This is a genomic window from Allomuricauda sp. F6463D (genome assembly GCF_023015965.1).
GTDB lineage: Bacteria > Bacteroidota > Bacteroidia > Flavobacteriales > Flavobacteriaceae > Flagellimonas.
Map to the genome: position 1 here is coordinate 1,037,076 of NZ_JALKAN010000002.1, position 57,671 is coordinate 1,094,746.

The 57,671-nt window shown below is 39.2% G+C and carries 47 protein-coding genes and 1 pseudogene (1 of these 48 only partly in view); 20 read left to right on the forward strand and 28 right to left on the reverse strand.

Annotated elements, in window-relative coordinates:
* Window positions 1-416 precede the first annotated feature (416 nt).
* Window positions 417-1,088 (forward strand): hypothetical protein, encoded by a 672-nt coding sequence (locus MWU56_RS13070; RefSeq protein WP_247044999.1) that lies wholly within the window; start codon window positions 417-419, stop codon window positions 1,086-1,088.
* 71 nt (window positions 1,089-1,159) lie between these two features.
* Here MWU56_RS13070 and MWU56_RS13075 read toward each other — a convergent pair whose 3' ends face one another.
* From MWU56_RS13075 to MWU56_RS13110, 8 genes are all read right to left on the reverse strand, one after another.
* Window positions 1,160-1,975, reverse strand: a complete 816-nt coding sequence (locus tag MWU56_RS13075; protein ID WP_247045000.1) for a hypothetical protein — start codon at window positions 1,973-1,975, stop codon at window positions 1,160-1,162.
* 11 nt (window positions 1,976-1,986) lie between these two features.
* Window positions 1,987-3,447 (reverse strand): RagB/SusD family nutrient uptake outer membrane protein, encoded by a 1,461-nt coding sequence (locus MWU56_RS13080; protein WP_247045002.1) that lies wholly within the window; start codon window positions 3,445-3,447, stop codon window positions 1,987-1,989.
* Window positions 3,448-3,460: 13 nt separating this feature from the next.
* Window positions 3,461-6,505, reverse strand: coding sequence for a SusC/RagA family TonB-linked outer membrane protein (locus MWU56_RS13085; protein WP_247045004.1), 3,045 nt, complete (start codon window positions 6,503-6,505; stop codon window positions 3,461-3,463).
* Window positions 6,506-6,747: 242 nt separating this feature from the next.
* Complete coding sequence (locus MWU56_RS13090) at window positions 6,748-7,386, reverse strand: helix-turn-helix domain-containing protein (protein WP_247045005.1); 639 nt, start codon at window positions 7,384-7,386, stop codon at window positions 6,748-6,750.
* 129 nt (window positions 7,387-7,515) lie between these two features.
* Complete coding sequence (locus MWU56_RS13095) at window positions 7,516-8,424, reverse strand: GYDIA family GHMP kinase (RefSeq protein ID WP_247045006.1); 909 nt, start codon at window positions 8,422-8,424, stop codon at window positions 7,516-7,518.
* Window positions 8,421-8,768 carry a DUF5615 family PIN-like protein gene (locus MWU56_RS13100; RefSeq protein ID WP_247045007.1) on the reverse strand — a complete coding sequence of 116 codons (348 nt, stop codon included), beginning with the start codon at window positions 8,766-8,768 and terminating at the stop codon, window positions 8,421-8,423. Before MWU56_RS13100 ends, MWU56_RS13095 begins: the two co-directional genes overlap by 4 nt.
* Window positions 8,765-8,989, reverse strand: coding sequence for a DUF433 domain-containing protein (locus tag MWU56_RS13105; RefSeq protein WP_247045008.1), 225 nt, complete (start codon window positions 8,987-8,989; stop codon window positions 8,765-8,767). The genes MWU56_RS13100 and MWU56_RS13105 overlap by 4 nt, the downstream gene beginning before the upstream one ends.
* A gap of 49 nt (window positions 8,990-9,038) precedes the next feature.
* Window positions 9,039-10,352: a hydroxymethylglutaryl-CoA reductase, degradative gene (locus tag MWU56_RS13110; protein ID WP_247045009.1), complete on the reverse strand. Its 1,314-nt coding sequence runs from the start codon at window positions 10,350-10,352 to the stop codon at window positions 9,039-9,041.
* 176 nt (window positions 10,353-10,528) lie between these two features.
* On the opposite strand from MWU56_RS13110, the gene MWU56_RS13115 reads away from it, so the two are divergent.
* Window positions 10,529-12,688 (forward strand): S9 family peptidase, encoded by a 2,160-nt coding sequence (locus MWU56_RS13115; protein ID WP_247045011.1) that lies wholly within the window; start codon window positions 10,529-10,531, stop codon window positions 12,686-12,688.
* Window positions 12,689-12,711: 23 nt separating this feature from the next.
* Window positions 12,712-14,247, forward strand: a complete 1,536-nt coding sequence (locus tag MWU56_RS13120) for a peptide MFS transporter (RefSeq protein WP_247045013.1) — start codon at window positions 12,712-12,714, stop codon at window positions 14,245-14,247.
* On the opposite strand, the gene MWU56_RS13125 is transcribed toward MWU56_RS13120, so the two are convergent.
* The 5 genes from MWU56_RS13125 to surE form a co-directional block, all read right to left on the reverse strand.
* Window positions 14,227-16,251, reverse strand: coding sequence for a ComEC/Rec2 family competence protein (locus MWU56_RS13125; protein ID WP_247045015.1), 2,025 nt, complete (start codon window positions 16,249-16,251; stop codon window positions 14,227-14,229). The two genes, MWU56_RS13120 and MWU56_RS13125, sit on opposite strands and share 21 nt — an antisense overlap.
* Before the next feature lie 18 nt (window positions 16,252-16,269).
* Window positions 16,270-16,815: a C40 family peptidase gene (locus MWU56_RS13130; protein ID WP_247045016.1), complete on the reverse strand. Its 546-nt coding sequence runs from the start codon at window positions 16,813-16,815 to the stop codon at window positions 16,270-16,272.
* A gap of 33 nt (window positions 16,816-16,848) precedes the next feature.
* On the reverse strand, window positions 16,849-17,961 hold the full coding sequence (gene lpxB, locus MWU56_RS13135; protein WP_247045017.1) for a lipid-A-disaccharide synthase: 1,113 nt from the start codon (window positions 17,959-17,961) through the stop codon (window positions 16,849-16,851).
* A 138-nt stretch (window positions 17,962-18,099) separates the two neighbouring features.
* The gene (locus MWU56_RS13140) at window positions 18,100-18,387 is read right to left on the reverse strand and encodes a hypothetical protein (protein WP_247045018.1); all 288 of its coding nucleotides are present in this window, start codon (window positions 18,385-18,387) and stop codon (window positions 18,100-18,102) included.
* A complete protein-coding gene (surE, locus tag MWU56_RS13145; RefSeq protein ID WP_247045019.1) occupies window positions 18,377-19,156 on the reverse strand; it encodes a 5'/3'-nucleotidase SurE in 780 nt (259 codons plus the stop codon). The genes MWU56_RS13140 and surE overlap by 11 nt, the downstream gene beginning before the upstream one ends.
* Window positions 19,157-19,358: 202 nt before the next feature.
* On the opposite strand from surE, the gene MWU56_RS13150 reads away from it, so the two are divergent.
* Window positions 19,359-21,530 carry a carboxy terminal-processing peptidase gene (locus MWU56_RS13150; RefSeq protein WP_247045020.1) on the forward strand — a complete coding sequence of 724 codons (2,172 nt, stop codon included), beginning with the start codon at window positions 19,359-19,361 and terminating at the stop codon, window positions 21,528-21,530.
* Window positions 21,531-21,630: 100 nt separating this feature from the next.
* Complete coding sequence (locus MWU56_RS13155; protein WP_247045022.1) at window positions 21,631-22,431, forward strand: DNA/RNA non-specific endonuclease; 801 nt, start codon at window positions 21,631-21,633, stop codon at window positions 22,429-22,431.
* On the opposite strand, the gene rodA is transcribed toward MWU56_RS13155, so the two are convergent.
* The 7 genes from rodA to MWU56_RS13190 all read right to left on the reverse strand — a co-directional run bounded on the left by rodA (window position 22,428) and on the right by MWU56_RS13190 (window position 30,167).
* A complete protein-coding gene (gene rodA, locus MWU56_RS13160; RefSeq protein ID WP_247045024.1) occupies window positions 22,428-23,711 on the reverse strand; it encodes a rod shape-determining protein RodA in 1,284 nt (427 codons plus the stop codon). The genes MWU56_RS13155 and rodA overlap by 4 nt on opposite strands.
* A complete protein-coding gene (locus MWU56_RS13165) occupies window positions 23,701-25,569 on the reverse strand; it encodes a peptidoglycan D,D-transpeptidase FtsI family protein (protein WP_247045025.1) in 1,869 nt (622 codons plus the stop codon). Before MWU56_RS13165 ends, rodA begins: the two co-directional genes overlap by 11 nt.
* 53 nt (window positions 25,570-25,622) lie before the next feature.
* Window positions 25,623-26,129: a rod shape-determining protein MreD gene (locus tag MWU56_RS13170; RefSeq protein WP_247045026.1), complete on the reverse strand. Its 507-nt coding sequence runs from the start codon at window positions 26,127-26,129 to the stop codon at window positions 25,623-25,625.
* The gene (gene mreC, locus MWU56_RS13175; protein ID WP_247045027.1) at window positions 26,126-26,941 is read right to left on the reverse strand and encodes a rod shape-determining protein MreC; all 816 of its coding nucleotides are present in this window, start codon (window positions 26,939-26,941) and stop codon (window positions 26,126-26,128) included. Before mreC ends, MWU56_RS13170 begins: the two co-directional genes overlap by 4 nt.
* Before the next feature lie 65 nt (window positions 26,942-27,006).
* Entirely contained in the window at window positions 27,007-28,035 is a 1,029-nt protein-coding gene (locus MWU56_RS13180; protein ID WP_224836367.1) for a rod shape-determining protein, read from the reverse strand.
* 56 nt (window positions 28,036-28,091) lie between these two features.
* On the reverse strand, window positions 28,092-29,621 hold the full coding sequence (gene purH / locus MWU56_RS13185) for a bifunctional phosphoribosylaminoimidazolecarboxamide formyltransferase/IMP cyclohydrolase (RefSeq protein WP_247045029.1): 1,530 nt from the start codon (window positions 29,619-29,621) through the stop codon (window positions 28,092-28,094).
* Window positions 29,622-29,714: 93 nt separating this feature from the next.
* On the reverse strand, window positions 29,715-30,167 hold the full coding sequence (locus MWU56_RS13190; RefSeq protein WP_247045031.1) for a GAF domain-containing protein: 453 nt from the start codon (window positions 30,165-30,167) through the stop codon (window positions 29,715-29,717).
* Window positions 30,168-30,298: 131 nt separating this feature from the next.
* Between MWU56_RS13190 and MWU56_RS13195 the strand changes: the two genes are divergently transcribed.
* The 5 genes and pseudogenes from MWU56_RS13195 (at window position 30,299) to MWU56_RS13215 (ending at window position 36,630) form a co-directional block, all read left to right on the forward strand.
* On the forward strand, window positions 30,299-30,709 hold the full coding sequence (locus tag MWU56_RS13195; RefSeq protein WP_247045033.1) for an HYC_CC_PP family protein: 411 nt from the start codon (window positions 30,299-30,301) through the stop codon (window positions 30,707-30,709).
* 91 nt (window positions 30,710-30,800) lie between these two features.
* Window positions 30,801-33,036: pseudogene (locus MWU56_RS13200) on the forward strand (TonB-dependent receptor).
* Window positions 33,037-33,054: 18 nt separating this feature from the next.
* A complete protein-coding gene (locus MWU56_RS13205; RefSeq protein WP_247045035.1) occupies window positions 33,055-33,426 on the forward strand; it encodes a heavy-metal-associated domain-containing protein in 372 nt (123 codons plus the stop codon).
* A complete protein-coding gene (locus MWU56_RS13210; RefSeq protein WP_247045036.1) occupies window positions 33,427-35,922 on the forward strand; it encodes a heavy metal translocating P-type ATPase in 2,496 nt (831 codons plus the stop codon). It abuts the gene before it with no gap.
* Between the two features lie 3 nt (window positions 35,923-35,925).
* On the forward strand, window positions 35,926-36,630 hold the full coding sequence (locus MWU56_RS13215) for a hypothetical protein (RefSeq protein ID WP_247045038.1): 705 nt from the start codon (window positions 35,926-35,928) through the stop codon (window positions 36,628-36,630).
* A gap of 275 nt (window positions 36,631-36,905) precedes the next feature.
* Here MWU56_RS13215 and groL read toward each other — a convergent pair whose 3' ends face one another.
* The 7 genes from groL to miaB form a co-directional block, all read right to left on the reverse strand.
* Window positions 36,906-38,540 carry a chaperonin GroEL gene (gene groL / locus MWU56_RS13220; protein WP_247045041.1) on the reverse strand — a complete coding sequence of 545 codons (1,635 nt, stop codon included), beginning with the start codon at window positions 38,538-38,540 and terminating at the stop codon, window positions 36,906-36,908.
* Window positions 38,541-38,562: 22 nt separating this feature from the next.
* On the reverse strand, window positions 38,563-38,841 hold the full coding sequence (gene groES, locus MWU56_RS13225) for a co-chaperone GroES (protein WP_247045042.1): 279 nt from the start codon (window positions 38,839-38,841) through the stop codon (window positions 38,563-38,565).
* Window positions 38,842-38,987: 146 nt separating this feature from the next.
* Complete coding sequence (gene secG / locus MWU56_RS13230; protein WP_247045043.1) at window positions 38,988-39,350, reverse strand: preprotein translocase subunit SecG; 363 nt, start codon at window positions 39,348-39,350, stop codon at window positions 38,988-38,990.
* Window positions 39,347-40,270, reverse strand: a complete 924-nt coding sequence (locus MWU56_RS13235) for a hypothetical protein (RefSeq protein ID WP_247045044.1) — start codon at window positions 40,268-40,270, stop codon at window positions 39,347-39,349. The genes secG and MWU56_RS13235 overlap by 4 nt, the downstream gene beginning before the upstream one ends.
* Window positions 40,271-40,276: 6 nt before the next feature.
* Window positions 40,277-40,798, reverse strand: coding sequence for an LptE family protein (locus MWU56_RS13240; RefSeq protein ID WP_247045045.1), 522 nt, complete (start codon window positions 40,796-40,798; stop codon window positions 40,277-40,279).
* Between the two features lie 24 nt (window positions 40,799-40,822).
* Window positions 40,823-42,103, reverse strand: coding sequence for a sigma-54 interaction domain-containing protein (locus MWU56_RS13245; protein ID WP_247045046.1), 1,281 nt, complete (start codon window positions 42,101-42,103; stop codon window positions 40,823-40,825).
* A gap of 95 nt (window positions 42,104-42,198) precedes the next feature.
* Window positions 42,199-43,644 (reverse strand): tRNA (N6-isopentenyl adenosine(37)-C2)-methylthiotransferase MiaB, encoded by a 1,446-nt coding sequence (gene miaB, locus MWU56_RS13250; protein WP_410548944.1) that lies wholly within the window; start codon window positions 43,642-43,644, stop codon window positions 42,199-42,201.
* Window positions 43,645-43,793: 149 nt separating this feature from the next.
* On the opposite strand from miaB, the gene MWU56_RS13255 reads away from it, so the two are divergent.
* From MWU56_RS13255 to MWU56_RS13290, 8 genes are all read left to right on the forward strand, one after another.
* Entirely contained in the window at window positions 43,794-44,522 is a 729-nt protein-coding gene (locus MWU56_RS13255) for a hypothetical protein (protein WP_247045048.1), read from the forward strand.
* A gap of 131 nt (window positions 44,523-44,653) precedes the next feature.
* Window positions 44,654-47,143 carry a type I DNA topoisomerase gene (gene topA / locus MWU56_RS13260; RefSeq protein WP_247045049.1) on the forward strand — a complete coding sequence of 830 codons (2,490 nt, stop codon included), beginning with the start codon at window positions 44,654-44,656 and terminating at the stop codon, window positions 47,141-47,143.
* Between the two features lies 1 nt (window position 47,144).
* Window positions 47,145-48,302 (forward strand): formimidoylglutamase, encoded by a 1,158-nt coding sequence (locus MWU56_RS13265; RefSeq protein ID WP_247045050.1) that lies wholly within the window; start codon window positions 47,145-47,147, stop codon window positions 48,300-48,302.
* 121 nt (window positions 48,303-48,423) lie between these two features.
* Complete coding sequence (gldK, locus tag MWU56_RS13270) at window positions 48,424-49,800, forward strand: gliding motility lipoprotein GldK (protein ID WP_247045052.1); 1,377 nt, start codon at window positions 48,424-48,426, stop codon at window positions 49,798-49,800.
* An 85-nt stretch (window positions 49,801-49,885) separates the two neighbouring features.
* The gene (gldL, locus tag MWU56_RS13275; RefSeq protein WP_247045054.1) at window positions 49,886-50,554 is read left to right on the forward strand and encodes a gliding motility protein GldL; all 669 of its coding nucleotides are present in this window, start codon (window positions 49,886-49,888) and stop codon (window positions 50,552-50,554) included.
* A gap of 65 nt (window positions 50,555-50,619) precedes the next feature.
* Window positions 50,620-52,200, forward strand: coding sequence for a gliding motility protein GldM (gene gldM, locus MWU56_RS13280; RefSeq protein ID WP_247045056.1), 1,581 nt, complete (start codon window positions 50,620-50,622; stop codon window positions 52,198-52,200).
* Between the two features lie 26 nt (window positions 52,201-52,226).
* Window positions 52,227-53,129 carry a gliding motility protein GldN gene (gene gldN / locus MWU56_RS13285; protein ID WP_247045057.1) on the forward strand — a complete coding sequence of 301 codons (903 nt, stop codon included), beginning with the start codon at window positions 52,227-52,229 and terminating at the stop codon, window positions 53,127-53,129.
* 118 nt (window positions 53,130-53,247) lie between these two features.
* The gene (locus MWU56_RS13290) at window positions 53,248-54,303 is read left to right on the forward strand and encodes an NAD(P)/FAD-dependent oxidoreductase (protein WP_247045058.1); all 1,056 of its coding nucleotides are present in this window, start codon (window positions 53,248-53,250) and stop codon (window positions 54,301-54,303) included.
* On the opposite strand, the gene MWU56_RS13295 is transcribed toward MWU56_RS13290, so the two are convergent.
* The gene (locus MWU56_RS13295) at window positions 54,300-54,704 is read right to left on the reverse strand and encodes a DUF983 domain-containing protein (RefSeq protein WP_247045059.1); all 405 of its coding nucleotides are present in this window, start codon (window positions 54,702-54,704) and stop codon (window positions 54,300-54,302) included. The two genes, MWU56_RS13290 and MWU56_RS13295, sit on opposite strands and share 4 nt — an antisense overlap.
* Before the next feature lie 65 nt (window positions 54,705-54,769).
* Here MWU56_RS13295 and MWU56_RS13300 point away from each other — a divergent pair, with 65 nt between their 5' ends.
* Both MWU56_RS13300 and MWU56_RS13305 read left to right on the forward strand, forming a co-directional pair.
* Complete coding sequence (locus MWU56_RS13300; protein WP_247045060.1) at window positions 54,770-56,686, forward strand: ABC-F family ATP-binding cassette domain-containing protein; 1,917 nt, start codon at window positions 54,770-54,772, stop codon at window positions 56,684-56,686.
* A gap of 138 nt (window positions 56,687-56,824) precedes the next feature.
* Window positions 56,825-57,671 carry the 5' portion of a hypothetical protein gene (locus MWU56_RS13305; protein WP_247045061.1) on the forward strand. It continues 41 nt past the right edge of the window, so the window shows 847 of its 888 coding nt (coding positions 1-847); it begins with the start codon at window positions 56,825-56,827; its stop codon lies beyond the right edge, outside the window.

The window sequence follows — 57,671 nt, forward strand, 5'->3', positions numbered from 1 at the left end:
TAGAGGTATCAAAGGTCTATGTTTAGACATCAAGGCTAATTAGAATGCCTTCGAAAGGTTGATGCTCTCATCTACCAAAGGTTTCATGATTTAGTTTAAGGGGAGCTACTCTTTTTAACAAGATATTAGGGCTATCTAAGTAGATATGATTATAACTCATTTAGAAAGATTATCATTTGATACTTTTGAAAGTAACCTTATAACAATTAACATTTTTGAAATTGGAAATAAAAAAAGGTTGCTTTTTTCACTATAGCCTTACATAATTAGAATCACAATTTATTTAGAATATTATAGAAAATAACTAAAGATTAAATATGGAAGAGCATAACAACTATGACCATTTATAAGTTGCTCCTAGCACAAATTAAATAGTAAATCCAATCAACATAAATCAATTGAAAATCAGATATTAAATGAATTATAACTTAACTCTACTTGGCTTGCTAGTTTGTTCAATGGGATTTAGCCAAGTTAACTATACAAATCCTGATGAAGGAGCTATCGTTTCTTTTCAAACATTGGAAATAAATCCTTCCAATATTAAAACGGAAGGCTCTCCTTATTTTGATGAAAAATTCAAATGGGGGCAAATATTAATCAACGGTGATGTTAAAACCTCAGGAAACCTTAGATATAATGCAGTAAACAGTGAAATTGAGCTTCAAAAAGGAGAGAAGGGATATTCTGCGGTACTTAAAAAAAACTATATTTCTGCCAAAATAAGCGATAAACTTTACAAATTATATCCATATGTAGAAGAAGCATATGAAACAACTAGAATTGGTTACTTTGTGCCATTAAATGAAGGAGAAGTAAAACTACTTTATAAGCCAGAAAAAAAGCTACGCCGCGGTCGAACGGGAGCTACCAACTACGACAGAACAGTTCCTCCAAGATTTATCGATATAAGCTCTTATTTCATTCAAATTGGTAATGAGCCTGCAACTAAAATAAATTTAAAAAAGAAATATTTTTATGATTTTTTAGGCAAAGACGATATAAGAGAATTTGTGAAGGCAAACGATTTAAGTTTAAATAAAGAAGAAGATGCTATTAAGGTGATGGAATATTATAACTCCAAATAATGGTAGGTATAAATAAAAAGAGGCCGTCTTTTTAGACGGCCTCTTTTTATTTATATATTGGTTTAACCCTACTATTGAGCGCAGAAATCTATTTCAACTGCACCGGCATCAGCTCCAGGACCTACCTCAGCAACAGTGTTCCCGTTGGGAGCAACAATACTGAAAGATATCTCGCCGTAGGCATCCCCGGGGAAATTCCAATCGGCAAATTCGATTCCCTCAGGAATTATAATAATTGTTGATCCAGAAGATAGCTCGGAAGTACAATCATAGTTTTTATCCTCGTAGGGTGAACAAAGCCCCACTTCGAATACTGTGCCGTCGCTAAGCGTACAAGTCAGTCCGGAGCCTCCATTGGCGTCGTCAGTCTGCCAGCCGTCACCGTAGCTGTCACCCATGTTAATAGTCCAGGCACCAGGAGTGGGAGCGGAAGAACACTCTCGGAATAGCGAAACCGTAAGTGTTTCATTTCCGAATGTGAGGTCATTCGAGCCGGATACGTCTGTAAGGTTAAGGATTAACTGAGTTAGCCCCTCTTCAGGCAGCGCCTCAAAATCTCCTTCAATGGTTATTTGCCCTACGTACTCCCCAGCAGGAATACCTTTATTACTGATTGTATACTGATCGGCCGAAGCAGTGGAAGCCGGGTCCACTTCCAAAGATATAGTCCGTTCGCTATCAAATTCAGTGCTGGCCGTAACGAATATCTCCACGGAAGCGCCTTCTGTAGGCACGCCAAGATTTACAGAAGAGGTGCTGAATGATGCAAGCGTCTGACCGGACACAGAATCGTACACCACCTTTTCTTCCTCGCAAGAGGAAAGAATAAAAGCAACCCCTGCAAGGAGAATTCCTAATTTATTAATTATATTTTTCATCTTTTTCAAGTCGTTATCTATTAATAATTTGCATTTTGCGCTATGTTCGGGTTGGCATTGATCTCATCAATTGGAATAGGTAATTGGAATCTATAGTCCCCTGCAGGCAATGTCAAGACTTCAGGTTGTGTTCCAGAACCATCTTGGATATCGCCGTTATTAGAACGTTTCACAGCTTCGCCCCTACGTTTAAGATCAAAGAATCTATGTCCTTCGAAGCTTAATTCTACCCGTCTTTCATACTGGATGGCATCTTCCAAAGCCAGTCCATTTTCACCGCCAGTATAAGAGATGTAACGTGCATTACGCAAAATATTCAATGTCTCCAATGCATTTGCCTGATTCAGTTCGAACTGTGCTTCCGCTTTATTCAACAGAACTTCTGCAGCCCTGAGCACTTTAACATCTACACGACCGTTGACTTGACCTGTTTCTCCTAAGAATTTTCTAACGGCATTATAGTTGTTATCCTCATTGGTAGCATCGAACTGCATAACTTCCGTTCTCAAATCATTTAGGTCAAGATTGTTGAAAAACTCATAGTCTATAACATATTCAGAAACCGTGTTCGGTGGTGTTGTTTGGCTGTATAGTACTCCAACATTATTAAAACTGGATTCTGAGGAAGTGTTTACGGACCATTCAATGATTACACCTTCATTGGAAGTATCTTCGTAAACAGCCAACAAAGCACCTTCTATCTTTGCGTCTACAATTGATGTAGTAACTTGATTCGCCGCATTGATAGCCAATTGATAATCGCCATTGTATAGATAAACCCTAGACAGCATGGCGTACACGGCATCGCTGTTCAATCGCCCTTCTCCGTTGGAGTCACCAATCAATTCGGCAGCTTGTTCCAAATCACCTATAATTTCAGTGTAATTGCTGGCTACAGTTTCCCTTGCTGGTTGTGCGAAAGGATCTCCAGTGTCACCATCCTCAACCTTAAGATAAACAATCCCTGGAGAGTTGGCCGCATCAGCGCTCTGCGTAGGTATCATGGCGTAAATCCTGGCCAGGTCAAAATGTGCGATGGCGCGTGCTGCTAACGCTTGACCAAAAATGTTGTCCTTTTCGGGGCCGTCAGCTAAGTTATCGATCTGCCCTATAACAAGGTTTGCGGCGTTAACGGCCTCATAGGCCTCGCTCCAATATAAAGAGATTGCCCCGCCAGTGTTGGGGTTGTACCTATAATCGTAGTAGACCTCATTGGATCTTCGCCCGGTCTGTGATAAAATCACATTGTCCGAAAGAATATCTGGAATACCTTGCAACCCTGAAGCAGGTGCAGAGTAATAGTTCCAAAATTGGCTGTAGATACCGTCCAACCCGTTCTGAAAACTGGACACACTGTTAAAAAACGTTTCCGGGTTCCCTTCTGTAAATGGTTGGAGGTCATTCAATTCGTCATCGCAGGACACAAACGTTGAGGTCGCAAACAATGATGCTAAACAATATATATATAATTTATTTTTCATGTCAATTTCTATTTTAAAATCCTATTTCTACTCCGAAAATATAAGATCTGGTTTGTGGGTAACTGAACAAGGAAAATGCTCCTGGAATAAAGGAATCATCGGGGTCGCTAGGGTCGGAACTTTCTGCAGAACCAATACCGATTTCTGGATCACCATTGTATTCGGTAATTGTAAACAAGTTCTGTCCGGTAGCAAATACTCTAATCCTATCAATAGGAGTTTTCTCTAATAATTTATTAGATAAAGTATAATCCAAAGTTAAGGTCCTCAAACGGATGTAATCCCCTCTTTCTAACCAACGATCACTGTCTTGATCAGCAGTACCTTGGAACAATGGGCTTGGCAGTACGTTGGTATCACCAGGCTGTTTCCAGTAATTGAAGGCCTCAACCCTTTGGTTACTGTTGATACTTCCGATAGAAATACCAGATTGTCTCTGGAAGTTCATGATATAGTTACCTCCTTTACCAACAAAATCGGCACGTAATCCAAATCCACTCCAATGAATGGATGTAAAGAATCCCCCCTCAATGTTTGCATAAGGAGACTTTCCCTCCAATATGGTATTGAAACCTGCACTATACTCGTTGGTGATATTACCATCCAAATCGTAGTACAATGGTTCTCCATTTGCCGGGTTAACACCAGCATATTTTACAGTGTAGAACGAGTTGATTTCTTCACCCTCTCTTAAAATATTGTAACCAAAGTCACCACTTATGATATCATCGCCGTTAACCAAGCTAACTACCTTGTTGTCCAAGAAGGAAACGTTCCCTCCAATGCTCCAAACAAAGTTTTGAGCTCTTACGACATCTGCATTTAGAGAGACCTCAATACCGCTGTTTTCAATCTCACCGATGTTTGCAAGAATAGAATTGTCCTCGTCACCTATGGTTTGAGACAACGGTTGGTTCAATAGTAGGTCTTTTGAGTTTTTCTTAAAATAATCAACAACACCGTTAATTCTGTTGTTGAACAATCCAAACTCAACTCCGATATCCATAATAGCCTGTGATTCCCATTGAATATTAGGGTTGCCTACACCTATTGGAACGGCTGTCGTATTACCATTATATGTGTTAAACTCTAGCAAGTTCAAATAATTGAAGTCTCCGATGTTCTGGTTCCCAGAGGTACCGTAAGAAGCTCTCAATTTTAAATCGTTCACAAAAGATTCATCCATAAAGGATTCATTGGCAATGTTCCAAGCTACACTTCCACTATAAAAGTAACCGTATTTGTTGTCCGATCCAAACCTAGAAGAACCATCTCTCCGAACTGATGCAGATAGGATGTATTTACTATCGTAATCATAATCTACAAAAAGCCCTTGAGAAAACAATATTCGTCTTTCCTCGGACGAACCTGAAGCTGTTGCTTCTGCAGCTACATCTTGGTAAGGTATATTGGGAGATGGAAACCCTCTTGCACTGGCAAAGAAATCCGTATAAATATCCTCATTATATTCCAAAAGGAAACTTGCCGATAAATTGTGATAGTTCCCGTACGTATCCGTATATGTAAAAAGGTTGTTCACATTATACTGAAACGTATTGGCAGTTTCATCTGTCTGGGTTCCAGGGAAATTAGCATCACCAACAATTGTGTTCAAAACCCCTCCAGCCAATGACCTTGCCGTCCTGTTAAATCTGTTATTCGTTGCACCTACCGAGAATCTATTTGTAAACTTATCGGAAATTTTTATATCGGTAAACAAGCTACCAACAATCAGAAAGTTTCTGTTTTCTTCAGGTTCCGTTTCCAAGGCTCGGGCGATTGGAAATCCTGACCTTGTTGGGTTATATACAGGTTCGCCTTGGTCATCCAATACAATACTGCCATCAGGGTTTCTGGAATATAATGGGTCATATGGGTTGTAATCGTACATGGCCCTAAACGGGTTCTGCACATTGTTTCTGTCCCTTGGGAGGTCTGTGGTATTTCTTGACAATGAGATATTTGTACCCACACTCAACCATTCCTTTGCTTGGTACGTTGAATTCAAGCGTGCCGTGATTCTTTCAAATCCGTCGATTCTATCTATGATACCCGTATTCTTATCATAACCCAATGACATAAAGTAAGTCATCTTTTCATCACCACCAGAAATCGATAAAGAGTTGGATTGAATTTGGGATTTTCTCAACAATTCTTCTTCCCAATCCGTATCCAAAGCAATTAATCTCGCTCTTTCAGTTGCATCTGCAGATGCGCCGGGCAATGATTGTGCAGCATTAAAACCCAAATCAGCAAATTGTTTTTCAAGATCTAATTTTTGAGAAGTATTCATTAAATCGAATGGATCTGGAATTCTTTCGGCAAAACCATAAGAAGATCTGAAAATAATTTTAGCATCACCGGTCTTACCTCTCTTTGTAGTAATCAAAACGACACCATTAGCACCACGTGAACCATATTTGGAAACTGTCGCGGCATCCTTCAGGATAGAGAATGACTCAATATCATTTGGATTTAGGTTGTTAATAAAATCAGAATTTACCGGAACCCCGTCTATCACATAAAGTGGGGTGGTATTTGCATTGATTGAACCTATACCCCTAATCGTGACAAAAGCAGTTTGTCCAGGTCGCCCATTTGCTGCAGTTACCTGAACACCTGCAGCCTGACCTTGTAAGATGTTATCCACACTTGTCGATGGCACAAAGGCTTCGATTTTCTCGGTTGAAATGGTGGAGATAGCTGAAGTAGACAACTCTCTAGATCTTGATCCATAACCTGTTACCACTACCTCTTCCAGAGCCTGTGCATCTTCTTCCATTTGTACATTAATAGTAGCGGAAGTTCCAACTGTTTTATCCATCGTTTTTTGACCGATGTAACTAAAACGAATTGTTTGACCTGTATTGGCCATAATGGAATAATTTCCATCAAAGTCTGTTTGTGTTCCATTAGTTGTGCCCACGACTAAAATGGAAACTCCAGGTAAGGGAAGTCCATCTTGATCGGTAACATTACCAGTTACATTCTTTTCTTGTGCGAGTGCTACTGTTATGGAACAGCAAAATAACACCAGCATCATACAATAACTTTTCATTATCATAAAAATTAATTTTGAGTTAGTTAATGAATCCAAGCAAGGAAGGGATAAATCTTTTTTGTAGGCTAATTCAAAAAATCTTCCGAAACAATGAAAACTAATTAATCGGTAAGAAGTAAGATTTAGAGCCCCACCTTGTGGATTACGCGACAAAAAAAAGGAAAGAAACAACGGCTATTGTAAGTACTTATTAACCTTTACGCATTTGCCGAACATGGTTAACATTTACAAATTATTGGCTAAGCAGCGTTTTGAACAAACTCTTTCGGTGTGACTTGTGTTATTTTTTTGAAAGCTTTGTAAAACGAAACGCGATTGTTAAAACCACATTGGTATGCGATGTCGGAAATGGATGTAGATCTATTTTCAAAACCTGAGGACAAGCTGGTTTTAGCTTCTTCGATTCGATATGAATTTATAAAATCATAAAAACTCATATTAAAATTCTCGTTTATAACTTGAGAGGCATGATGTCTTGAAATATTTAATAAGGTGGCTAAATCATCCAATTTTAATTCATGTTGTAGATATAGTTTGTCTTCATTCATCAAATGTTCCAACTTATACTTTAATTCCAAGGAAAAGGCTGCAGAAAGCCCTGTTTTTTCATACTTATCCCCCTTTTTTTGAATATGATTTAGGTTATAGTTCCGTTCATGTAATAAATCTGGTTGGCGAGACAAAAGGAATATGACTACACTATAAACAAACAATGGAATTACAAACAGGAGATATAGTTTATCACTGGAATACAGCCATATATATATGGTCACAAAAACAGTGTATAAAAATAGAAATGAGAAAAGAACTAGGAGCTTTTTACTTAAAGGTCCTTCCTTTTTTTTAATGAGCAATTGTGTATATTCCCAAAACGACATAGCTATCATTTTTGTGTTTTGAGAGTAAAATGCAAAAAACAAAGGGTTTATGGTGCTGCCAATTGACGAATGCCCGATTTGGGTTTACGAATGAGGCAAATCAATACAAAATAGCTACTTCAAAATAGCCTAAAGTGCCATTTTAGAAAATGGGAGTACAGTTTCAAAACCCTTGGATTTAAAATAAGATATGGTTTTTTCATCTCCAGTGGCCAGCACAAAGTCTCCTCCCCAGGCACCAAGACTTTTGACCATTCCAAAATAATCTGGAAAAAGACGCTTTTTTACCGGAGGCATCTTTAAAATGGGGGAAAGGAAGGCTTCGTGCTCTTCCATTACGGACTCAAAATCTGATAAAGTGGAAGCCTTAATCATTCCTCGAGTAAGGCGGGATATTTTTTTTACAAGCTCAGTTTTATCAAATTCCTGTTTTCGGTATGAGGAAATGGCTTCCTTGCTACTTTGTTTTTGGTTAAGGTGAACAAAATACAGAGCGTCTTTATAAATAGGGTCAAAATTGATTTCTTCAACAATGGGCTCTCCATTTTGCAATTGGTAGGTGATCGATGAATTGTGTTGTGCACAGGCAATATCGTATCCACTTCCACCAAAAGCGTTCCGTAAAAGTTGATAAGCATCCACTCTTGCCCACTGTGCCAAATTATTGATGAGTGTGGAAGATGTTCCCAATCCCCAAGATTTTGGAAAGGTTAAGTGCGTTTCAATTTGGAACCCTTCACTATCGGTCAACAATAATGGATTTTGGGTATTGGCCTCCAATAGTATTGTGATCAATGTTTTAGCTATCGATTCATCTGAGGAAGAAAGTACTTTTAAATTGTCAAGATCAAATTTTGCAGCGAACCAGACCTTTCCGTTTTCATCCAAACTGTTCCATTCCAAAAAACCAGATGTTGTCGGAGTCACATGGAGCGATTGCCCATAACTGGTAGGAATGGCCAATCCCAAAGCGCCATCCAAAATGGCATATTCTCCCGAAAGCAATAGCTTACCATTGCTGTAAAACTCTTTTTTCATTGTTGATTGTTGAGCGAAAGTAAAAGAAAATCATTCTTTTCGTCCTCGATAAACTCTTTGATCAAATCCTGTTGATCCTCAAATAATTGTGCAATCAATGTAGTTGTCATGTTCCCGGTTTTGAGCCAAATAATTTTAGGAGGACCGCCGTATAATGTATTTAGATCAAAAAAGTCTGCATCAAAAGTAATGATGGTAAAATGGTTGTCTTTGGCATATCTCCATATATCAATATCCGATGAATCTATTAAATCTAGTTCCTTTACAGAATAGGCCTGAGGAAAAATAGGGGCTATTGCTTTTATTAGCCGAAAGGAAATGTTTTGGTCAAAAAGTAATTTCACGAAGCAATGTTCAATTTCTTTTCACGATCGGCGGCATAGGCAAGGCATGCGTTGATATGTTGTTCTGTCAATTCAGGAAAATCTGCAATTATATCAGATTTTTCCATGCCATTTGCCATCCAGTTTAAAACATCATAAATTGATATTCTGGTTCCCTTCAAAATAGGTTTTCCAAACCTTTTGGCAGGATTGATTTCGATATATTTTTCCAAATGTTCCAATACTTGCTGTTAAAGAATACCAAAGTAAAGGTACAAAAAAAGTGGGTGACTATTTTTTAATCCTTTCCAAAGCTTCTTTGACCGAGGCATTGGTTACGGTCTGATCCTTAAAATAGGTGACCAATAGTTGCTTTTCGGTTTCGGTGGCCCCCAATTGGTTCAACATATTGAGCAAGTGCATTTTCATATGTCCTTTTTGGATTCCTGTTGTGACCAAACTTCGAACGGCCGCAAAATTTTGTGCCAATCCAGCAACGGCAACAACTTGCATCAATTCTTTTGCAGTTGGATTTTGAAGAATTTCCAATGCCACTTTTACCAAAGGATGTAAAGAGGTCAATCCACCTACTGTACCAAGGGCCAATGGTACTTCTATCCAAAACTTGAAAATACCATCTTCAATTCTGGCGTGGGTCAAGCTTGAATATTGCCCATCCTTCGCAGCATAGGCATGCACTCCGGCCTCTACTGCCCTAAAATCATTTCCAGTGGCAAGGACTACGGCATCAATTCCGTTCATTATACCCTTGTTGTGGGTAACGGCTCGGTACGGCTCAACCTTGGCAATGTTTACGGCCTGCACAAACTTTTCTGCAAACTCTTTTGCTGGCATATCCGCGTTGCCCAATTCGGAAACGGGACAGCTCACTTCAGCTTTAACCAAACAATTGGGAACATAGTTCGACAAGATGCTCATTACAACCTCAATGTTCTTTTCCTCTTCTGTAAAATCATTGAAAGAAAGTGCTAGCTCTTTTAAAGTCTTGGCAAATTGTTCCAAACACGAATTGATAAAATTAGCTCCCATGGCGTCCAATGTCTCAAAAGTGCAATGGAGCTGATAGTAGCCTTTTATCTTATTGCTCAAATCCCGTAACTCAATATTATTGATGCCTCCCCCTCGTTTTTCCATATTCTGTGCAATGGAGGTAATACTTTTAAGCAGCTGGGGTTTGACTGAGGTGAAAAAGTTGGATAACTTATTTTTATCACCATTATATATAAAGTGTACTTGCCCCACTTTTTCTGTTCCAAGTATTTCTGTTTTGAACCCGCCACGCTCCAACCAAAACTTAGCAGACTTACTAGCTGCCGCAACCACAGAGCTTTCCTCAATGGCCATGGGGATGGCAAATAAATCCCCGTTGATCATAAAATTGGGCGCAATGGCAAAGGGTAAATAATAATTGGATATGGTGTTTTCTATAAACTCATCATGCAATTTTTGCACTCTTGGGTCAGTATTCCAGTACTGTTGCAATAATTGTTTGGTTTTCTTTGGGTCTTTGGTGCAATTGGTTGCTATCCAATCAATTTTTTGGGTTTTGGACAGTTTGGAAAATCCTTCTACGGGAGTGTTCATAAAGCTAGGTTAAAGCATTCAAATATACGGATATTGACCATTTGGGAGAGGTCAAGGGCAATTTTGAAATATAAGAGCTTGTTCAAAGGTTAAAATTTGTTGCAAACGCAACATCAAAATTTATTTTTCCGATAAATATTAGTAAACTTGGAAGTTTTTAATCAATTTTTTACTTCATGAGCAAACAGTCTTTTCTATTCCTATTCATTCTCGGAGTTTTTACTTTTTCCACAGCACAAAAGAAAAAAATAACTCTTGAAGAGATTTGGGGAGGAGAATTCAGGACAGAATATATGGACGTTCTCCGGTCCATGAATAACGGTACACAATACACTATATTGAACACCGAGCGATCCCCACGGTCCAGTAGTTTGGACAAATATGATTATGAAACACTGCAAAAGGTTGAAACAATTGTTGCCTCTTCGGGTGACATACCTTATTTTTCTTCCTACACTTTTAGTGATGATGAATCGCAAGTACTTTTGGCAACAGAAGTAGAGCCGATATTTAGACGCTCCCGTTTGGGTATTTATTATGTATATGATATTGCATCCAAAGAATTGGTGAAGATTTCCGAAACCAAAATTCAAGAACCGACCCTTTCGCCCGACGGAAGCAAAGTAGCCTATGTACAGGATAATAACCTCTATATTTTGGATTTAAAGGCCAGAACTACCAAACAGGTTACGACCGAAGGTAGTAAAGGAACCATAATAAATGGTGTGACCGATTGGGTTTATGAAGAAGAATTTGGTTTTGTACGTGCTTTTGCATGGAACAGTGACGCGACCAAGATTGCTTTTCTCCGATTTGATGAGACCGAAGTACCCCATTTTTCAATGGATGTTTACGGACAAGAATTATACCCTTATCAATATGAGTTTAAATATCCCAAAGCAGGGGAGAAAAACTCCATAGTTACATTGCACATGTATGATGTTGCATCAGGTAATATATCCAAGGTAGATTTGAACGACCCATATTATATTCCAAGAATCAAATGGATGCACAATCCAAATGACTTGAGTGTCCAGACCTTGAACAGACATCAAAATGATTTGAAGCTTTATGCGGTGAACGCAAAAGATAATTCGACATCAATTTTGTTGGACGAGACCGATGATGCATATGTAAACATTGATAATGATCTTACCTTTTTGGATGATGATAGCTTTATCTGGACAAGCGAAGCAGATGGTTATAACCACTTGTATTTATATGGAAGGGATGGAAAACTAAAAAATCAGATTACCCAAGGCCCTTGGGAAGTGACCCGTTATTATGGATATGATGAAAAGCATGACCGTATTTTTTATCAGTCCGTGGAAAATGGCTCCATCAATAGAGGCGTTTACAGTATTTCTACTAAAGGGAAACGTAAAAAAGCACTGTCCACTGAGGAGGGAACCAACACTGCAGCTTTTAGTAGTGATTTCACCTATTACATTAATACTTTTTCAAGTGCGACCACCCCATACAAATTTACCTTGCACAAGGCCACGGATGGAAAGTTGGTGAAGGAAATCAAGGACAATTCAGCTTTGCTGAACAAATTGGAGGGGTATGAGATTGTTCCCAAAGAGTTTTCTACCATCAATATTAATGGTCATGACCTTAATATGTACTTGATCAAGCCTGCCGATTTTGATCCCAATAAAAAATATCCCTTGTTCATGTTCCAATATAGTGGTCCAGGCTCTCAACAAGTGGCCAACCAATGGATGGGAAGCAGGGATTATTGGCATCAACACTTGGTGTCCCTAGGTTACATTGTAGCTTGTGTGGATGGCAGGGGAACCGGATTAAAAGGACGTGACTTTAAAAAGATAACCCAAAAAGAATTGGGTAAATACGAGGTGGAGGACCAAATTGCCGCTGCCAAAAAATTGAGTGAACGTTCCTATATTGATGAAGACAGAACTGGAATTTGGGGGTGGAGCTATGGAGGTTTTATGTCCACCAACTGTATTTTGAAGGGCAACGATACTTTTGAAATGGCCATTGCAGTGGCACCCGTGACCTCTTGGCGTTTTTATGATACCATTTACACCGAGCGTTATATGCAGACCCCACAAGAAAATCCTACGGGTTACGATGATAACTCCCCTTTTAATTACCCAGAATTATTGAAAGGAAAATACTTGTTGGTTCATGGGTCGGGTGATGATAATGTGCATGTACAGAACACGATGCGAATGATAGAGGCATTGGTACAGGCCAACAAACAATTTGATTGGGCCATTTATCCAGATAAAAACCATGGGATTTATGGAGGGAATACCAGTCTCCACCTTTATACCAAAATGACCAATTTTGTTAAAGAAAATCTTTAAAAGATAACCAATACAGCATCGTTATGTCAGAAGTATCCAGACCAGAAAGTGAAAAGCAGTTGTTAGGGCATCCTCGCGGATTGTTTTACTTATTTTTTGCAGAGTTATGGGAGCGTTTCAGTTTTTACGGAATGCGAGCTTTGCTCACCCTTTATATGGTAGAAGTAATTTTCGCCGCCTTAATGGAACGAGATTACGCTACAGCAGCAGTATACTCATCCTATGGTTCTTTGGTCTATGCTTCAACTGTAATTGGAGGACGCATCTCGGACAGTATTCTAGGAATGCGAAGATCTATTTTTTTGGGCGGAATCTTAATGTCGTTGGGTCATTTCGTATTGGCCATAGAAAGTCATGTTGCATTCTTTTTGGCCCTATCCCTAATTATTGCTGGTAACGGTTTCTTTAAACCAAATATCTCAACCTTTGTTGGTTCGCTGTATAAGGATGGGGACCCTAGGAAAGACTCGGGGTTCACTATTTTTTACATGGGAATAAACATAGGAGGTTGGGTAGCTCCATTACTTTGCGGGTATTTAGCGGCAAAATATGGCTGGCACTATGGATTTGGACTTGCTGGGATAGGAATGCTAACAGGTTTGATTGTTTTTTGGAGCGGTATTAAGAAAGGAGTATTTGGGGATAAAGGCCTACCACCGGAAAATGGAAATATAGAAAAAAAGGTGTTTGGTCTAAAACAAGGAACACTGGTTCCAGTTTTGGCATTCGCATCTGTACCGGTAATAGCCTATTTATTATCTGCATACAAGGCATTGGGAGCCGAAGGAACTTTTTTTGATGATCAGAACATTGTTAATGTAATTTTTAAATTAATAGGGATTTCCATATTGGTGTACTTGGGCTATATTATGTACAAGGCAACGGTGGATGAGCGAAAAAAACTGTTCGTAGCGGTATTGATTACCTTTTTTATGACCATCTTTTGGGGCTTTCACGAACTATCGGGTAGTGTGATTACCTTGTTTGCTGCCCGTAATGTGGATTTGGAGGGAATCATGTCAGCCTCCCAGACCAATTCATTGAATTCTATGTGGATCATTATTTTGGCCATTCCAATTTCATTATTGTGGCAATGGTTGTCCAAAAGAAATCTTAACCCAAGAACGCCTTACAAGTTTGGAATGGGACTTTTGTTTGCAGGAGTTAGTTTTTATGCCTTGGCCATAAGTGGGGCAAGTGCCAATGAAAATGGTTTTGTACCATTTACATACTTATTGTTAATGTACTTTTTGCTATCTGTGGGAGAATTGTTTATGTCCCCCGTAGGACTATCAAAAATCACCGATTTATCACCTAAACGAATTGTTGCTTTTATGATGGGTGTATGGTTTCTGTCCTCAGCATTTGCATTTCAGGTAGTTGGATTTATAGGTAAACAATTGGCCATTGAAAGTACGGATGCCGATATAAGCGGTTTTAGCACTCTCAATGTGTATACGGATGGCTTTATGCTCATTGCAAAATATGCAATAGGAGCTGGGGTTTTGGTAATTTTAGCATCACTATTTATTAAAAAATTAATGGGCAGAGTCCACTAAAAGATCTTCAAAATCAAAAACATAAAATCCCTTTTCACCGGTATAGTGGAAGGGGATTTCTTTTTGGTCACAGCTTTGTTTCCATTTATAGATCAAACTAGGAAAATTGCTCCCATCTGCAATAATGCTTTTTGGTTTGATGGAATCCAATAAACGTTCTAAATTGAGCTTTGGCGATTCGGTGAGCAAAATATAATCTGGATACGCTTCCAAAGGAAGAATAGCTGAACTATCCACAACAAATAGATTTTTACTCCCGATTAAATAGCTGTTTTTCAGTTTTAATGTGTCCGTTTTTTGAATTCGTTCGGCAATGGCATAATTAGAGGCAATGTTTCCAATATTGGCGCTATCTGATGTTATGATGGTAAGTGAATTGCCATTTTGATGTAGTAATACTGTATTTCTGGAACGGTGTGCTAAAATGATCATTTCTTTTTGATGATCCTGAACTCGGTTCCAAATGTTCCAACCTTGAAAGATAGAGACTCCACAGCATACAACTAAAGCAGTTTTCCATTTGGGTTTGGATAATAATGCCACCAAACCAATAATGATAAAATAGCCCAAGATCAACTCAACCACATCAAAAGGAATATTTTTAATGATGAATCCTTCCTTTTGGGCGACCCAGCCTATAATGGAATTCATCATTTTAATAATCCAATTGAAACTATCCACCAAAAACTGAGGTAAAAAATCAACCAATGCCAAAACAATTACCAAGATTCCAAATCCTAAAACCAGACCTAAAAAAGGAATGATAAGTAAATTGGAGATAAAGAAAAGTGCTGGAAACTGATGAAAATAAAACAAACTAATGGGCAGTACACCCAATTGAGCGGCTACACTAACCGAAAGCAATTGCCATATTTTACGAACGATGATATTTGGGGGGAACCAGAACTTTTGCAACTTAGGGTAGATCCAAACAATGGCGAAAACCGCAGCATAACTCATCTGAAATCCAATTTGAAATAAAAACAAAGGCTTCACCAATAATATGAACAACATGGAAAGCGCAACAATATTGAAGGAGTTCGTAGGACGGTTCAAGTACATGGCATACGCTACAAAAGAAAACATGGTAACGGCACGCACAATGGAAGGGGAGAGTCCTGCCACAAACGCATAGCCCCAAAGCAGTAACACAACTGTTATCAACTTAAGGGTTTTACCTTTGGGTAAACGTTCCAATGGTAGTAAAAGAAACTCCAAAAGGAAGAGAACTATGCCTACATGAAGCCCGGATACTGCCAATATATGTACTGCTCCCGCGTTTTTATAGTTGTTGTAGGTAGCTTCTGAAATATCGTCTCTTTTCCCCAAAATAAGTGCTTGGATAACACCCAGTTCTTCGCTTCCAAAGTTCCTTTGTTTTAGTTTCGAAATAATCTGCTCCCTGAAATTGGAAGCTAAACCGAACAAGGTTTTTTGTCCACTAATTTTTTTTAGGATGTACGAAGGGTCAACTTTAATTTGATGTTGAATACCTTGTTTTTCCAGATAGTTTTTATAGTCAAATTGATGTGGGTTCAAAGATGACCGAATACTGTCAGGTTTTGCATAGACCAGAAATTCGTCATCAACCTGTAAATCCATCAAAGTGGAATCCACAGGAATACTAAAAAGTGATTTTCCTGAGGCAATTTCATTATCTGCAGATATTATTTTGACCACATATCGCTGTGAAAAGGTATTGGGCTTGAGCACCTCTCTTACTTTCAAATGCCAAACCTTGTTCTTGTCAAGGTCCAGCTTGGTGTAATGATGGGACATACCTCGGTACATGGAAATGCCCACCACAAAGACACCCAAACATACTGTGATGAATAAAGTCAGCACCTCAAAATACGGGAACCCATCTCTGCGCTGTTTTTTGTTTGCCCAATACATAAAGGGCAACAACACCAACATGGCAATTAGGGACAAAAACGGTCCAACTTTAAAATAAAAGCCGATTATAATGCCCAAAACAACCCACAAAGTGAGTTTTATGGACACAAAATTAAGTTGTTGCACTTACAGGATACGCATGGCCTTTACAAAAGCGCTATTCCAGTACCCTTCCCGTAACGAGGATACAAGCACGCCCCGTGAGGTTGTGGCATGGATAAATTTAATATCATCTCCTTTAACATCAACAACCAGCCCTACATGATTAATGCGTTTTGCCGTTTTACTGGTTTTAAAATAGAGCAGATCTCCTTTTTGAACATTGTTCACCCTTATATTTTGTCCTTCCAATGCCATTTGGTAAGAAGTCCGAGGGAACATAATGTCGTGCTCTTTTAAGGAAACATAGACCAATCCTGAGCAATCCATGCCCTTTTTGGTGGTGCCCCCGTATTTGTAGCGGGTGCCGGAAAAAGTCATCGCTGTGGAAATCACTGCATTTGCCTTTGCATTTTTACGCCCCTCTTTTTTGGAATTTAGTTTAGGGGAAGTGTCTGTTTTGGACCCCTCTACCGTAACGGTTCGGGTCTTGCTGTAGGTACGTCGTTTTTTACCGGGCCCGCAAGCGGTAATGGTAAAAAACAATAGTAAGATTATGGTTTTTCGTAGCATCCAAGAATAGATTTACTTTCTTGGGAGATAAAACTACACATTTTCTACAATTAATTTGGCCGCTAATTGACTTGCGCCATTTCCGCCCAATTTTTCTTTGAGCAATTTATAATCGGCCAACATGCGTTCCCGTTCATCGCCTTTCACAATTTTAGAAAGCTCTATTTTGAGATTATTTGTGGTTAAATCATTTTGAATCAACTCTTTGACAACTTCCCTTTTCATGATTAAATTGACCAAAGAAATATAATCTAATGTGATTATTCGCTTTGCGATTTGATAGGAAATCCAACTGCCTTTATAGCATACCACTTGAGGGATGCCGAAAAGAGCGGTTTCCAATGTTGCCGTTCCACTGGTTACCATGGCGGCGTGGGAATGCTTTAAAAGGGAGTAGGTTTTGTTGGAAACGTATTCCACTTTATCATCTTGTAAGAAAGGAGCATAAAATTCATCGGAAAGACTAGGAGCTCCAGCAATCACAAACTGATAATCCGAAAAATCCTTTTTTACACTAAGCATCACGTCCAACATTTTTTGGACCTCTTGTTTTCTGCTGCCAGGGAGCAATGCAATAATAGGTTTGTCGGAATCTAAATTGTTTTCTTTTCGAAAAATAGCATTAGCCTGAATTGGCGTGTTTTCAATAGCATCAATTAGCGGATGACCAACAAACTGCACTGGATAACTATGTTTTTTCTCGTAAAAATCCTTTTCAAAAGGAAGGATTACGTACATCTTGTCAATATCCCTCTTTATTTTTTTGATTCTCCCTTCCCTGGAGGCCCATATTTGGGGTGAAATATAGTAATTGGTCTTGAAGCCATGTTCTTTGGCCCACTTGGCTATCCTTAGGTTAAAGCCTGAAAAATCAATAAAAATTACTACATCTGGATTAAATTTTTGGATATCTTCCTTACAATACGAAATGTTTTTGAAGATTGTGGGGATGTTCATGAGCACCTCCAAGAACCCCATAAAGGCCATGTCCTTGTAATGTTTGGCTAATTCTCCGCCAGCTTGTTGCATCAAATCACCACCCCAACAGCGAATTTCCGCCATGGAGTCTTCTTTTTTGAGGGCCTTTATTAAGTTGGACCCGTGCAAGTCTCCCGATGCTTCACCAGCAATAATGTAATATTTCATTGATAAGTGTCAAGTTCAATGTGCAAAAGAAACTTCATCAAAAACTAAAGATGAAATTATATTTTGTACGGTCATGAGTTTTTAAATACTACCCGAAAATGCATTTTGATTGTAATTCTGCTTTTGTGCTTATGCTTGTTATGCCATCAATTTATACGTCAAAATAATCAAAGCGGTCACTAAGGTAGCCAACATAACACCTTTCGCACGTTGGTCTCTTTTTATCCGTAAAAAGCCAAAAAAAGCTACCAAATTTAAAATGGCCCCCAACGCCAATAAACTGCCAATATGACCTTGGGCAATAGCGGCATTGAAAGTCTCTTTGATACTCAAATCAGAAAATAATAATATGTAAAGCAAGGTTCCAAAAGTATTTGCTATAATCCCTACTATAAATCCAACGATAATCTCTCTCTTATTGTTCATTTAGGTTCCAGTTGTTTATTTGTGGTATGGCATGGTGTGCCGTAAGGTCGAATTGGGTGGGTACTACCGAGATATAACCCTCTGCCAATGCCCATTCATCAGTATCTTTACCTTTGTCCAAAAGTTCGAATTCTCCCGTAAGCCAATAATAATCCTTTCCGGAAGGGCTCGTTCGTTTATCAAATTTTTCTTTCCAATTACCTCTTGCTTGCCTACATATTCTTACACCTTTTGGTGCTGTTTCTGTTTTAGGGATGTTGACGTTCAGTACGGTACCTTTTGGAATACCGTTGGTCAATGCTTCAGAAGCAATTTTTTTAATGGAATCCAGTGCAGGCTCAAAATTAGCATCCCAAGAATAATCGCACAACGAAAAGCCAATAGCGGGAATCCCTTCAATACCCGCCTCAATGGCAGCACTCATGGTGCCAGAATAAATCACGTTTATGGATGAATTAGATCCGTGGTTGATGCCACTTACGCAAATGTCGGGTCTTCTGTCCAAAATTACTCGCAGTGCCAATTTCACACAATCTGCGGGTGTTCCACTACAGCTATATTCACTAGGAGCACCTTCCTTGTTGTCAACAATCACTTTCTTGGAAAACAAAGTGCTATCAACTGTAATGGCGTGTCCCATACCGCTTTGCGGGCTGTCTGGAGCAACTACGACAACATCTCCGAGTTGCTTCATCGTACGAATTAATGCCCTAAGTCCAGGCGCGGTAATTCCATCATCGTTGGTAACAAGTATCAATGGTTTTTGCATACTAGATAATTAATGCTATAAAAATACGTTTTTCATAAGTATATGAAGCTCTAGCCGTTTAACAAAAAATTAAATCCAGTAGAAAGAACTGGCACGGTTTTTTCTGTATCTTAGGGAATTCATACAAGTAAAAACGATGGAGGACGTAATGTAAATTTGACGGTATGAAATCAGTTTGCGGAGCTCCTGAAAAAACATATTTATGAAAAAGAATTTCATCTTAGCACTTTTGGTCATTCTCGTGGCAGTAGCTTCCTGTAGTTTTACCAATAAGTCTTTTGAAAATGATGATAAAGATAAATTTTTGTTAGAACTGATTTCCTATGTATTGGAAAGAGGGCATTATGAGCCTAAAGAAATCAATGATAGCTTTAGCTCCAATGTGTTTGATGATTTTATCGATATTGTTGATCCCACAAAACGATATTTTCTCCAAAGTGATGTTAGGGAATTTGAAAAATATAGGTTTATGATCGATGATGAGATCAGAAATACCGACATCACATTTTTCAATATTGTTTATCAACGTTTGATGGTGCGTATGAAAGAAGCGAAGGAAATATACAACGAAGTACTTTCCCAACCTTTTGATTATACCGTGGATGAAGCCATAGAGATTGATTATGACGAACAAGAGTTTGCTTCCAATGAAAATGAATTGAAAGAACGTTGGAGAAAGCAGTTGAAATATAATACTTTAAATATTTTTGATAATAAAATAGACAATACAATCTCTGATGCGGACGAAGATGTAAACTTGGATTCTAAACCAGTTATGTACTTCAACGACATCCCAAACTCGGTGGATAAAGTAGCTACCGAAGAAGAAGCAAGAGAAATAACCAAAAACACTTTGGATGAATTTTTCGATTTCGTGGATGACCTTGAACGAAAAGATTGGTTCGTACAATACTTGAATACAATTGTGGAGGAATTTGATCCCCACACATTCTATTTTGCTCCAGAAGAAAAAGAAATCTTTGATATTGGTATTTCCGGTAAGTTTGAAGGTATCGGTGCTAGGTTACAAAAAAAACCTGAAGGCGCTAAAATAGTAGAGATAATTTCTGGTGGTCCTGTATGGCGGGATCAATCCCTAGAAGTTGGAGATGAGATTCTTAAAGTAGGTCAAGAAGGTGAAGAACCTATTAATATTGTTGGTATGCGATTGGAAGATGCCATTAAGTTAATAAAAGGTCCAGAAGGTTCTGTAGTAGATTTGACCGTAAGAAAAGTGGATGGAACCATTGAAACTGTTTCCATAACCAGAGACGTTGTAGAATTGGAGGAATCCTATGCCAAATCTGCAAGTATAGATGCCGGTAGCCAAAAATATGGCCTTATAGATCTTCCTAAATTTTATGTGGATTTTGAAGATTATACAAAAAGAAATGCAGCCACCGATGTTGCGAAAGAGATAGAGCGCCTTAAAGAGGCAGGTGCAGAGGGAATTATATTGGATCTGAGAGATAATGGTGGTGGGTCATTAAAAACTGTTGTGGAAATGGCAGGATTGTTTATTAAAGATGGTCCTATTGTTCAGGTTCGTTCCTCTGGGCAACGTAAAGAAGTGCACGAGGATAAAGATGAAAGAGTGCAATGGGATGGTCCTTTGGTAATTTTGGTCAATGAATTGTCAGCATCGGCATCAGAAATATTGGCAGCAGCCATGCAAGATTATAAAAGAGCCGTAATAATAGGAAGTAAGCAAACTTTTGGAAAAGGAACGGTCCAAAATGTAATTCCTTTGGATAATATTGTGCGAGGTAACGAGCATGGGGATTTAGGTGCCATTAAATTGACCACACAAAAATTTTACAGAATCAATGGAGGTTCAACCCAGTTGGAAGGTGTTAAAAGTGATATAGTGGTTCCAGACCGTTACAGCTATATTGATCTTGGCGAACGTGATCAGCAAAACCCACTTGGATGGGATAAGATAACTCCAGCAGATTATAAAGTATGGGATGGATATATTGATTTGGATGAGGCCGTTAAAAATAGTAAGGAACGTATGGCGAACAATGAGCAGATTAAGCTCATCGATGAAAATGCAAAATGGCTGAAGGATCAACAGGATGAAAACTTAATTTCACTTAAGTATGATTCGTATGTCAGTAAAGAGCAGGAAGCCAAAAAACGCTCAGATAGGTTCAAAAGCCTAAAGGATTACGATTCTAAATTGTCTTTTGGTTCTTTACAATATGAGACGGAATTATTCACCAAAGATTCTGTGCTCAGGGAAAAAAGAGATAGATGGCACAAAAATTTGGCGCGTGATATTTATGTTGAGGAAGCCGTTAATGTGCTGAAAGACCTACATCAGAACAATATCAAAAGAAAAGAAAATAAATTGGCCAGCGTTAAGGGATAACTTGGTCATTATTAAAATAATCATTTGTAAAGCCAACTCTTAAGAGTTGGCTTTTTTGTGCAACTTTAAAGCTGAAGCTTAAAAACCCACATACAGGTAAATGAAAAATAGAACAATATATGCCGTACTCCTTGCACTATGCATAATAGGATTTTGGCTTTTCGATAATTTTTATACCCCGGCAACCTACTCCAATTCCAATGGTTCCAGTCCTGATGTAGTGCAATCTGATTTTTTGCCCTTATCCACAACAGGCTCCATAGTTGAGCATGAATATTACACACTTTCGTATAGTGAAGCGCATGAACAGGCAGAGTGGGTAGCATATACGCTTAAAAAGGAGCACTTAACGTATGATGATAGACAACGGCCTTATTTTATAGAAGACCCCAAAGTGAAAACTAAGTCTGCCGATTGGCGAAATTACAAAGGTTCTGGGTTTGATAGAGGGCATTTATGTCCTGCAGGCGACCGCCGGTTCTCAGAACAGGCATACAATGAAACATTTTATACTAGCAATATTAGCCCTCAAGACAGGTACTTTAATGCTGGGATATGGAATCGTCTGGAACAGAAAGTACGGTATTGGTGCAAAAAATATGGTGATTTAATTGTGGTTACGGGCGGAATTTTATCAGAAAAAGGACTGTTGGAAATAGGGGAAGAAGATGTGGATGTACCCAATTCTTTTTATAAAATTATATTGAGGACATCGGGTGAAGAAGTACAACTCCTTGCATTTTTGATTCCGGCCACAGAAAGTAAACAATCACTACAAAACTTCTTGGTTTCTGTAGATGAAATAGAAGGGGAGACTGGTATTGATTTCTTTGTAAACCAAACGAAAAAATGGCAAACCGATATGGAATCAGGGGTCTTTGATAAAGGGTGGGAATTCTAAATACCGTCTTTTAATCGATTCGAGTCAAGTTTTAGGAATATGAACAACAGCATGGTGAAAAATATGAGTCCAGAGCCACCGTAACTAAAAAATGGCAAAGGCACTCCGATGGTAGGCAATAGACCGAGTACCATTCCTATGTTTATAAAGTAATGGAACACTAAAATGGAAATCACTCCATAACCGTACATTCGACTAAAGTCATTTTTTTGTCTTTCGGCTATATAGATCAACCTTAAAAAAAATAGTGAGAACAATAGAATTACCGTAGCTGTTCCCAAAAAGCCCCATTCTTCACCCACCGAACTAAAAATATAATCCGTGTGCTGCTCTGGTACAAAGTCACCTTTGGTCCTGGTGCCTTCCATAAATCCTTTTCCAATAAACCCACCGGATTCTATGGCTTTTTCAGATTGATAGGTATTATATCCAATGGTTTTTCGGATTTCGTCCAGTTTGTTTTCATCTTTCTCCAGACTCAACCATAATACAAAACGATCCCTGTGTCGCTGTTCAAATATATTTTCAAAAACAAAGTTTACGGAAAGGGAAAAGAGTATTGAAACTGCAATGACCCCCAAAACTGGAAGAACAGGAATTTTGACCGAAGCTTTTTTGAAGGTATAGATCAATAGGGTGAGAATTATTAATCCTATAGCCACCCAAACGGTTCCAAACATTAGTGTTGTGGCAAATATCACCACAGCGAAGATGAGAATGCCTAAATAATAAATGGGAAACCCTTCCCTGAACAATACAAAAAAGAGTGAAAAATAGATCAGCGAACTTCCAGGGTCAGGCTGCGGCAAAATTAATACTGCAGGCAGTAAAATAATGATCAAAGCATATATTTGATGTTTGCCTGTACGGATATCCGTCTGAATATCGCTCAAAAACTTAGCGAGGGCCAAGGCAGTTGCCACTTTGGCCAATTCTGAAGGTTGTAGGTTGAAAAATCCTAGATCATACCAAGATGTCGCCCCAGCTATTGTCTTGCCAAATACAAACAAACCAATGAGCAAAACAATGGACACGATATAAAAAATAGAGGCGAATCGTTCAAAAAAATAGGATTCCACAAAGAGTACGAAAATGATGCCCAATGTGGCAAGACCTATAAAAAAAAGCTGTTTGCCGTAAAGTGTTGAAAAATCAAAAATTGAAGTATGTGCTTCTCCAACCGATGTTGAGTAAATATTGATCCATCCAATAAAGACCAAAAGAGCATAGAGGATTACCGTAACCCAATCCAACCTTCCAAAAAGCCCTTTACCAAACATATTCGTTTATCTTGAAAGGTTCACCACTATAGGGTTTATTATACTCATGTTCCAACGTTTTCTCCAACATTCGTTTTTCAAGATCTTTTCGGGTAATCTCACCTTTTATATATTTTTCTATCAATAGCGATGCAATATGTCCTGCATAACGAGAACCATAATATCCATTTTCAATATAAACAGCCAAGGCAATTTGCGGATTTTCAACAGGAGCAAAGGCAACAAAAACCGAATGGTCCGTCAATTGCATACGTTCACCATCCACCCTTATAAAGTTTTCTACTGTACCAGTTTTACCAGCAATTTCAATATCAGGAACCTGTACCCATCTACCTGTCCCATAATTGTACACGTTTGCCATGCCCTCAATTACTGATTCAAAGTGTTTTCTATCGATCGTAGTGTAACGTGGCTCTGAAAATTTGGGGTCGATATTGCCATTGCCCCCTACGCTTTTAATTATATGGGGTGTGTAAAAATATCCTCGGTTGGCAATGGTGGCCGTCATGTTGGCAAGTTGTAAAGGAGTGGCTGCGATTTCTCCTTGTCCAATAGAGTTGGAAATAATGGTGGATGCCGCCCACCTGCCATCTCCATACCATTTATCATAATATTCCTTGCCGGGAATTCTTCCAGGTGCTCCTGTGGGAAGGTCGGTTCCCAAGAAATCTCCAAGACCAAAACTTTTCATGTGTTTTTCCCAAACATCCATACCTTGGTCAGTGGTTTCGTATTTGTCGTAAATTTTTCGGAAAACACCGGCAAAATATGCATTGCAGGATTTATATATACCATTGTTCAAATCTCTTATCCCACCACCACAGTGGCATCCTCTGAGTGTATTTCCTACATAAAACCCATGGTAACACCTAAATTTTGTTTCGGTGTCAATTACCCCTTCTTCAAGACCAACCAATGCATTTAAGATTTTAAACGGGGAACCTGGTGAGGGCTGAGCCAAGATAGAACGGTCCCAAGTAGGTTTGGATATGGTGTCGTAATGTAGTTTACTATAGTTTCTAGAACGTTCCCTGCCAACGAGCAGAGCCGGGTCGTACGTAGGACCGGAAATCATTGCCAAAATTTCACCTGATTTAGGTTCAATGGCCACAATGCCACCTCTTTTACCATGCATTAATTTTTCACCATATTCCTGGAGTACCTTATCCAAGCTAATATGTATTTCTTTGCCTTGTTGTGGAAGTGTGTCCAATCTCCCCTCTTTATAAGGACCGATATCTCTATTAAATCGATCTTTTTGAATATGCTTTACACCTTTCCGACCCCTTAAAATTTCTTCGTACTGCTTTTCAATGCCTGTTCGCCCTTTTAGCTCTCCTGCAACGTAATATGGGTTGTTTTGAAGGTCCCATTCATTTACCTCGCTAATATAGCCGAGTACATTTGCTGCACTTTTGGTATTGTAATATCGCAAAGACCTTTTTTGGATATAGAAACCCGTAAAATGTCGCATTTTTTCTTGAAGCCGTGCATAGTCTTCTTTGGAGAGCTGAGGCACTAAAACAGATGGTAGCCTAGGGGAATATCTTCTTGCCTTTTCCATTTTGGAAATAAAATCGGGTTTATCTATACCCAATAGACTACAAAATTCCAAAGTATCCAAAGGCTTCACTTCCCTAGGTATGACCATGACATCGTAAGCAGGTTGGTTGCCTACCAAAAGTTTTCCATCTCTGTCATAGATATAGCCTCTTTCAGGATAGTCGTAGACTTTTTTAATAGCAGGGTCATCCAGTATTTGATCCGGAGAAAAACGGAATAACTGTAAATATGAAAGCCTGCCTATAAAGGTAAAACCTATTAGAATAACAATGGAAGACAGTAATAATTTTTTCATGAGCAACCTAAATTACTTGGCTCTTAATATATCCAACGAAAAAAACGTGTTGTTTATTCCGTTTTTGGACTAAAAAGTGAACTGAACAGAATACAAAGTATTAAAGTTACGATACCTGTGGCAAAAACTTTTTTCAAAATTAAAAGGATATGCGCAATACTTAAAATTTCAAACGTATAGAATATCAAATGATGGATTAGAACCACTAAGGCCATAAAGGTAATACGTTGTAGTTTGGTAGTATTCTTAAAGCTGAAATTTTGAAAATCAAAGTTCACCCCAAAGCAAAATCGCATTATTGCAGGTCTAATGTATGCTATTGATACCGAAGCCAATGCATTTAATGCAAGAGTGTCGGAGAATATGTCAATGGTCAATCCCAATAAAAAAGCAATGAGCATAAACAATGCTTTATTTGCTTTTATCGGATACCAATAGAAGAAAATCACATATACCATCGGGTTGATGAAGCCCAAAAAATTAAGGTTGTTAAAAATTAGAACCTGCGCAAGGACCAACAATACGAACCGGAGGATATTTATTATAATGGTATTGTTCATTCTATGGTTATTGCCTCTAATTCTTTAATTTCTTGCTTGTCCTTGTTTTCTAAGAGATATACATTTTTGATATTGGCCATATCACTGAAAAGTTCAACGTCAATATTGTAAAAACTTTGGGAGGCGTTAAGGTCGTATTTTTTAATGACCCCCACAGGTACGTTCTCCGGAAAAATACTGGACATGCCCCCTGTAACAATAGTATCGCCCACCACCAGCGGAACCAACCGTGGGATATCGATGAGTTGGGCTACAGTATAATCTTTAGTGTCCCATATCAAAGAACCAAAATATTCCGTTCCCTTGATTTTGGCATTGATATTTGATTTTGTATTGAGCACACTTTGAACTGTGGAGAAATTATTGGAGACGTTCTCCACAATTCCTAAAATACCATCCGTTGTGATTACTCCCATATCCTGATGGACTCCATCATTCTTTCCTTTGTTGATGGTGACATAGTTTCGTGGCGAATTAAAACTGTTCTTGATCAATTTAGCACTCAACACTTCATATACTACCAAGGTTGAGTCCAATGAGTTTGTAATGGTATCATCCGGGGTGTTGAACAATAACTTACGTAACTGCTGGTTTTCTTCCACCAATCTATGGTTCTCTTCCTGTAAGTTAAAATAAGAAGAAACATCAGAGCCGGTACCATAAATGCTGCCAGTGACCCATTTAGATGAATTGAAAAATTTAGATTGATGATACGAATGTGACCTAATGGTCATCACCAATGAGATAAACGCAAAAAAGGCATATAAAAATGCATTTCGATAACGTAAGACAAAATTGATGATGCGTTGCATGCAATCGTATCGTTAAGAAAGTTTTTGAACCCCTTGAAGGTAATGGAACTGTTGGAAATACAGCTCTATTTTATTAAAATACTTTTATACCGTTCAATGTTTTTAAGTGCAATTCCTGTACCTCGAACAACAGCTCTTAAAGGATCTTCAGCAATATATACCGGCAAATCTGTCTTTTGAGAAAGTCTTCTGTCCAAACCTCTTAACATAGACCCTCCACCTGCAAGATAAATTCCAGTATTGTAAATATCTGCCGCAAGTTCTGGTGGCGTTTGGGATAAGGTTTCCATAACCGCATCCTCTACTCTTAGGATACTTTTATCCAATGCCTTTGCAATTTCTCGGTAAGAAACATGCACCTGTTTTGGTTTTCCTGTCAACAAATCACGGCCTTGGATCGATTTGTCCTCTGGAGGGGATTTTAAATCCTCTGTTGCTGAACCAATTTCTATTTTTATAGCCTCTGCAGTACTTTCCCCAACATATAGATTATGTTGTGTTCGCATGTAATAAATAATATCGTTGGTGAATACATCACCTGCAATTTTTACCGATTTGTCACAAACAATACCTCCAAGTGCTATTACCGCAATTTCTGTTGTACCACCACCTATATCCACAATCATGTTTCCTTTCGGTTGCATAATGTCCAAGCCAATACCTATGGCAGCTGCCATGGGCTCGTGGATTAAGTATACTTCTTTGCCGTTTACCCGTTCTGCAGATTCACGAACAGCACGCATCTCCACTTCGGTAATACCAGATGGAATACAAATGACCATTCGAAGCGCCGGAGGAAACCATTTTTTCTTCAACGCCGGAATGCTCTTGATCATCATGTTCATCATTTTTTCAGAAGCATCGAAGTCGGCAATTACCCCATCTTTCAATGGTCGTATGGTTTTGATGTTTTCATGGGTCTTTCCTTGCATCATATTGGCTTCGCGACCAACCGCGATAATTTTCCCACTAACGCGGTCCCTTGCCACGATGGAAGGACTGTCGACCACCACCTTGTCCATGTGGATGATCAGGGTATTTGCGGTACCAAGGTCAATGGCTATCTCCTCGGTCATGAAATCAAAGAATCCCATAAAAATTATCTGTTTTTCGGATTAACGGTAAAAAAATATCGGCTAAAGTACTAAAATTAATGTTTAAAATGCCTAGTACCAGTCATCACCATCGCCAATCCGTTTTCATTGCAATAATCAATGCTCAATTGATCTTTTATGGAGCCACCAGGTTGTATCACACTTTTTATACCAGCTTTGTCTGCAATTTCCACACAATCAGGGAACGGGAAAAAGGCATCACTGGCCATTACGGCGTCATTTAAATCAAAATTGAAAGATTGTGCTTTATGAATCGCTTGGTTCAAAGCATCTACTCGTGAAGTTTGCCCTGTTCCGCTAGCGCACAGTTGTTTGTTCTTCGCCAGAACAATGGTATTACTTTTGGTATGCTTGCATAATTTTGAGGCAAATATCAAATCTTCGATATCTTCAGGACTAGGCTTATTATCTGTTACAGGATTGAGGTCCTCTTTGGTATCAGTTTTATAGTCCTTATCTTGAACCAAAACACCGTTCAAACAAGTTCTCACCAAAGTGTCTGGCAATGCTGTTTCGTTTTGTATTAGGATGATTCTGTTCTTCTTGCCCTTTAAAATTTCCAGAGCCTCATCAGAATAGCTAGGGGCAATAACCACTTCACAAAACAATTTGTGAATTTCTTCGGCCGTAGGCTTATCAATTTCAACATTGGAAATCAAAATACCACCAAAGGCAGAAACCGGATCGCCTGCCAACGCATCCACATAAGCTTGATGTATGGTGCTACGAGTGGCCAAACCACAAGCATTATTATGTTTTAGGATAGCGAAAGTTGGGTCGTCGTTTTTAAATTCTCCCATTAGATTTACAGCGGCATCAACATCCAACAGGTTGTTGTAGGAGAGCTCCTTTCCGTGAAGTTTGGAGAACATAGCTTCAAAATCGCCAAAGAAAAATCCTTTTTGGTGTGGGTTTTCTCCATAACGCAAAACCTGACCTTTAGTCTCACTTATTTTCAATACTGTCTCTACTTTTTCTTTGTTGAAGTAGTTGAAAATAGCAGTGTCATAATGTGAAGAAATGTTGAAGGCTTTGGCGGCAAAACGTTTGCGATCTTCCAAAGTAGTGCTTCCATTACCATCAGAAATCACGTTTAGAAACTCCTCATAATCCTCCATGGAAGAAACACAGAGTACATCCTTAAAGTTTTTGGCTGCTGCCCTGATCAAGGAAATTCCACCAATATCTATTTTCTCAATAATATCTTGTTCCGATGCGCCGCTGGCAACGGTTTTTTCGAAAGGGTAGAGGTCTACGATCACAATATCCAGTTGTGGAATTTCGAATTCCTCCATTTGGGCAACATCACTTTCATTGTCCTGCCTGTTCAAAATGCCTCCAAAAACTTTGGGGTGCAAAGTTTTTACACGACCTCCCAAAATGGATGGGTAGCTGGTCACATCTTCTACAGGTACCACGTCGATACCGAGGTCACGGATAAACTTTTCGGTACCCCCTGTGGAATAAAGGGTTACACCTAGTTCGTCCAGTTTTTTCACAATAGGTTCAAGTCCATCTTTATGAAATACGGAAATTAATGCGGCAGCGGCTTTTTTGGTAGTCATTTTGTGTGTCTTAAAATCAATTTATTAAGCGCACAAAAGTACTTTTTTTGAACCTAAAAAGCAGAAGGGTTTATCAACAAATTACCAGAAGTTTTACAGAATTTTTGCTACTTTACTATTGACGAATTCCAAAAAGCGTTCATCTTCCTCTGTAAATGGGTCGGGAGTATTGGAGTCAATATCGATTTGGCCCACATTTTCACCATTCACGAACAAGGGGACCACAATCTCTGCTTTTACCGTTATGCTACATGCAATATAATTGTCTTGGGCGCCCACATCGGGTACAACAAAGTTCTCATTGCTGACGGCAACCTGACCGCAAATACCTTTTCCAAAAGGGATTATGGTGTGGTCGGTTGGAGCACCGGCGTAAGGACCAAGTTTCAACTCGTTCTTATCCCCATTTTTAAAATAAAACCCGACCCAGTCATAATGGTCTACGTTCTTGCGTAAAAGTTCACAGATTTCACCTAAACGGGCTTCCACTAATTTGTCTTCTGTTTGGACAATTTCAAGAATCTTGGGTTCCAATGATTTTAGCATGGCGATTTTTTTGCAAAGGTATTGAATAGTGGATTTGTTCGACAAAGGAAATTAAACTTACAGATATTAAAAAGGATAAACTTTTGTTAAGTGAAGCGCTTCAAAACGATATTTTGTAAATTTGCTTTTCAATGAAGCAGATTTTACATCAAATAGTATCTATTGCGATGGCCATTTTGGTTCTTGCTTCTACCGTTTCTTGGACGGTGGACAAGCACTTTTGTATGGGCCGTTTAATGGATATTTCCTTTTTTGCCCATGCGGAAGATTGTGGTATGGAAGCTGCTATTGCTTTAATGGATGATGAAGACATTCAAAATCCATGTTGTGAAGATGAATCGTTTACGATAAAAGGACAGAATGACCTTAAACTTTCATTGAGCAATTTGGATTTGGACCATCAAATCTTTTTGGTGGCCTTTGTACAATCTTACATTGAACTTTTTGCTCCGTTGGATAAACTTCCTATCTCCAACGAAAAATATCCACCTCCTATCTTGGTCAAGGACATTCATGTTCTGGATCAAGTTTTCTTGATTTGATTTTTTGGATTAGAACCATTTACCCGTCTCAATTTTGATTCGGGCGCAACGCATGTTGTTCAATTATTTCTAATTCAATTATATCATTTTAATGAAAACATATTTGATTATATTTTTTTGTCTACCATTGTTGGCAAGTGCCCAAGATGCCATTCAAGGTATGGTGATGGAGGCAAATCCCCAAAACAAACATATTGGTCTGTCAGGGGCGAACGTGTACTGGCAAGGTTCTCCAATTGGGACTATGACCAAAGAAGATGGAATGTTCAGCATTCCTTACTCCAAAGACTATAATAAGCTCATTATTAGTTTTATTGGATTTAAAACAGATACGCTCACCATAAACGAGCCGAAAATGGTGCATCATTGGCTACAACCATCCAATGAACTGGATGAGGTTGTGGTGGAACAGAAAAAAGAAGCAGTGCAAAAATCCTTCTTTTCAGCGCAAAATGTGGTAACGGTGAACAGTGCCGAACTATTGAAGGCTGCCTGTTGCAACCTTTCGGAGAGTTTTGAGACAAACCCAGCTATTGATGTCAATTTTAATGATGCTCTAACGGGAACCAAGCAAATAGAAATGTTGGGGCTTACCAGTCCGTATTTGTTGATTACCCAAGAGAACATCCCAATGGTTCGCGGAGCCTCCCAAGCATTTGGGCTCACATTTACCCCCGGAACATGGGTGGAGAGCATCCAGATTACCAAAGGCGCAGGAAGTGTAGTGAATGGATATGAAAGTATCTCGGGCCAAATCAATACCGAACTTCAAAAACCACTTACCGATTCACGGATTTTTGTGAACGGTTATGGAAATCTTAATGGAAGACTGGAGTTGAACACCCATTTCAACACTAAAATATCGGATAAATGGAGTACAGGACTATATGTTCATGGAAACCGAAGGGATGCTGAAGTGGATAATAACGACGATGGTTTTTTGGATAATCCTTTGTCCAATCAAATCAATGTGATGAACCGCTGGCAATATCAAAACCCGGAAACAGGTTGGGTAAGCTTTATCAATTTTCGCTTTTTAAATGATGAAAAACAAATTGGGGAAACTGCTTTTGACCCGGATACGGACAAGTTTACCACCAATGCATGGGGCAGCGAAATAGATACGCAAAGGTTTGATGGTTCTGTGAAGTTGGGATATGTATTCCCGGATTTGCCTTTCCAAAGTTTTGGGTTTCAAGCATCGTACAGCCACCATGCCCAGGATTCCTATTATGGTTTCAATACTTACGATATTGATCATGAGAGTATGTATTCCAACCTGATTTTTAATTCAATTATAGGGAACACAAAACATAAGTTCAAAACAGGGATATCTTTTGCCTATGATGGGTATGATGAATTGGTGAACAATCAAACTATTTGCAAGGTCCGATAGGTCGGCAGGAGCGTTTTTTGAATATAGTTATACCAATTTGGAAAAATTGAGCCTCACCGCAGGTGCCCGTTTTGACACGCATAATAGACTCGGTAACTTCTTTACCCCACGATTGCACGTTCGCTATACGCCTTGGGAAAATGGTAGTTTTCGCGGTTCTTTTGGTTTAGGGAGGAGAGCGGCCAATATTTTTGCCGAAAATCAGAGAATGTTTGCTTCTTCTAGGACCATTCAGTTAAATGGCAATGGTGGAAATATTTATGGATTTGATGCTGAAAAAGCTGTGAATTTTGGATTTGGATTTATCCAGAAGTTTAATTTGTTCGAAAGACCGGGTGATTTTAGTATGGACTTTTATCGCACCGATTTTGAAAACCAGATTGTTGTGGACTGGGAAAATCCAAGAGAGGTTACTTTTTCGAATTTAGAAGGGGATAGTTATGCCAATAGTTTTCAAGTAGAATTGAACTATGAAGTTTTGCCCAAATTGGAAGTGCGTACCGCATATAAGTATTATGATGTAAAAGCTGAGTATCAAACGGGTTTACTGCAAAAACCTTTGCAAGCAAAGCATCGATTTTTTACAAATTTGGGATATACCACGCAGCCTAAGGAGAATGGAGCGCAGTGGCGATTCGATTATACCTTCAATCTATTGGGAGAACAGCGTTTGCCAAGTACCGCTGCCAACCCTGCTGAATATCAATTGGGGGAGTATGCCGATGGATATAGCTTGATGAATGCCCAAGTGACCAAGGTATTCTCAAACACATTTGAGGTGTATGTTGGAGGAGAGAATTTGACTAATTTTAGACAATATAATGCCATTTTGGGAGCGGATGACCCGTTCGGCAATTATTTTGATACAACAATTGTTTATGCTCCAATTTTTGGAAGAATGCTCTATATGGGCTTTAGATTTAAAATTTAATCATTAAAAAATTATATTATGAAAAATAGAATATTGGTTCTGGTTATAATGCTTGTTTCCATGGCGGGAATAGCTCAGGATAAAAACAAAAAAATGACCTTCGAGGTGAACGGTAAGTGTGAAATGTGCAAAATGCGCATCGAAAAAGCAGCTCTAGGTGTTTCTGGAGTAAAATATGCGACTTGGAGTATCCCGACCCATCAATTGTCTTTGGTAATGGATGAACGCAAAACCAATTCGATGGAAATAAAATCTGCCATTGCAGCCGTTGGGCACGATACAAAAGAATTAAAAGCTACTGAAGAAGCGTACATGAGTGTACACCCCTGTTGCAAGTATAGGGAAGATAATACGGATGATGGGTTAATCCATAAAAAAGAGAATCAATAAATGAAACATACCTATCTCGTAACTGGAATGAGCTGTAATGGTTGTAGGAGCCATGTCGAGCAAACCTTATCCAAAGTAGTGGGTGTGATTTCGGCTGATGTTGACCTTGAAAATGCCAAAGCGAGCATAGAAATGGAAGGTCACATCCCAATTGAAAAATTCCAAGAGGCCTTACAAAAGGATGGGGGGCGGTATGGTATTCATGCACCGGGTCATCAACCTAAGCCTGAGAAGAAGAATAAACCAATTACCAATGGAACTGGAACCTATTATTGCCCAATGCAGTGTGAGGGAGATAAGACGTATGACAAGCCGGGCGATTGCCCAGTATGTGGAATGGACTTGGTCGAAGAGCAGATTTTAGGTTTAGGTTCGCAGGAAAAATGGACCTGTCCCATGCATCCAGAAGTAGTGGAAGACGGTCCGGGTTCTTGTCCAAAATGTGGGATGGATTTGGTGCCCATGGAACCGGAAGCCAGCTCGGAAGAAAAAACATATAAAAAACTGCTCAAAAAGTTTTGGATTGCACTTGCTTTCACCCTGCCCATTTTTTTCATTGCCATGAGCGATATGCTGTCCAATAATCCATTGCACAATATTATGGCGCCTAAATATTGGAATTGGGTGCAGTTTGTTCTATCCCTTCCAGTAGTTTTTTATGCAACATGGATATTTTTTGAAAGAGCGTACAAAAGCATCAAAACATGGAACTTGAACATGTTTACATTGATAGGCATTGGTGCTGGAGTGGCTTTTGTTTTTAGTGTGTTCGGATTGTTGTTTCCTAGTTTTTTTCCAAATCAATTCAAAGGAGAAACAGGCGCTGTGCATGTGTATTTTGAAGCAGCGACCGTTATTCTTACTCTTGTGCTTTTAGGGCAACTGCTAGAGGCCAGGGCCCATAGTAAAACCAATAATGCCATAAAGGAATTGTTGAAATTGGCTCCCAACAAGGCTATAAAAGTGGTGAATGGTGAAGACGTTGAGGTCAGTATCGATGCTATTGAAAAAGGTGATGTTCTTCGGGTAAAACCAGGGGAGAAAATTCCTGTGGACGGGATTATAACCGAAGGTGAAACTTCGGTGGACGAGTCCATGATTACTGGGGAGCCAATTCCCGTGGAGAAAATAGTGGAAGATAAAGTAAGCAGCGGCACCATAAACGGCAATCAATCCTTTTTGATGAAGGCGCAGAAGGTGGGCAGTGAGACCCTTCTTTCGCAAATTATTCAAATGGTGAACCAGGCCAGTAGAAGTCGAGCACCTATTCAAAACTTGGCAGATAAAGTATCCGCCTATTTTGTACCTACGGTAGTGATTATTTCAATTTTGACTTTTGCAGTTTGGGTCATTTGGGGGCCACAGCCTGCCTATGGTTATGCTTTGATCAATGCTATAGCTGTTTTGATCATAGCCTGTCCATGCGCACTTGGTTTGGCAACTCCCATGTCCGTAATGGTCGGCGTGGGAAAGGGTGCTCAAAATGGGGTGTTGATCAAAAATGCGGAAGCCTTGGAGAAAATGGCCAAGGTGGAGACCTTGATTATTGATAAAACGGGGACTATCACCGAAGGTAGGCCTACTTTTGACCATTTGGAAACGTTTTCGGATGATTGGTCTGAGCAAGATTTACTTCAATATATTGTTTCGGTAAATGCAAATAGTGAACACCCTTTGGCCCAAGCGACGGTGAAATATGGCAAAGAAAAAGGCATTGGAATTTTGAAAACCAAGTATTTTAATGCTGTTGCCGGTATGGGGGTAGAAGGAAAAATCAAAGATTCTGAAATCCATTTGGGGAATCTGAAGTTGATGAAAAAAGCCAATGTGGAAATTACCGAAGCAATGATAGGGAAGGTCAAAAAAGTACAAGAAGAAGGTAAAACTGTTTCGTATTTGGCTATTGATGGTAAGTGCCATGGTTTTGTGGCCATTGGGGACAAAATAAAAGATACCAGTGCTAAAGCCATCAAAGCAATTCAGGATAAAGGAATTTCTGTAATTATGCTTACTGGCGATAATGCCGTCACAGCAAAGGCAGTGGCCAAGGAATTGCATCTGGATGATTTTAAGGCAGAGAATCTCCCCGAGGACAAAATGAAGGAAGTGGGGCGTCTTCAGAACGAAGGAAAGGTTGTGGCCATGGCCGGCGACGGAATAAATGATGCCCCTGCATTGGCCAAGAGCGATTTGGGCATTGCAATGGGCACGGGAACCGATGTGGCCATAGAGAGCGCCATGATCACTTTGGTAAAAGGAGACCTTCACGGTATTGTGAAAGCTCGAAACCTAAGTGAGGCCGTAATGCGAAACATCAAACAAAACTTATTTTTTGCATTGGTTTACAATACCATTGGAGTACCGGTTGCCGCTGGGATTTTGTATCCATTTTTTGGTATCTTGCTCTCACCTATGATAGCTGCTTTGGCCATGAGTTTTAGCTCTGTATCGGTCATTGCGAATGCACTTAGGTTAAGAACAAAACCAATAGATTGACAAATGGTAAAACGAACCACTGCTATAAAAATTAGAAAGGTCCATAGATATTTGGGCCTTTTTTTAGGTCTTCAATTTATATTATGGACAGCCAGTGGCCTGTATTTTAGTTGGACCAATCTTGATGAGATCCACGGAGACCATTTTAAAAACATTGAATATGAACCAAAAGCCTTTTCTGGTTTGGTGGGACTGCAAGAGTTGGAAGTGCCCAAAGAAATAAGTGCCATCAATCTAAAGGATATTGCAGGTAAACCGTATTATTGGATAAACGAAACACACCTTGTGGATGCCAGGAACGGTAAATTAAAAAAAGGTATTTCGGAAGAAGAAGCTCTGGCTATGGCGGAACGTCAAATGGCACCACATTTAAAAGTTAAGAATATTGAGATAATCAATGAAACGGATAAGCATCATGAATATCGAGAAAGGAAATTACCTGCTTATGTGATTACATATGATTCTCCTGAAAATATAAAAGCCTACGTGTCAGTGGCTGATGGGTCTTTTCAAACTGTAAGGCATCGAAATTGGCGTTGGTTCGATTTTCTTTGGATGACCCACACGATGGACTATGAAGGCCGGGATAATTTTAATACAACCTTACTTCGCGCATTTTCGCTTTTAGGATTGATCACCGTGTTGAGCGGATTTATATTATGGGTTACATCTTCACCCACCATGAGAAAATTAATAAGCAGGAAATAGTTTAGTTAATATTTAGCCAAATAAAATCTTCGGATTAAAAACTGGAATACATTTACTTCAATCTTTAATTTATTGACTGATGAAACAAGCAAAGTCAAATGGAAAGTCATCTCCCGCAAAAGCTATAAAGCCTGTTGCAAAGAAGACGGCCCAAGCTACTGGTAAGAAGAAGTAACTTGGTTTTAGGTTCTCTGGGAGAACCGTTCAACTAGATAAAAAGAGAACGCCCCGATTTGCATCGGGGCGTTCCTATTTTTAATCCGAATGGATTGATATTACATCATTCCTGGCATTCCACCGCCACCTCCCATTGGAGGCATTGCTGGGGCATCTTCCTTAATATCGGTCAATGCACACTCAGTAGTCAAGATCATACCAGCTACAGAAGCTGCATTTTCCAAGGCAATACGGGTTACTTTTTTAGGATCAATGATTCCTGCTTTAAGCATATCCACATATTGGTCGGATTTGGCATCGTAACCAAAGTCTTTTTTACCTTCAAGAACTTTAGCAATAACCACAGAACCTTCACCTCCAGCATTTTCTACGATGGTACGCAAAGGAGATTCAATGGCTTTTGCCACAATCTGTACACCTGTAGTTTCATCCAAAGAATCGGTTGCCAATTTTTCAAGCACAACTTTAGCTCTTACCAAAGCAACACCACCACCGGCAACAATACCTTCTTCTACAGCGGCACGGGTTGCGTGCAAGGCATCGTCCACACGGTCTTTCTTCTCTTTCATTTCCACTTCAGATGCTGCTCCAACGTAAAGTACGGCAACACCCCCGGCCAATTTGGCCAAACGTTCCTGAAGTTTTTCTTTATCGTAATCAGATGTGGTAGTTTCTATCTGAGCTTTGATTTGGTTAACCCTAGCTTTAATGTCAGAGGCTTTACCAGATCCATTTACGATTGTGGTATTGTCTTTGTCAATTGTAACAGTTTCGGCAGTACCAAGCATTTCCAAAGAAGCATTCTCCAAAGAGAATCCTCTTTCTTCAGAGATTACGGTTCCACCGGTAAGAATGGCAATGTCTTCCAACATAGCTTTTCTTCTGTCGCCAAAACCTGGAGCTTTTACAGCAGCAATTTTAAGGCCGCCTCTCAGTTTGTTCACAACCAATGTGGCAAGGGCTTGTCCTTCTACATCTTCAGCAATGATCAAAAGAGGTCTTCCAGATTGGGCTACTGGCTCAAGGATAGGAAGTATTTCCTGTAGATTGGAGATTTTTTTATCAAAAAGCAGAATGTAAGGGTTCTCCAAGTCAGCGATCATTTTATCTGTATCGGTAACAAAGTAAGGAGAAAGATATCCTCTGTCAAATTGCATACCTTCAACAACGTCAACGTAAGTGTCAGTACCTTTGGCTTCTTCTACAGTAATTACACCTTCTTTTCCAACTTTGCCAAATGCTTTTGCAATTAGGTCACCAATGGTTTGATCGTTATTTGCGGAGATAGAAGCAACTTGTTTGATTTTATCTGAGTCGTTGCCTACTTTTTTCGCTTGTTTTTCCAAATCGGTTACCAAAGCTTCAACAGCTTTGTCGATTCCACGTTTTAAATCCATTGGATTTGCACCAGCAGCAACGTTTTTAAGACCTTCCTTTACGATGGCCTGAGCCAAAACAGTAGCAGTAGTAGTACCGTCACCGGCCTGGTCGTTGGTTTTGGAAGCAACTTCCTTTACCATCTGGGCACCCATGTCTTCAAGGGCATCCTCCAATTCAATTTCTTTTGCAACAGATACACCATCTTTTGTTACTTGTGGTGCTCCAAAAGACTTACTGATAATAACGTTTCTACCTTTTGGCCCCAAGGTTACCTTTACGGCCTCGGCCAACTTATCAACGCCTTTTTTTAGTCCGTCACGTGCATCTATATCAAACTTAATATCTTTTGCCATTTCTTTCTAGTTGATTTTTTAATTATACAATTGCCAAAATATCGCTCTCGCGCATCATCAAATAGTCGGTACCACTGAACTTAAGTTCAGTACCAGCGTACTTTCCATAAAGCACAGTATCACCAACTTTGACGGTCACTTTTTCGTCTTTGGTCCCTGGACCGACGGCCACAACTGTTCCTTTTTGTGGTTTTTCTTTCGCATTGTCCGGGATGATAATACCGGAGGCAGTTTTGGTTTCAGCCTGTAGGGGCTCAATCAAAACCCTGTCTGCCAATGGTTTGATGTTTACTTTAGCCATATTTTAAATTTTAGGTGTTTGTTTTAAAAATTCTTGAATTTAAAAGACAGAAATTGTGCCAATGCACAAAAACTGACATTTTGGAAAACAAAAATGCCAGCTTGTCATTTAAGCTGGCATTTTTATATGCTTTGTCAATCTTAGGTTTATCCAATAGTATCTACTGGACTAGTAGTGGTGGCTGGCGGAAGTTGTTCCGGTACTTCTTCTGGTATCGTTTCTGGTATTTCCGTGTCATCGCCTTGTAGCAACTTAGAATCTGCTTGGCTATAGCTTCCTTTGAGTGAAACATTGGAAAGCAATATTAAAACAATCAATAATGTGGCAAGGGTCCAAGTACTTTTATCTAAAAAGTCTCCTGTTTTTTTGACACCTCCAACAACTTGGTTGCCACTTCCTCCAAAGGATGATGACAATCCACCGCCTTTAGGATTCTGAACCATTATAACCAAGACCAATAAAAGGCACACGATAATTATAAGTACCAAAAAAATTGTAAACGTGCTCATTTTTTATCTTTTTCTTTTTGCAGCTTCTTCACAGCCTGAATTTGATCTGCAAAGAAACCACTTTTTTCTGGATATTTCAAACTCAATATTTTAAAAGCTTGAATGGCTTTTTTATACTTTTTTTGTTCTAGATAAACCTTGGCCAAAGTCTCTGTCATCAACTCATTTTGGTTGATTTTAGTAGACTCTTTTATATTGATTTTGGGTAAGGATTCTTTTGGAACTATTTTGGGGTTGTTCTCGATAAACTTATCCAATAGATCAAATTTTTTCTTACGCTCCAGCATGTCCAAGGCACTGTCGTGCTGTTCGTCGACACTGGTTTCATCGTTGTTTGCTGGTTCTTCGGAGGGGGTGGTTAATTGCAGCCATTCTGTAAAGGAGTGTTTTTCTCTTTTAGTAAAAAGAATGGGCTTGCCGAGGTTTAAATCGGTTTCAGCTTTTTGTACATTTTCCTTGTCTGTAATTTTTTCTACATGCTCTTCTGGTTTTACAGACTTAAAAAGCTCAGGGTTTAGAATTTGCTCTGCATCCTTTAAATTTTGGGGCAATGCGGGTTCGCTGGATTCTGATAGCATACTTTCTACATTGGGATTGGGTTGTATTTCTTCAGAGACGGCTTCTTGATCTTCGAGCTTGGAACCTCTACCTGCAATGGTGTTCGCTATATTGTTTTGTATAAATTCTTTAGATGTTATGTAATCGAAAAGCACATCCCTGTCCGAAGTGTGGGATGCGGTTACCTTTAAGGCGTTGTTATATTTGTAGCTGTCTAAATTTTTGAGCCCCTTTAAATGTAGGGCGCGGGCTGCCTGGAAATAGGGGTATTCCTCAATAATATCCTCAAGCTCTCTTGTTTGTTTTGGAGAGAGGATGGTATTGGAATTTTGAAGAATATGTATAAAATCCGAAACGTTCATAAAATATTACCAATTTCCCAGAGAAGCATTAAAAATATCCTGGGTAAGTCGTTCAAAAATTTCTTCGTGGGCTGTTGCCTGTATCGAGGTCAATGAGGCTGCTGCATCAAAATCATAAAAGAAAGAAAACCGTCTTTCAAAATCGGAATCCTCTTTTGTGGTATTGTAAAACCGGACATTCACACTCATAGTCAGTCGATTCTGTGAGGTAAGTTGATCAGCGGTAGCTGTCATTGGAATAACTTTGTATTCTACAATCTCGCCTTCGTACAATAAATCACCATTATTTCCTGTAAGTGATAGACTTGTTAGATTGTTGATCATATCCTGAAGTGCCAAGGTGAAATCTCGGTCTAATCCGGGAACAATAGTGGATCCTGGTGTCTGGTCCGCATAATTTTGAAAAAAGTTTACTTGAAAACTCTGTGCAGTACCTATATCAGCACCGGAAAAATTATATGCTCCACAGCTCTGCAGAAAGAATATCAATCCAATTAAACCAATCTTTATTCCATTTTTGTTAATCATTGCCTTCAAACGTTTAAATGTAACCTAAAGATCGTACTGTTTTATTTTTCTGTAGAGCGTTCTTTCCGAAATCCCAAGTTCCGCTGCTGCCGCTTTTCTTTTTCCTTTGTTGCGCTCCAAAGATTTTTTAATCAGTTCAATTTCCTTTTCTTGTAAAGATAAGGTTTCTTCTTCTTCAATTTCCTCCGCAAAATGATAACGATCCTCAGGCTGTTGCTGAACAGTACTTGGCACTGATGCTTCCATAATAGGTTCTGGGAGGTGGAGCAATTCCGAAGTGGAACTTTCCTCATGCTCTATGTCTTCCTCTTCTTGATTTCCATATATTTTTCTGATCAACCCTTCATTTTCCCGTTGAACTTTGTTGGGGTCATTGTCTTTTAAGAGTTCCAAGGTTAATTTTTTGAGGTCGTTCAAGTCACCTTTCATATCAAAAAGGACCTTGTACAAAATTTCCCGTTCATTGCTAAAGTCCCCTTCTTTTTTGGAATTCTCCACCACGGCAGGTAGGTTGGAACTGTTCGCATTAGGTAAGTAGCTGTTCAACGTAGCTGCAGAAATACTTCGTTCTTCTTCCAAAACAGAAATTTGTTCCGCAATGTTCCGTAATTGGCGGATGTTTCCTGGCCACCTATATTTTAGGAGCAGACTAACAGCATCATCTTCTAGGCGGATGGTCGGCATTTTGTATTTCTGCCCAAAATCCGAAGCAAACTTTCTGAATAACAAATGGATATCTTCCCGTCGATCCCTCAGTGGAGGCAAATGGATTTCTACTGTGCTCAACCGATAATACAGATCCTCCCTGAATTTTTCTTTTTTAATGGCCTCGAACATATTAATGTTGGTGGCCGCAACAATGCGAACATCGGTTTTTTGTACTTGAGAGGATCCAACTTTTAGAAATTCTCCGTTTTCCAATACCCTAAGTAATCGAACTTGCGTGGTAAGTGGAAGTTCTCCGACTTCATCCAAAAAAATGGTTCCGCCATCTGCTACTTCAAAATAACCGCTACGGGTTTGGGTAGCTCCGGTAAAAGCACCTTTTTCGTGTCCGAACAATTCACTATCTATGGTTCCCTCGGGAATTGCACCACAGTTCACTGCGATATATTTGGCATGTTTACGGTGGGAGAGTGAATGGATGATCTTTGGTATGGATTCTTTTCCCACACCACTTTCTCCAGTTACCAATACCGAAATATCGGTAGGTGCAACTTGTATGGCTTTTTCTATGGCCCGGTTGAGTTTAACATCGTTTCCAATAAGCTCGAACCGTTGTTTTATGGATTGTACACTTTCCATACGCTGATATTCCTGCTTTCGCTGGAATCTTATTTTTTAAATTACACATTCCCTACTACTCTTGGAAAAGCAGGAGGTGTATAATTAATAGGTTATTAATTGTTTTCTGAATACCCAACAGCCTCACCGATTAGGGTGGCCGAGGTGCATTCGTTGATTTTTACATTCACAAAATCCCCAACGTTGTAATGTTCCTTTGGAAAAACCACAACAGTGTTTTGTGAATTTCGGCCCATCCAGTGGGCTTCAGATTTTTTGGAAGCTCCTTCAATAAGTACCTCCTCGGTTTTGCCCAAATGTTGTTGGGTACGATAATGACTGTGCTTTTGTTGCACTTCAATGATTTCTTGCAAACGCCTTTTCTTGGTTGTTTCCGGGACGTCATCTTCCATTTTACGCTCGGCCAATGTTCCGGGTCTTTCGGAATAAGCGAACATAAAACCAAAATCGTATTTCACATATTCCATCAAGCTTAAGGTGTCTTGGTGGTCTTCTTCGGTTTCTGTTGGAAAGCCTGTGATCATATCTTGGCTAATGGCACAATCGGGAATAATTTTTCTAATGTCGTCTATAAGCTCAAAGTATTCCTCTCTGGTATGTAAACGGTTCATTGCCTTTAAGATGCGATTGCTTCCACTTTGTACCGGCAGATGGATATATTTGCATATGTTACGATGCTTGGCCATGGCTTCTATAACATCTAAGGTCATGTCCTGCGGATTTGATGTTGAAAAACGGATACGCATTTTGGGCTGGGCCTGTGCTACAAGTTCTAATAACCCTGCAAAGTTTACAGAAGTTGCTTTTTGCATTTCCGAAGCTTGATCAAAATTCTTTTTTAAACCACCGCCATACCATAGGTAACTATCCACATTTTGCCCCAGTAACGTGATTTCCTTAAATCCTCTTTCCCAAAGGTCGTTCACTTCCTCCAAAATGGATTGTGGGTCGCGGCTACGTTCTCTTCCTCGGGTAAAAGGAACTACACAGAAAGTACACATGTTATCACAGCCACGGGTTATGGAAACAAAAGCGGAGACTCCGTTGGAGTTTAATCGAACAGGCGCCACATCTCCATAGGTTTCATCTTTGGAAAGAATAACGTTTACAGCATTTCTACCTTCATCTATTTCTTGGATAAGGTTGGGCAGGTCTTTGTAGGCATCTGGTCCTACTACCATATCCACTATTTTTTCCTCTTCCAAAAATTTACTTTTCAATCGTTCCGCCATGCATCCCAAAACACCAACCTTCATATTTGGTTTTGTTCTTTTTACAGCATTAAACTTTTCCAAACGTTTGCGAACGGTTTGTTCAGCCTTTTCCCGAATAGAGCAAGTGTTGACCAAAACCAAATCGGCATCATTCAAATTTTGGGTGGTATTGAAACCTTCCTTCGCCAAAATGGACGCTACGATTTCGCTATCGGAAAAGTTCATCTGGCAGCCATAACTTTCAATGTACAGCTTTCTACCGTTATTTTCGTTTTTTTCCAGCGATAGGGTGCTTCCTTGTTGGCTTTCGTCTATTACTTTTTCCACGCTTTTTTCCTCAATCATAAATGTATCAATGGGGTGCAAATATAAAGGTTATTAAAGTCTAGTGACAATTTGGCAGTAATTTTTAAGAATTTATTGCGAAATCACCTGTTAGTGTTACCTTCAAGCAGTAAAACAAACTGTACGTAAAGATGAATTTCTCTAATATTTTGGAAAGAATTAAGCTGAGTTCCCCAGTGGAGTTCGGAACTGTGTTCAATAACTCTGTTGAGCTGTTCAAAAAAGTTTGGCTTCAAGGGTTCCTTACCCTTGTATTTACCTTTGCGGCCATCTTACCTTTTTATTTGTTGATATACCTCCCAATGATTATCATGGGAATAAGCAATCCAGATGTCTTTGAAAGTAATAACATGCCTCCGGCGTTTGCGGGATTGATGGCATTAATAATACCTATAGTTTTTGTAGGTGTTATGATGGTTGCTATTTGTTTGAATGCTGCTTTTTTGCGGATATGCAGAAAATATGATCTGAACGAATCAGGAAAGGATGATTATTTTTTTTACTTTAAAAAAGCATATTTGACCAAAGCTCTTATCCTTTCCTTAATAATGATGGGTCTGACTATGTTGGGACTACTGGCCTGTGGTCTGGGAAATATATATTTGGTCGTACCTATGTCATTGTTTCCTGCCTTTTTTGCTTTTGACAAAAAACTTACCGCCATGGAAATAGTAAAAGCCAGTTTTGCGCTTGGAAATAAAAATTGGTTAATGATATTTCTATTGGTACTTGTAGCGGGGCTAGTCTCCCAACTTGGAGTTGTTTTGTGTTTGGTTGGAGTTTTATTTACCGCAATGTTCAGTAAAATACCTTTCTACTTTATTTATAAAGAGGCGGTGGGAATTTCCATGGATGTTTAAATTGGTTAAGAATTGGTGTTGATGAGAGTTTACAAAAATGCTTATTGTTGGTTTATTTTACCGTTAAAAGAAAACCAGTGAATGCTGATGTTTAAATTTTAATATACTTTTGTTGTCACAAAACCCAGTGCATGCCAAAGAATTTAGTTATTGTAGAGTCCCCTGCCAAGGCTAAGACCATTGAACGATTTTTAGGAAAAGATTTTCAAGTGGAGTCGAGTTTTGGTCATATCGCAGATCTTCCGTCCAAAGAACTTGGGGTAGATGTGGAAAATGATTTTAAGCCAAAATATACCGTTGACAAGGAAAAGAAAGCCTTGGTGAAAAAACTTCGGGACCTGGCAAAAAAAGCAGATATTATTTGGCTGGCGAGTGATGAAGACCGCGAAGGAGAAGCTATTTCTTGGCATTTGGCCGAAGAATTGAAATTGGATAAAAACAAGACCAAACGAATTGTTTTTAACTCCATTACCAAATCGGCAATTCAAAAAGCAATTGAAAACCCGAGGGACATTAATTACAACTTGGTAAACGCACAACAAGCCCGTAGGGTGTTGGATCGCTTGGTGGGGTACGAACTCTCACCGGTTTTGTGGAAAAAGATTAAACCCGGTCTTTCTGCAGGTCGTGTGCAATCTGTTGCAGTTCGACTTATTGTGGAGCGAGAACGGGAAATAGATGGTTTTACACCAGAAGCATCGTTCAGGGTTAAAGCGGAATTTAAAACAGATGGTGGAAACGCCTTTGCCGCCAAATTGAATAAATCTTTTCCTACTAAGGAGGCTGCTGAGAAATTTTTAAAAGAAAACATAGGTGCGGATTTTTCAGTTTCCGAACTGGCCAAAAAACCAGCTAAGAAATCTCCGGCTGCACCATTTACTACATCTACCTTGCAACAGGAAGCTTCAAGAAAACTTTATTTTTCGGTGAGTCGAACTATGCAAGTGGCACAGCGGTTGTATGAGGCAGGTCTTATTACCTATATGAGAACGGATAGTGTTAACCTTTCTAAAGAAGCACTATCTGCGGCAAAGAATGCCATTGTGGAAAACTACGGCGAAAACTATAGTCAAACCAGAAATTTTACCGGAAAATCCAAAGGCGCCCAAGAAGCTCACGAAGCCATTCGTCCAACCGATATGAAATTACAGTCGCCACAGCTGGAGCGCGACCAGGAAAAATTGTATGAACTTATCTGGAAACGTACCCTGGCCTCGCAAATGAGCGATGCCCAGTTGGAACGGACCAATGTTAGAATAGAAGCAAGCAGCCATAACGAAGAATTCACTGCAAACGGGGAAGTGGTTAAGTTTGATGGTTTCTTAAAAGTATACTTGGAAGGAACCGATGATGAAGAGGGTAGTGAGGAACAAGAAGGAATGCTACCGGCAATGAGTGTTGGGGAGCCACTTCAAAATGTGTTCATATCAGCGACCGAGCGATTTACCCGGCCACCTTACCGTTATTCTGAAGCCTCTTTGGTGAAGAAACTTGAAGAATTGGGCATTGGCCGACCTTCCACCTACGCACCAACAATCTCCACTATCCAAAACAGGGGTTATGTGGAAAAGGGTACCGTAGAAGGTTCCGAACGTAAATATATTCAGTTGGTACTTGAAAACGATAAAGTTTCAGATAAACAATTGACCGAAATGGTGGGGTCAGAGAAGGGAAAAATTGTCCCGACCGATATTGGGATGATCGTAAACGATTTTTTGGTGACCCATTTCACTCAAATTTTGGATTATAATTTTACTGCTCAAGTAGAAGGAGATTTTGATGAGATAGCCTCGGGAGATGAAGATTGGCAAGAAATGATGAAAAATTTCTACAAAGATTTTCATCCCAACGTTTTGGAAGTACAAGAAAATGCTGAACGTGCCAGTGGTGAACGTATATTGGGCACGGACCCAAAATCAGGACGACAGGTTTCCGTAAGATTGGGTCGTTTTGGACCAATGGTGCAAATTGGCACTGTGGACGATGAAGAAAAACCAGAGTTTGCGAGTTTACTTCCTGATCAATCATTAGGAACAATTACTTTTGATGAAGCGATGACGCTTTTCGAGCTACCTAGAAAGTTAGGGGTTTATGAAGGAGAAGAGGTCGAAGCAAATGTTGGGCGGTATGGTCCTTATGTGAGATTTGGCAAAAAATTTATTTCACTGGCCAAGGGCGAAAGCGCTTTCGATGTGGATATGGATCGCGCCATAGAACTAATCCAAGAAAAGCAAAAGGCAGATGCGCCGATTGCGGCTTATGAAGGAAAGGATGTTACCAAAGGTAAAGGCAGGTTTGGTCCATTTATCAAATGGGACGGTATGTTTATCAATGTGAACAAAAAATATGACTTTGATAATCTGTCCGAAGGGGATATTGCTGAATTGATCGAGGCCAAAAAGAAAAAGGAGGCCGAGAAATTGATTCAAGAATGGCCCGAAGAAAAAATTAGGATAGAAAAAGCCCGTTGGGGCAGACATAATATTATTAAAGGTAAGGTCAAAGTAGAGATTTCCAAAGATGTTGATGCAACAAAAGTAACTTTGGAAGAGGCGCAGGCCCTATTGGAAAAGAAATCACCAAAGAAAAAAGCCAAAACAAAAGCAAAAGCTAAGAAATAGTATGGCCTTCGATTTTCTGGTTCCGGTCAAGGACAAAGTATTGGCGCATTCCGAATTGTTGCCAGAACAAGCATTGGGCAAAAACATCCATATGCACACAGAAAGGGATGGACTTCCGGTATTTGCTCATGCCGATGTAGCCATTTTTGGTGTAATGGAGTCCAGAAATGCATTTGAAAAAAAGCCTGAAAAACTTGATTTAGGCGAAGTTCGTATTCAACTCTACCGCTTAATGATGGGCAATTGGAATTCCAACATTATCGATATTGGTGATGTTGAAGAAGGAGATACAGTTGAAGACACCTATTTTGTAGTCAAGGAAATCGTGGCGGGACTTCTTGAAGAAAATATTATACCTATCGTATTGGGACTTACTCAAGATATTACGTTCCCAACATATCGTGCTTTTGATAAAATCAAGAACATGGTAAATCTTGTCTCCATTGATAGTCGTTTTGACTTTGGAGAGGACGATGAGCTCATCTCATCACATTCCTACATGAGCAGGATAATTACGGATAAGCCTAACAATCTTTTTAATTTTTCCAATATTGGATACCAGAGTTATTTCAATGCCCAGGAAGAAAAGGATTTGATGGAGCGACTTTTTTTTGACGCATATCGGTTGGGTGAAATTGCAGCGAATATAGAACTGGCAGAACCAGTATTGCGCAGCAGCGATATTGTTAGCCTAGATTTACGTGCAGTACGGGCAAGTGAAATGGGAATGACCAAAAACTTTTCCCCGAACGGTTTTACCGGAAGGGAAATATGTGCCATTGCCCGTTATGCCGGTATAAGTGATAAAGTCTCTTTGTTTGGGATTTACGAAGGGGAAAATTCACATCAAACATTTCAAATGATTGCCCAGATCATTTGGTATTTTATAGAGGGGCTGAGTTTTAGGATAAAAGAATACCCTAGCTCTAAGAATGAAGACTTCACTAAATTTACTGTACCCACGGACACGGAAGAACTTATCTTTTTTAAAAGTCATGTCACAGAACGCTGGTGGGTAGAAGTACCAACAATTTTAGTAGAACATACTAAAACAAATTCGGTGGCGTTATTACCTTGCACCGAAGAGGACTATCTGGATGCTTGCAACCAGACCATTCCTGAAAGGTGGTTCAAAGCTTATAGAAAAGGTTTGAACTAATTAAATTTATTTTTGACCATTAATTGTGTTTGCACAATAATTTAATCAAAAATCAGTTTTGAGAGTAATGAATTTGTGTAGTACAGTTGTAAATCTTGAATCGAATAATTTAACCTAAAGTATGAGAAAGCTATTCTTTTCATCTATAGCACTTGTTTTTTTGCTTACCAGTTGTGGCTCTAAATCAAGATCAAAAGGTGAACTAGTTGGGGTCCAGGGAAAAAAATGGCATCCAGAAAAGCCTTATGGGATGGAGCTGATTCCCCGTGGCGCATTTGTAATGGGTAAGGCCGAAGAGGATCAGGCAAAAGTATTGAACGCTCCCACAAGAACGGTTACCGTAAGGTCCTTTTATATGGATGATACGGAAATCACTAATAGTGAGTACCGCCAGTTTGTGGAGTGGGTCAAGGATTCCATTGTAAGGACAAGGTTGGCCATTTTGGCCGACGAGTTGGGCATTGGCCCGGAAGATGAAGGTATAGGTGAGTATGCCTTTAAGGATACCGATACAACTGAACTTTCGGCATACGATAAGTATATGCTTGATAATTATGCTGGTCTTGGAGAGACTGGATATGAAGGAAGGTCATTGAATAAGGATGTAGACCTTGTGTGGGATACTTCCGAATATCCTGATGAGTATTACTCTGAGATAATGGATTCTATATACCTTCCAGAAGAAGAAAGTTACAATGGATTGAGAAGTGTTGATGTAACCAAAATCAAGTATAAGTACAGTTGGATGGATATCGAGGCGGCTGCCCGAGCAAGAACTGGTAACAGAAAGGATTTTATCAAGCAAGAAGAGCTTGAAATCTATCCAGATACCACCGTATGGATTCGAGATTTTGAATATAGTTACAATGAGCCAATGCACAACGATTACTTTTGGCACGATGCTTACAGTGATTATCCTGTAGTAGGGGTAAACTGGATGCAGGCAAAAGCTTTCTGTAACTGGAGAACAAAATTTAAGAACGATGATCAAAAAAGTCGTGGAAAGCAGTTTGTTAACCAATTTAGATTGCCAACCGAAGCCGAATGGGAATATGCGGCCAGAGGTGGTATCGAAGGAGGTTCATATCCTTGGGGTGGTCCATATGTAATCAGTGATACAGGATGTTTTATGGCCAACTTTAAACCACAACGTGGTGATTATGCAGCCGATGCGGCCTTGTATACGGTAGAGGCGAAATCTTTCGAGCCTAATGATTATAACCTCTATAATATGGCTGGAAACGTTTCAGAATGGACAAACTCAAGTTTTGACCCCGGCGCTTACGAATATTTGTCTACCATGAACCCGAACATCGGTTCACAGGATAATCAAAGAAAAGTAATCCGTGGAGGATCTTGGAAAGATGTAGCATATTTTCTTCAGGTAAGTACAAGAGATTATGAATACCAGGATTCCGCAAGAAGCTATATCGGATTTAGAACCGTTCAGGATTACATGGGAGAAGAAGATTCTACCGACGGAAGAAGTGGATTATAAAAAAAGAATAAGGGAACATTATATAAATTACAAGTAAAACCAGTAACCAAATACTTATTTATATAACTTAATTAAAATTAGAATTATGGCGCAGTCAAAATCAACAAAAAAGCTATTTAATATGGCCTACGGGCTAGGAGCATCGGTAGTAATTATTGGTGCATTGTTCAAGATTCTTCACTGGGAAGTAGATCTTGGGTTTATGAAATTAGGAGGATCACTTCTTCTTGCTATTGGACTTATTACAGAAGCATTGATCTTTGCCATCTCTGCATTTGAACCAGTAGATGATGAATTCGATTGGTCTTTGGTATATCCGGAATTGGCCGGTGGTGAGGCGGATGCTTCTAGAAAACAAGAAGCTAAAGATGCTCAAGAAACTGAAGGACTACTTTCTAAAAAATTGGATAACCTTCTTAAAGAAGCAAAAATCGATTCTGATCTTTTTGCCAACTTGGGAGAAAGTATCAAAAGTTTTGAAGGTGCTGCCAAGAATATTACTCCAACTACGGACGCCATTCAGCACACTAAAAAATACTCTGAGGAATTGTCTCATGCTGCAGCTCAAATGGAATCTTTGAACAGTTTGTACAAAGTTCAATTGGAAAGTGCTAGCAGACAAGCTTCCATAAACGAGGAAGTAGTTCAGAATGCAGGTGCTTTGAAAGACCAAATGGAGTCTTTGGCAACTAACCTTTCTTCTTTGAATGGAGTATACGGAGGTATGCTTACTGCTATGGGCGGTAAAATCTAATTAGAGGTTTTAATCAACAGAAAACAAACCAAATCAAATTATTTATTAAATCTAATTAGAAAAACATGGCAGGAGGAAAACAAACACCACGTCAGAAGATGATCAACCTTATGTATTTGATCTTCATAGCGATGTTGGCACTTAATATGAGCAAGGAAGTACTCGCAGCTTTCGGATTAATGAACGAAAAGCTCGAAACTTCCAACACTAACATGGACTCCAACAACACCAGTTTTATGGCCAGTTTGGAAACAAAAGCTAGTGAAAACACGGAGGAGTATGGTGAACTATACCAAAATGCTCAACAGATAAAAGAACTTTCAGATGCTTATTATAGTTATTTGGAAGGGTTGAAAAAAGAGATGACCGCAGATTTGGAAGACCCAAAAGATTATGTGGTTATGGATAAGTCGGATTATTTGGACCAAAAATTCTGGCAAGGAGATAAATTGACTCCGGCCGGAGAAGAGTTCATGGGCTTCATTAACAACTATCGTGATGGCGTGATCAATGCATTGCCAGCAGATGAGTTTGAAAGTTTGAAATCGGCTGTAGATACCCGTTTTGCTACCAATGATGGTAAAAAAGACGATGGTAAAGTAGAGACTAGGGATGGTACTCGCCAAGATTGGATCAACTATCATTACGAAGGATTTCCACTGGTAGCCTCTTTAACAAAGTTGACACAGTTGCAGGCAGATATCAAAACTACTGAGCAAGAGGTGCTTAAAACCCTTTTGGAAGGTGAGTTGACAGAAGCAGTATCCTTAACAAATTTCGCCAGTGCATTGGATGCACCTAAAACTGCTTATTATGCAGGAGAAAAATATACAGGTAAGATTATTGTTAGCAAAACTGACAGGACTTCTACTCCTGTAAAGGCAGAGTTGACTTTGGACGGAAGACCATTGACCGAAGGTAAGGACTACGAATTGGAAGCAGGAGGAATCAAAATGTTGATCAGTGCCGGTACTCCAGGAGATCATACAATCACAGGAACCATGACGTACATGCAAGATGGCCAAGAGGTACCAGTAGAAGTGAACAACACTTTTGCAACCATCTCTATGCCAAATGCAGCAGTTATTTCTGCAGATAAGATGAACGTGGTTTACCGAGGTGTGGCCAATCCAATGACGATATCAATTCCAGGTATTCCTGATAACAAGGTGACAGCTTCAGCTTCTGGTTTAAGCAGAAGAAGTGGTAGTAACTATGTTATGAACCCAGGTACAGGTAGATCTGTGACCATTACAGCTTCTGGTACTTTGCCAGATGGTAAAGGAATCAGTACTAAGTCTGAGTTCCGTATTAAGGATATTCCAAGGCCAAGTGGTACCGTTCGTGGAGAATCCGGAAGCATTAAAATGCCTAGGAAAAACCTTGAAATTGCAACAGTTAGTGCTATGTTGGAAGACTTTGATTTTGACTTGAACCTTGCTGTAGCTGAATTCAAGTTCAAAGTACCAGGTCAACCTACCGTAGTAGTAAAAGGAAATAAATTGGATGCCAGAGCCAAATCCGCACTTAGAAGAGCGGGTAGAGGAGAGTCTGTGCAGATATTCGATATCCAAGCTTACATCACAAACAACAAGAGCTACAAGTTGAAAAAAGTATCTCCGGTTGTGGTTGAGCTTACAAACTAAGAAGTATAAAAAGTATACAAGTGATCATGAATTGGAAAAACGCATTGTTAATTGGATTGTTGGGCATACTGCCTGTATCAATCATGGCACAGGCAAACATTTTAAATGCCAAGTTGCCCGAAGATATAGGTAAAAAAACCCAAGCTCAGATAGAGCAAGATGCCGATGAACCTTTAGAGTACGGTTATGTGGATGATAGGGATATCCTTTGGTCCAAGACCGTTTGGGAAATCGTTGATCTTGATGAGCGAGTTAACTTTCCATTGTATTACCCGACTGATACCGTAGGTATTGGGAAAGACAGAAGGTCGCTGTACCACGTTTTGATGAAGAACATCAGAAATGGAAACCTTACAGAGGTTTATGCAGACTCCTACTTTACTGAAAAGAGAAAGTTGGAAGACCTTTCGGCAACCTTGAGCAAAGTGGATACCACGGACCTTGGGTACGAACAAGTAAATGCTGGTGAGCAGGTTTCCCCTGAGTTTATTAACAAAAGGGATCTTACCGCAGCAGATATTGAAGAGTACCGTATAAAAGGAATTTGGTTTTTCGATAAGCGACAAGGAGAACTTAAATTTCGATTATTGGGAATTGCACCCGTTGCACCCGATGTAAACTTTATCGATGATGAGTCTGTTGATCCAGGGCAGAACAAAGTAGAATTGTTCTGGGTGTGGTATCCTGCGGCGCGTAAAATTTTACACGATGCCAAAGTATACAACCAACGTAACTCTGCAAGACCTATATCTTTTGATGCACTGTTAAATGCGCGTCGTTTCAATGGTGTTATCTACAAGGAAGAAAATGTTCACGAAGATCGTGAAATAAAAGACTACATTTTTGATAATGCATTGTTCCAGCTCTTGGAAGCTCAAAGAATCAAAGAGGATATAAGAGACAGGGAACAAGATATGTGGGCATATTAATTGTTCATAAAAAATCCAATTCAATACAGCAAAAACGCCGCACTATGTGCGGCGTTTTTTTTTATTAAAACTGAAGCTTTAGTGTTAATAAAATGAATCGGATGCCTAATTTTGTACTATGTTGGATTATATAGTAGTAGGATTGGGGTTGGCAGGAATCTCTTTTTGTGAAACCTTGGAGAAAAAAGGTAAAACTTTTAAAGTAATCACCGATGAGTCACAAAAAGCTTCTCAAGTAGCGGGAGGATTGTACAACCCCGTAATATTGAAAAGATTTACCATGGCTTGGAAAGCCAAACAACAATTGGAGTTGGCCAAGCCATTCTACCAGCATTTGGAGGATAAGTTGGGCATAAAATTAGATAGTGAACTTCCAGTTTTGCGAAAATTTGCATCTGTGGAAGAGCAGAACGCATGGTTTGTAGCAGCCGACCGCCCTGAGTTGGATTATTTTCTATCCACCAAGATTCTACCGAATAATAATGATGAAATCGATGCATCCCACGGCTTTGGCAAAGTAAAATATACCGGTAGGATTGATACAGGTAATATGGTGCGGTGCTATAGAAAATATTTGAAAGAAAAGGACCGACTGCATGCCGAAACTTTCGATTTTAAATCCTTTACGAATGAGAATGAACACGTGTCCTATAAATCTCTTACCGCCAAAAACATTGTTTTTGCTTGTGGTTACGGGCTTAAACGAGACCCTTATTTTGGGTATTTACCCATGAACGGCACCAAAGGGGAGTTGTTGATCATTCATGCGCCGGATTATAGAGAAAAAAATGTGATCAAATCATCCGTTTTCACCATTCCAATGGAAGGAGACAGGTATTTGGTAGGAGCTACTTACAAATGGAAAGATAAAACCAATGTACCCACAGCGGAATCTAGACTTGAACTTGTTAAAAAACTAAAGACTTTTTTAAAATGTAATTTTGAAATTATTGATCATATTGCGGGAATTCGACCAACAGTTGTAGATCGTAGACCGTTGGTAGGGAGACATCCAAAACATAAAAATATCTATGTTTTAAATGGTTTTGGATCAAGAGGTGTGCTTATTGCTCCATACGCTTCAGGCCAATTGTATGACTATATTGAAAATAACATAGCATTGCACCCTGAAATGGATATTGCAAGGTTCACTAAAAAATACTACCAAAATTAACCCTTAACAGCTTCTTTGTGCTGTTTTACTGCATTGGGGTCGTATTTAATAAAGAAGTTTATCCAAATATTTCTGGATAACCTTATGATTACGGGCATAAAAATAATCAAGGTACCAACAATCGAAATAAAGGAAGTAATTAAAGAAGTGCCTATGAACAAAAACGAAATTACAAAAGCTGCGACTGCAAAAGCAATACCAACACCATAGCTAACATACATGGCTCCGTAAAAAAAAGAAGGCTCTATCTTATATTTTAAACCACAATGGGAGCATCTTTCATTCATATCAAAGATTTTGGAAAGGGTATAAGGATTTGAATTCTCATACATGCTCTCTTCATGGCATCTTGGACAGTTTCCTGTTAAAATACTGTACAATTTGGTTCCTTTTTTTAACATTTGCAGGACTTTTGTACAAAAGTATAAATTCGATTTCTAATGTATTGTAATCAAGGTCACATATAATGTTAAACATTCACAATCTTTCAGTAGCCTTTGGAGGTGAATACCTGTTTGAAGAAATATCATTTCGTCTCAATGGAGGGGATAGGGTAGGTCTTATAGGAAAGAACGGTGCTGGGAAGTCCACCATGCTTAAACTTTTGGCTAAGGAAATGCCTTTGGATGAAGGTGCCATAGCTATGGAGAAAGATGTAAAAATAGGATTTCTTAAGCAGGATATCGACTTTGAGGAAGGTAGAACAGTATTGGAAGAGTCCTATCAGGCATTTTCGGAAATTAAGGAGCTCGAGCTTAGGCTTGATGAGGTAAATACTGCATTGGCGGAGCGCACGGATTATGAAAGTGATGGATACCATCAACTAATGGTCGATTTAAATGATATAACCCACCGATATGAAATTTTGGGAGGGTACAATTATCAAGGAGATACAGAAAAAGTACTTCTTGGTCTCGGTTTTAAAAGGGAGGACTTTACTAAGTTGACTGATACTTTTTCTGGAGGATGGCGTATGCGTATTGAGTTGGCCAAGCTTTTGCTTCAGAGCAACGATGTACTTCTACTGGATGAGCCTACGAACCACTTGGATATCGAATCGATTATTTGGCTCGAACAGTTTCTACGAAATTTTCCCGGCGCCGTTGTTATTGTTTCACACGATAAAATGTTTCTGGACAATGTTACCAATCGAACAATAGAAATTTCATTGGGCAGGATTTATGACTACAGCAAACCTTATTCCCAGTTTTTGGTACAACGAAAAGAAATTAAGGAGCAGCAACTAAGTGCCCAAAAGAATCAAGAAAAACAAATTCAGCAGACTGAAAGATTAATTGAAAAATTTAGAGCGAAATCCAGTAAGGCCTCCATGGCACAATCCCTTATCAAAAAATTGGACAAATTGGAACGCATTGAGGTAGATGAAGAAGACAATAGCGTAATGAACCTTCGTTTTCCGGTCTCTGTGAACCCGGGGAAAGTTGTTGCTGAACTGGAAGGTGTTTCAAAAAGCTATGGTTCAAAAAAAGTATTGGAAGATATTGACCTAATGGTTGAGCGTGGTAGTAAAACAGCTTTTGTGGGTCAAAATGGGCAGGGAAAAACAACGCTGGCTAAAATTATGGTGGGGGAACTGGATTATCAGGGCCACCTAAAAATGGGACATAACGTAGAGTTGGGATATTTTGCACAGAACCAAGCCGAATATCTTGATGGTAACAAAACGGTTTTGGACACCATGATCGATGCTGCCAATGAAAAAAATAGAAGCAAGGTAAGAGATATTTTAGGGTCTTTTCTATTCAGGGGAGATGATGTGGACAAATATGTAAAAGTACTCTCTGGAGGTGAGAGAAACCGATTGGCCTTGGCCAAAATGCTTTTACAGCCCTTTAATGTTCTCATTATGGATGAACCTACCAATCATTTGGACATTAAATCTAAAAATGTCTTAAAACAAGCCCTTCAGAGTTTTGAAGGAAGCCTGATCTTGGTTTCTCACGACAGGGATTTTCTCCAAGGGTTAACGGATAGAGTATATGAGTTTAAAGGAGGTGGCATAAAGGAATATTTAGGGGATATTGATTTTTATCTTGAACAACGTAAGATGGAGGATTTTCGAAGCGTTGAGAAGGGAGATCAACCTAAAAAGAAAGATGCCCCTCAAGAAAAAAGCAAAGAAAACGACTATAAAACCCAAAAAAAACAAAAGTCCCTAAAAAATAAACTCAGTGGAGTTGAAAAAAAGATCTCACAATTGGAAAAGGAGATTGCGGATATTGATCATAACTTGCTGTTGGATTATGACTCAACTATTGCAAAACCAAACTTTTTTGACAATTATGAGGGTAAAAAGAAGGATTTGGAATCTTTGATGGAAGATTGGGAAAGCCTTTCCCATGACTTAGAATCACTACGGTAAGGCATTAATTCAAAAATTTATACAACACTATTTTAAGTATTCACAACATAACTGGGTGTGTTCGTCGATAAAATTTGTAAGATAATTCTTCTTTACTGTTATTTGTAGGTAAATTCTTTACGATAAAATAAGTAATAAATGATTCGAGCAACCATTTTTTTCTGTAGTTTGATGTTTTTATCTGGTATTCCCTTTGTTAGTGGACAGATTACTCCAAACGAAAAATCTGCGCTAGTGGATTTATATAACAGTACCAATGGGAAGGAATGGAATTCATCCTGGGATTTAAGTGCTTCCGTTGATTCTTGGAAAGGTGTAGAGCTAAAGGATGGTCATGTAGTTGGCATTACTCTCTTTATGAACAATTTGAAAGGAGTTATCCCGGAAAGTATGGGTGATTTGGCACATCTTACTAATTTAAATCTAGCATTTAACCAGATTACAGGTGTACTACCCAATAGCATCACCAAACTGGAAAAATTAAAAGTTTTCCGTTTAGAAATGAATCGAATTAAAGGCGCTATACCTCAAGGAGTTGATAATTTTAAGGACATGGAGGTATTCTCCATGTTCAATAATTTTTTAAGTGGTTCCATCCCGGAAAACTTTGGTAAACTCAAGAATCTCAAAGAGCTCAATCTATCCAGTAACAATTTAAAAGGGAGTATTCCAAAAACCATAGGCAATCTTTCAAATTTGGAAGCACTAGGTTTATTTGAAAATATGTTGGAGGGCCAAATACCAGCTGAAATTGGAAAATTAGCGCAGTTAAGGGAGTTGGTATTGTCCAACAATCGACTAGGAGGTGAAATTCCAAAAGAGTTTGGACAATTGGGAAGTTTGGTAATTCTACAACTTCAAAACAATCGGTTTAATTCTCTGAATGTTCTCCAGACAATGAATACACAGAATTTTTTGGTGTTTGATACAGATGATAAATCGTTGAATCCTAGATTTAATGATGTTCAGTTTGAGCAAACTCGAA

Bases quoted from the DNA above. Each gene is read 5' to 3' on its own strand.
- MWU56_RS13070 (WP_247044999.1), top strand. From the start codon at position 417: ATGAATTATAACTTAACTCTACTTGGCTTGCTAGTTTGTTCAATGGGA.
- MWU56_RS13080 (WP_247045002.1), bottom strand. From the start codon at position 3,447: ATGAAAAATAAATTATATATATATTGTTTAGCATCATTGTTTGCGACC.
- MWU56_RS13085 (WP_247045004.1), bottom strand. From the start codon at position 6,505: ATGAAAAGTTATTGTATGATGCTGGTGTTATTTTGCTGTTCCATAACA.
- MWU56_RS13090 (WP_247045005.1), bottom strand. From the start codon at position 7,386: ATGTCGTTTTGGGAATATACACAATTGCTCATTAAAAAAAAGGAAGGA.
- MWU56_RS13095 (WP_247045006.1), bottom strand. From the start codon at position 8,424: ATGAAAAAAGAGTTTTACAGCAATGGTAAGCTATTGCTTTCGGGAGAA.
- MWU56_RS13110 (WP_247045009.1), bottom strand. From the start codon at position 10,352: ATGAACACTCCCGTAGAAGGATTTTCCAAACTGTCCAAAACCCAAAAA.
- MWU56_RS13115 (WP_247045011.1), top strand. From the start codon at position 10,529: ATGAGCAAACAGTCTTTTCTATTCCTATTCATTCTCGGAGTTTTTACT.
- MWU56_RS13120 (WP_247045013.1), top strand. From the start codon at position 12,712: ATGTCAGAAGTATCCAGACCAGAAAGTGAAAAGCAGTTGTTAGGGCAT.
- MWU56_RS13130 (WP_247045016.1), bottom strand. From the start codon at position 16,815: ATGCTACGAAAAACCATAATCTTACTATTGTTTTTTACCATTACCGCT.
- lpxB (WP_247045017.1), bottom strand. From the start codon at position 17,961: ATGAAATATTACATTATTGCTGGTGAAGCATCGGGAGACTTGCACGGG.
- MWU56_RS13140 (WP_247045018.1), bottom strand. From the start codon at position 18,387: ATGAACAATAAGAGAGAGATTATCGTTGGATTTATAGTAGGGATTATA.
- surE (WP_247045019.1), bottom strand. From the start codon at position 19,156: ATGCAAAAACCATTGATACTTGTTACCAACGATGATGGAATTACCGCG.
- MWU56_RS13150 (WP_247045020.1), top strand. From the start codon at position 19,359: ATGAAAAAGAATTTCATCTTAGCACTTTTGGTCATTCTCGTGGCAGTA.
- MWU56_RS13155 (WP_247045022.1), top strand. From the start codon at position 21,631: ATGAAAAATAGAACAATATATGCCGTACTCCTTGCACTATGCATAATA.
- rodA (WP_247045024.1), bottom strand. From the start codon at position 23,711: ATGTTTGGTAAAGGGCTTTTTGGAAGGTTGGATTGGGTTACGGTAATC.
- MWU56_RS13165 (WP_247045025.1), bottom strand. From the start codon at position 25,569: ATGAAAAAATTATTACTGTCTTCCATTGTTATTCTAATAGGTTTTACC.
- MWU56_RS13170 (WP_247045026.1), bottom strand. From the start codon at position 26,129: ATGAACAATACCATTATAATAAATATCCTCCGGTTCGTATTGTTGGTC.
- mreC (WP_247045027.1), bottom strand. From the start codon at position 26,941: ATGCAACGCATCATCAATTTTGTCTTACGTTATCGAAATGCATTTTTA.
- MWU56_RS13180 (WP_224836367.1), bottom strand. From the start codon at position 28,035: ATGGGATTCTTTGATTTCATGACCGAGGAGATAGCCATTGACCTTGGT.
- purH (WP_247045029.1), bottom strand. From the start codon at position 29,621: ATGACTACCAAAAAAGCCGCTGCCGCATTAATTTCCGTATTTCATAAA.
- MWU56_RS13190 (WP_247045031.1), bottom strand. From the start codon at position 30,167: ATGCTAAAATCATTGGAACCCAAGATTCTTGAAATTGTCCAAACAGAA.
- MWU56_RS13195 (WP_247045033.1), top strand. From the start codon at position 30,299: ATGAAGCAGATTTTACATCAAATAGTATCTATTGCGATGGCCATTTTG.
- MWU56_RS13205 (WP_247045035.1), top strand. From the start codon at position 33,055: ATGAAAAATAGAATATTGGTTCTGGTTATAATGCTTGTTTCCATGGCG.
- MWU56_RS13210 (WP_247045036.1), top strand. From the start codon at position 33,427: ATGAAACATACCTATCTCGTAACTGGAATGAGCTGTAATGGTTGTAGG.
- MWU56_RS13215 (WP_247045038.1), top strand. From the start codon at position 35,926: ATGGTAAAACGAACCACTGCTATAAAAATTAGAAAGGTCCATAGATAT.
- groL (WP_247045041.1), bottom strand. From the start codon at position 38,540: ATGGCAAAAGATATTAAGTTTGATATAGATGCACGTGACGGACTAAAA.
- groES (WP_247045042.1), bottom strand. From the start codon at position 38,841: ATGGCTAAAGTAAACATCAAACCATTGGCAGACAGGGTTTTGATTGAG.
- secG (WP_247045043.1), bottom strand. From the start codon at position 39,350: ATGAGCACGTTTACAATTTTTTTGGTACTTATAATTATCGTGTGCCTT.
- MWU56_RS13235 (WP_247045044.1), bottom strand. From the start codon at position 40,270: ATGAACGTTTCGGATTTTATACATATTCTTCAAAATTCCAATACCATC.
- MWU56_RS13240 (WP_247045045.1), bottom strand. From the start codon at position 40,798: ATGATTAACAAAAATGGAATAAAGATTGGTTTAATTGGATTGATATTC.
- MWU56_RS13245 (WP_247045046.1), bottom strand. From the start codon at position 42,103: ATGGAAAGTGTACAATCCATAAAACAACGGTTCGAGCTTATTGGAAAC.
- MWU56_RS13255 (WP_247045048.1), top strand. From the start codon at position 43,794: ATGAATTTCTCTAATATTTTGGAAAGAATTAAGCTGAGTTCCCCAGTG.
- topA (WP_247045049.1), top strand. From the start codon at position 44,654: ATGCCAAAGAATTTAGTTATTGTAGAGTCCCCTGCCAAGGCTAAGACC.
- MWU56_RS13265 (WP_247045050.1), top strand. From the start codon at position 47,145: ATGGCCTTCGATTTTCTGGTTCCGGTCAAGGACAAAGTATTGGCGCAT.
- gldK (WP_247045052.1), top strand. From the start codon at position 48,424: ATGAGAAAGCTATTCTTTTCATCTATAGCACTTGTTTTTTTGCTTACC.
- gldL (WP_247045054.1), top strand. From the start codon at position 49,886: ATGGCGCAGTCAAAATCAACAAAAAAGCTATTTAATATGGCCTACGGG.
- gldM (WP_247045056.1), top strand. From the start codon at position 50,620: ATGGCAGGAGGAAAACAAACACCACGTCAGAAGATGATCAACCTTATG.
- gldN (WP_247045057.1), top strand. From the start codon at position 52,227: ATGAATTGGAAAAACGCATTGTTAATTGGATTGTTGGGCATACTGCCT.
- MWU56_RS13290 (WP_247045058.1), top strand. From the start codon at position 53,248: ATGTTGGATTATATAGTAGTAGGATTGGGGTTGGCAGGAATCTCTTTT.
- MWU56_RS13295 (WP_247045059.1), bottom strand. From the start codon at position 54,704: ATGTTAAAAAAAGGAACCAAATTGTACAGTATTTTAACAGGAAACTGT.
- MWU56_RS13300 (WP_247045060.1), top strand. From the start codon at position 54,770: ATGTTAAACATTCACAATCTTTCAGTAGCCTTTGGAGGTGAATACCTG.